Source organism: Amycolatopsis palatopharyngis (assembly GCF_003385185.1).
Classification (GTDB): domain Bacteria; phylum Actinomycetota; class Actinomycetes; order Mycobacteriales; family Pseudonocardiaceae; genus Amycolatopsis; species Amycolatopsis palatopharyngis.
Genome location: NZ_PQHZ01000050.1, coordinates 1 through 43,910, shown reverse-complemented (window position 1 = coordinate 43,910; position 43,910 = coordinate 1). Strand labels below are relative to the sequence as shown.

Annotated in this window: 45 protein-coding genes and 1 pseudogene; 5 read left to right on the top strand and 41 right to left on the bottom strand. The window is 65.9% G+C overall.

Annotation, left to right across the window (positions count from 1 at the left end; all coding sequences use genetic code 11):
- Positions 1–111: 111 nt before the first annotated feature.
- From rplO to rpsL, 25 genes are all read right to left on the bottom strand, one after another.
- The gene (gene rplO, locus D0C15_RS27695; RefSeq protein ID WP_116051056.1) at positions 112–555 is read right to left on the bottom strand and encodes a 50S ribosomal protein L15; all 444 of its coding nucleotides are present in this window, start codon (positions 553–555) and stop codon (positions 112–114) included.
- Positions 555–737, bottom strand: coding sequence for a 50S ribosomal protein L30 (gene rpmD, locus D0C15_RS27690; RefSeq protein WP_116051055.1), 183 nt, complete (start codon positions 735–737; stop codon positions 555–557). The genes rplO and rpmD overlap by 1 nt, the downstream gene beginning before the upstream one ends.
- A gap of 1 nt (position 738) precedes the next feature.
- Positions 739–1,383: a 30S ribosomal protein S5 gene (rpsE, locus tag D0C15_RS27685; protein WP_116051054.1), complete on the bottom strand. Its 645-nt coding sequence runs from the start codon at positions 1,381–1,383 to the stop codon at positions 739–741.
- Between the two features lie 36 nt (positions 1,384–1,419).
- Positions 1,420–1,818, bottom strand: a complete 399-nt coding sequence (gene rplR, locus D0C15_RS27680; protein WP_116051053.1) for a 50S ribosomal protein L18 — start codon at positions 1,816–1,818, stop codon at positions 1,420–1,422.
- A gap of 2 nt (positions 1,819–1,820) precedes the next feature.
- Positions 1,821–2,360 (bottom strand): 50S ribosomal protein L6, encoded by a 540-nt coding sequence (gene rplF / locus D0C15_RS27675; protein WP_116051052.1) that lies wholly within the window; start codon positions 2,358–2,360, stop codon positions 1,821–1,823.
- 19 nt (positions 2,361–2,379) lie between these two features.
- A complete protein-coding gene (gene rpsH, locus D0C15_RS27670) occupies positions 2,380–2,778 on the bottom strand; it encodes a 30S ribosomal protein S8 (protein ID WP_116051051.1) in 399 nt (132 codons plus the stop codon).
- 80 nt (positions 2,779–2,858) lie between these two features.
- Entirely contained in the window at positions 2,859–3,044 is a 186-nt protein-coding gene (locus D0C15_RS27665; RefSeq protein ID WP_091673780.1) for a type Z 30S ribosomal protein S14, read from the bottom strand.
- A gap of 3 nt (positions 3,045–3,047) precedes the next feature.
- Positions 3,048–3,620, bottom strand: a complete 573-nt coding sequence (gene rplE / locus D0C15_RS27660) for a 50S ribosomal protein L5 (RefSeq protein WP_116051050.1) — start codon at positions 3,618–3,620, stop codon at positions 3,048–3,050.
- Positions 3,620–3,934 (bottom strand): 50S ribosomal protein L24, encoded by a 315-nt coding sequence (rplX, locus tag D0C15_RS27655; protein ID WP_116051049.1) that lies wholly within the window; start codon positions 3,932–3,934, stop codon positions 3,620–3,622. The genes rplE and rplX overlap by 1 nt, the downstream gene beginning before the upstream one ends.
- A 3-nt stretch (positions 3,935–3,937) precedes the next feature.
- Positions 3,938–4,306, bottom strand: a complete 369-nt coding sequence (rplN, locus tag D0C15_RS27650; protein WP_116051048.1) for a 50S ribosomal protein L14 — start codon at positions 4,304–4,306, stop codon at positions 3,938–3,940.
- An 86-nt stretch (positions 4,307–4,392) separates the two neighbouring features.
- Positions 4,393–4,698: a 30S ribosomal protein S17 gene (gene rpsQ, locus D0C15_RS27645; protein ID WP_116051047.1), complete on the bottom strand. Its 306-nt coding sequence runs from the start codon at positions 4,696–4,698 to the stop codon at positions 4,393–4,395.
- Positions 4,695–4,949: a 50S ribosomal protein L29 gene (gene rpmC, locus D0C15_RS27640; protein ID WP_091673776.1), complete on the bottom strand. Its 255-nt coding sequence runs from the start codon at positions 4,947–4,949 to the stop codon at positions 4,695–4,697. Before rpmC ends, rpsQ begins: the two co-directional genes overlap by 4 nt.
- Entirely contained in the window at positions 4,949–5,368 is a 420-nt protein-coding gene (rplP, locus tag D0C15_RS27635; protein WP_116051046.1) for a 50S ribosomal protein L16, read from the bottom strand. The genes rpmC and rplP overlap by 1 nt, the downstream gene beginning before the upstream one ends.
- Before the next feature lie 3 nt (positions 5,369–5,371).
- Complete coding sequence (gene rpsC, locus D0C15_RS27630) at positions 5,372–6,232, bottom strand: 30S ribosomal protein S3 (RefSeq protein ID WP_116051045.1); 861 nt, start codon at positions 6,230–6,232, stop codon at positions 5,372–5,374.
- Positions 6,232–6,666, bottom strand: coding sequence for a 50S ribosomal protein L22 (gene rplV / locus D0C15_RS27625; protein ID WP_116051044.1), 435 nt, complete (start codon positions 6,664–6,666; stop codon positions 6,232–6,234). Before rplV ends, rpsC begins: the two co-directional genes overlap by 1 nt.
- 29 nt (positions 6,667–6,695) lie before the next feature.
- Complete coding sequence (rpsS, locus tag D0C15_RS27620) at positions 6,696–6,977, bottom strand: 30S ribosomal protein S19 (RefSeq protein WP_026468892.1); 282 nt, start codon at positions 6,975–6,977, stop codon at positions 6,696–6,698.
- A gap of 18 nt (positions 6,978–6,995) precedes the next feature.
- Positions 6,996–7,829, bottom strand: a complete 834-nt coding sequence (gene rplB, locus D0C15_RS27615) for a 50S ribosomal protein L2 (RefSeq protein WP_116051043.1) — start codon at positions 7,827–7,829, stop codon at positions 6,996–6,998.
- A gap of 15 nt (positions 7,830–7,844) precedes the next feature.
- Positions 7,845–8,156: a 50S ribosomal protein L23 gene (gene rplW, locus D0C15_RS27610; protein WP_091673771.1), complete on the bottom strand. Its 312-nt coding sequence runs from the start codon at positions 8,154–8,156 to the stop codon at positions 7,845–7,847.
- The gene (gene rplD, locus D0C15_RS27605) at positions 8,153–8,842 is read right to left on the bottom strand and encodes a 50S ribosomal protein L4 (protein ID WP_116051042.1); all 690 of its coding nucleotides are present in this window, start codon (positions 8,840–8,842) and stop codon (positions 8,153–8,155) included. Before rplD ends, rplW begins: the two co-directional genes overlap by 4 nt.
- Positions 8,839–9,495 (bottom strand): 50S ribosomal protein L3, encoded by a 657-nt coding sequence (rplC, locus tag D0C15_RS27600; protein WP_116051041.1) that lies wholly within the window; start codon positions 9,493–9,495, stop codon positions 8,839–8,841. Before rplC ends, rplD begins: the two co-directional genes overlap by 4 nt.
- 33 nt (positions 9,496–9,528) lie before the next feature.
- Complete coding sequence (gene rpsJ, locus D0C15_RS27595; RefSeq protein WP_003883485.1) at positions 9,529–9,834, bottom strand: 30S ribosomal protein S10; 306 nt, start codon at positions 9,832–9,834, stop codon at positions 9,529–9,531.
- A gap of 434 nt (positions 9,835–10,268) precedes the next feature.
- Complete coding sequence (gene tuf, locus D0C15_RS27590; RefSeq protein WP_116051040.1) at positions 10,269–11,462, bottom strand: elongation factor Tu; 1,194 nt, start codon at positions 11,460–11,462, stop codon at positions 10,269–10,271.
- 279 nt (positions 11,463–11,741) lie between these two features.
- On the bottom strand, positions 11,742–13,841 hold the full coding sequence (fusA, locus tag D0C15_RS27585; RefSeq protein WP_116051039.1) for an elongation factor G: 2,100 nt from the start codon (positions 13,839–13,841) through the stop codon (positions 11,742–11,744).
- A gap of 90 nt (positions 13,842–13,931) precedes the next feature.
- On the bottom strand, positions 13,932–14,402 hold the full coding sequence (gene rpsG / locus D0C15_RS27580; RefSeq protein WP_116051038.1) for a 30S ribosomal protein S7: 471 nt from the start codon (positions 14,400–14,402) through the stop codon (positions 13,932–13,934).
- Entirely contained in the window at positions 14,402–14,776 is a 375-nt protein-coding gene (gene rpsL, locus D0C15_RS27575) for a 30S ribosomal protein S12 (RefSeq protein WP_003102113.1), read from the bottom strand. The genes rpsG and rpsL overlap by 1 nt, the downstream gene beginning before the upstream one ends.
- Before the next feature lie 480 nt (positions 14,777–15,256).
- On the opposite strand from rpsL, the gene D0C15_RS27570 reads away from it, so the two are divergent.
- From D0C15_RS27570 to D0C15_RS27550, 5 genes are all read left to right on the top strand, one after another.
- Positions 15,257–15,829 (top strand): YbaB/EbfC family nucleoid-associated protein, encoded by a 573-nt coding sequence (locus D0C15_RS27570; RefSeq protein WP_116051037.1) that lies wholly within the window; start codon positions 15,257–15,259, stop codon positions 15,827–15,829.
- 13 nt (positions 15,830–15,842) lie between these two features.
- Complete coding sequence (locus tag D0C15_RS27565) at positions 15,843–16,583, top strand: hypothetical protein (RefSeq protein WP_162830278.1); 741 nt, start codon at positions 15,843–15,845, stop codon at positions 16,581–16,583.
- 24 nt (positions 16,584–16,607) lie between these two features.
- Positions 16,608–16,925 (top strand): ESX-1 secretion-associated protein, encoded by a 318-nt coding sequence (locus tag D0C15_RS27560; RefSeq protein ID WP_116051035.1) that lies wholly within the window; start codon positions 16,608–16,610, stop codon positions 16,923–16,925.
- An 85-nt stretch (positions 16,926–17,010) separates the two neighbouring features.
- Positions 17,011–18,147, top strand: coding sequence for a WXG100 family type VII secretion target (locus tag D0C15_RS27555; RefSeq protein ID WP_116051034.1), 1,137 nt, complete (start codon positions 17,011–17,013; stop codon positions 18,145–18,147).
- Positions 18,148–18,168: 21 nt separating this feature from the next.
- A complete protein-coding gene (locus tag D0C15_RS27550) occupies positions 18,169–18,825 on the top strand; it encodes a hypothetical protein (protein ID WP_116051033.1) in 657 nt (218 codons plus the stop codon).
- Between the two features lie 259 nt (positions 18,826–19,084).
- On the opposite strand, the gene D0C15_RS27545 is transcribed toward D0C15_RS27550, so the two are convergent.
- The 16 genes and pseudogenes from D0C15_RS27545 to D0C15_RS34805 all read right to left on the bottom strand — a co-directional run.
- The gene (locus D0C15_RS27545; protein WP_116051032.1) at positions 19,085–20,506 is read right to left on the bottom strand and encodes a hypothetical protein; all 1,422 of its coding nucleotides are present in this window, start codon (positions 20,504–20,506) and stop codon (positions 19,085–19,087) included.
- 53 nt (positions 20,507–20,559) lie between these two features.
- The gene (locus tag D0C15_RS27540) at positions 20,560–22,275 is read right to left on the bottom strand and encodes a CocE/NonD family hydrolase (protein WP_162830277.1); all 1,716 of its coding nucleotides are present in this window, start codon (positions 22,273–22,275) and stop codon (positions 20,560–20,562) included.
- Entirely contained in the window at positions 22,268–24,574 is a 2,307-nt protein-coding gene (locus tag D0C15_RS27535) for a S8 family serine peptidase (protein ID WP_162830276.1), read from the bottom strand. The genes D0C15_RS27540 and D0C15_RS27535 overlap by 8 nt, the downstream gene beginning before the upstream one ends.
- Positions 24,575–24,894: 320 nt before the next feature.
- Positions 24,895–28,806, bottom strand: a complete 3,912-nt coding sequence (locus D0C15_RS27530) for a DNA-directed RNA polymerase subunit beta' (protein ID WP_116051030.1) — start codon at positions 28,804–28,806, stop codon at positions 24,895–24,897.
- Positions 28,807–28,928: 122 nt separating this feature from the next.
- Entirely contained in the window at positions 28,929–32,429 is a 3,501-nt protein-coding gene (gene rpoB / locus D0C15_RS27525) for a DNA-directed RNA polymerase subunit beta (RefSeq protein WP_116051060.1), read from the bottom strand.
- Positions 32,430–32,954: 525 nt separating this feature from the next.
- A complete protein-coding gene (locus D0C15_RS27520) occupies positions 32,955–33,965 on the bottom strand; it encodes a hypothetical protein (protein WP_116051029.1) in 1,011 nt (336 codons plus the stop codon).
- A gap of 22 nt (positions 33,966–33,987) precedes the next feature.
- The gene (locus tag D0C15_RS27515; protein WP_116051028.1) at positions 33,988–34,644 is read right to left on the bottom strand and encodes a hypothetical protein; all 657 of its coding nucleotides are present in this window, start codon (positions 34,642–34,644) and stop codon (positions 33,988–33,990) included.
- A 36-nt stretch (positions 34,645–34,680) separates the two neighbouring features.
- Positions 34,681–35,964: an MlaD family protein gene (locus D0C15_RS27510; protein ID WP_116051027.1), complete on the bottom strand. Its 1,284-nt coding sequence runs from the start codon at positions 35,962–35,964 to the stop codon at positions 34,681–34,683.
- Complete coding sequence (locus tag D0C15_RS27505) at positions 35,964–37,160, bottom strand: MCE family protein (RefSeq protein WP_116051059.1); 1,197 nt, start codon at positions 37,158–37,160, stop codon at positions 35,964–35,966. Before D0C15_RS27505 ends, D0C15_RS27510 begins: the two co-directional genes overlap by 1 nt.
- Before the next feature lie 8 nt (positions 37,161–37,168).
- Positions 37,169–38,365 (bottom strand): MCE family protein, encoded by a 1,197-nt coding sequence (locus D0C15_RS27500; protein WP_116051026.1) that lies wholly within the window; start codon positions 38,363–38,365, stop codon positions 37,169–37,171.
- On the bottom strand, positions 38,362–39,348 hold the full coding sequence (locus D0C15_RS27495; protein WP_116051025.1) for an MCE family protein: 987 nt from the start codon (positions 39,346–39,348) through the stop codon (positions 38,362–38,364). Before D0C15_RS27495 ends, D0C15_RS27500 begins: the two co-directional genes overlap by 4 nt.
- Entirely contained in the window at positions 39,345–40,379 is a 1,035-nt protein-coding gene (locus D0C15_RS27490) for an MCE family protein (protein ID WP_116051058.1), read from the bottom strand. Before D0C15_RS27490 ends, D0C15_RS27495 begins: the two co-directional genes overlap by 4 nt.
- 64 nt (positions 40,380–40,443) lie before the next feature.
- Positions 40,444–41,796, bottom strand: coding sequence for an MCE family protein (locus D0C15_RS27485; RefSeq protein WP_211323343.1), 1,353 nt, complete (start codon positions 41,794–41,796; stop codon positions 40,444–40,446).
- Positions 41,793–42,632, bottom strand: a complete 840-nt coding sequence (locus tag D0C15_RS27480) for an MlaE family ABC transporter permease (RefSeq protein ID WP_116051024.1) — start codon at positions 42,630–42,632, stop codon at positions 41,793–41,795. The genes D0C15_RS27485 and D0C15_RS27480 overlap by 4 nt, the downstream gene beginning before the upstream one ends.
- A gap of 7 nt (positions 42,633–42,639) precedes the next feature.
- Positions 42,640–43,434 (bottom strand): MlaE family ABC transporter permease, encoded by a 795-nt coding sequence (locus D0C15_RS27475; protein ID WP_116051023.1) that lies wholly within the window; start codon positions 43,432–43,434, stop codon positions 42,640–42,642.
- A 61-nt stretch (positions 43,435–43,495) separates the two neighbouring features.
- Positions 43,496–43,910: pseudogene (locus tag D0C15_RS34805) on the bottom strand (ABC transporter ATP-binding protein); the annotation flags it as partial.

Below are 43,910 nucleotides of genomic sequence, written 5' to 3'. Positions count from 1 at the left end.
GTGGCGGGCGGGGTGGGGGCGTGGGGGCCGGGGGTGGATACGACTTGGGCCCGCCTCCGGTTGGTGAACCGGGGGCGGGCCCTGTCGTTTTGCCTACTGTGCCGAAGTGGCTCAGTTCGTGGTGGCGGAACCACCAGCGGCTTCGAGCTTCTCCTTGGCACTGCCGGAGAAGGCATCCGCGGTGACGTCCAGCTTGACGCTGCCGACATCACCGTTTCCCAGCACCTTCACGAGCTTGTCCTTGCGGACGAGGCCCTTGGCGACAAGCTCCTCGGCGCCGACCTTGCCACCGTCCGGGAACACGCGGACGATGTCGCCCACGTTCACCGGCTGGTACTCGGTACGGAACCGGTTCTTGAAGCCACGCAGCTTCGGCAGCCGCATCTGGATGGGCAGCTGCCCACCTTCGAAGCCGGCGGGCACGTTCTTCCGGGCCTTGGTGCCCTTCGTGCCACGACCGGCGGTCTTGCCCTTGGAACCTTCACCGCGGCCGACGCGAATCTTGTCGGACTTCGATCCCGGTGCCGGCCGGAGGTGGTGGATCTTGATGGCCATTACTTGACCTCCTCCACAGTCACCAGGTGCCGCACCGTGTGGACGAGGCCGCGGACCTGGGGGGTGTCCTCACGCACCACAGACTGCCGGATCTTGCGCAGCCCGAGGGTGCGCAAGGTGTCCCGGTGGTTCTGCTTGGTGCCGATCTTGCTCTTGATCTGGGTGACCTTCAGCTGAGCCATCTCAGACCCCCTGACCCGCGCGCTGACGCAGCATCCGGGCGGGAGCGACGTCCTCGAGCGGCAGGCCGCGGCGGGCCGCGACCTCCTCGGGACGCTGCAGGCCCTTCAGCGCTGCGACGGTCGCGTGCACGATGTTGATGGCGTTGTCGCTACCGAGCGACTTCGACAGCACGTCGTGCACACCGGCGCACTCCAGCACCGCACGCACCGGGCCACCGGCGATAACACCGGTACCAGGGCTGGCGGGTCGAAGCAGCACCACACCCGCGGCGTCCTCACCCTGGATGGGGTGCGGAATCGTGCCGGCGATCCGAGGCACGCGGAAGAAGTTCTTCTTCGCCTCCTCGACGCCCTTGGCGATCGCCGAGGGGACCTCCTTGGCCTTGCCGTAGCCGACACCGACCTGGCCGTCGCCGTCGCCGACGACGACAAGCGCGGTGAAGCTGAAGCGCCGGCCACCCTTGACGACCTTGGCGACGCGGTTGATCGCTACGACGCGCTCGAGGTGCGGGGTCTTGTCCTGGGCCGCCCCGCCACGGCCACCATCACGACGGTCCTTGCGGTCACGACGGTCATTGCGGTCGTTGCCGCCCTGACCGCCGGGGCCGCCCTGGCCTCCGCCGAATTGCCGTGTACGTCCCGGCATCAGGCTTTCCTTCCATTCACCAGCAACTGCATAACGTCAGAACTCCAACCCGGCTTCGCGGGCTGCGTCGGCCAGTGCCGCGATTCGCCCGTGGTAGGCGTTGCCGCCACGGTCGAACACCACGGTTGTGATGCCCGCGTTCTTCGCCCGATTGCCGACCAACTCGCCGACCTTCGCTGCCTTGGTCTTCTTGTCGCCCGACAGCGCCCGCACGTCCGCCTCGAGAGTCGACGCCGAAGCCAGGGTGTGCCCGGCGAGGTCGTCGATGAGCTGGACCGTGATGTGCCGCGAGGACCGCTTGACCACGAGGCGCGGACGCTGGTCCGTGCCGCTGATCTTCTTGCGAAGACGGAAGTGGCGGCGGGCCTTGGCAACGCGACGCCGAGTCGAGATGTCCTTGCCGATCGGCTTGCGCTTGATAGTCGTGTCGCTCATGATCACTTACCCGTCTTTCCGACCTTGCGACGGATGCGCTCACCCTCGTAGCGCAAGCCCTTGCCCTTGTAGGGATCCGGGCGGCGCAGCTTGCGGATGACCGCCGCGGTCTGGCCGACCTTCTGCTTGTCGATGCCGGTCACCGAGAACCGCGTCGGGCTCTCGACGTTGAAGGTGATGCCGTCCGGCGCCTCGATCTTCACCGGGTGGCTGTAGCCAAGAGCGAACTCGAGGTCCGATCCCTTGGCCTGCACACGGAAACCGACGCCGTGGATTTCCAGCTTCTTCTCGTAGCCCTCGGTGACACCAACAACCAGGTTGTTCACCAGGGTGCGGGTCAGACCGTGCAGCGAGCGGCTCTCTCGCTCGTCGTCCGGGCGCTTGACCTCGATGGAACCGTCCTCGCCGCGCTCGACCGTGATCGGCTCGGCAACGGCGTGCGACAGGGTGCCCTTGGGCCCCTTGACGGTGATCAGCTGACCGTCGATGGTCACCTCGACCCCGGCAGGGACGGGGACCGGATACTTCCCAATGCGTGACATATGCCTTAGTCCCCCTTCCTTACCAGACGTAGGCGAGGACTTCGCCGCCCACGCCGTTGCGCTTGGCCTGCCGGTCGGTCTGCAGGCCGGCGGACGTCGAGATGATCGCGACGCCGAGGCCACCCAGAACGTTGGGCAGTTCGGTCGATTTTGCGTACACCCGCAGACCGGGCTTGGACACCCGTCGCAAACCAGCAATGCTGCGCTCGCGGTTGGGGCCGTACTTCAGCTCTACGATCAGGTTCTTGTGCTTCTCACCCGGCTCGTCGCGGAAGCTCGCGATGTAGCCCTCACGCTTGAGGATCTCGGCGATGTTCGCCTTGATCTTGGAGTGCGGAAGCACGACCTCGTCGTGGTACGCCGAGTTCGCGTTACGCAGACGGGTCAAGAAGTCTGCGATCGGGTCGGTCATCGTCATGGTGACCTGTCAACCTTTCTCGCCCTGGTTCCCTGGCACTCGGCCGGGCCTGTGGCGAAGTGGGAGTTTGTGTACGGCCTTTACCAGCTGGACTTGCTCACGCCGGGCAGTTCGCCCGCGTGCGCCATCTCGCGCAGGCAGATCCGGCAGAGGCCGAACTTGCGGAACACCGAGTGCGGGCGTCCGCAACGCTGGCAACGGGTGTAACCCCGCACCTTGAACTTCGGCTTCTTGGCGGCCTTGTGGATCAGCGCTTTCTTGGCCATCGCTCAGTTCTCCTTGAACGGGAAGCCGAGCTTGCGCAGCAGCGCCCGGCCCTCGTCGTCCGTCGTGGCTGTGGTGACAACGGTGACGTCCATACCGCGCGGGCGGTCGATGGCGTCCGGGTTGATCTCGTGGAACATCGACTGCTCGGTCAGACCGAACGTGTAGTTGCCGTTGCCGTCGAACTGCTTGGGCGAGAGCCCACGAAAGTCGCGGATACGCGGCAGTGCGATCGTCAGCAGCCGGTCGAGGAACTCCCACATCCGGTCGCCGCGCAGCGTCGTGCGCGCACCGATGGGCTGGCCCTCGCGCAGCTTGAACTGCGCGATGGACTTACGGGCCTTGCGCACCTCGGGCTTCTGGCCGGTGATGATCGCCAGGTCGCGAACGGCGCCCTCGATCAGCTTGCTGTCCCGGGCGGCGTCGCCGACGCCCATGTTCACCACGACCTTGACCACACCGGGGATCTGGTGCGGGTTGGCGAAACTGAACTCCTCGCGGAGCTGGCCGGCGATCTCCTCGCGGTACCGGGTCTTCAACCGCGGCGTGATCTTCTCAGTGCTCGTCGGGGCCGTCATCAGATGTCCTTACCGTTCCTGCGCGAGACGCGAACCTTCTTGCCGTCCTCGCCGATGCGGTAGCCCACCCTGGTCGGCTTGCCGTCGGAATCGACGACCTGCACGTTCGACACATGGATGGAGGCTTCCTGGGTCACGATGCCGCCGGACTGTGCCCCGCGCTGGGTCTGCGAGATCCGGGTGTGCTTCTTGATCCGGTTCACGCCCTCGACCAGCACGCGGTCGCGCTCCGGGTAGGCCTGAATGACCTTGCCCTTGGCGCCCTTGTCCTTGCCGGCGATGATGACGACCGTGTCGCCCTTCTTCACCTTCATGCTCTACAACACCTCCGGCGCGAGCGAGATGATCTTCATGAACTTCCGATCGCGCAGCTCGCGGCCGACGGGGCCGAAGATGCGGGTACCGCGCGGCTCGTTGTCGGGCTTGATGAGCACAGCGGCGTTTTCGTCGAACCGGATGTACGAACCGTCCGGACGACGCTTCTCCTTGACCGTGCGGACGATGACGGCCTTGACCACATCGCCACGCTTCACGTTCGCACCCGGAATGGCGTCCTTGACGGTGGCGACGATGACGTCACCGATACCCGCATAGCGCCGCCCCGAACCACCGAGCACGCGGATGGTCAGGATCTCCTTGGCACCCGTGTTGTCGGCGACTCGTAGTCGCGACTCCTGCTGAATCACTTCTTTCTCCTGACCATTCTTGGTCTGCCAGATTTCCGACCTGACAAACTCGGTCTAACTGGGCCTTCGAGGCCTAGAACTGCTTACTACTTGGCCTTCTCGACGACCCGCACGAGCCGCCAGCGCTTTGTCGCCGACAGCGGACGGGTCTCCATCAGAATCACGCGGTCACCCGTACCGGCGGCGTTCTCCTCGTCGTGCGCCTTCACCTTGGTGGTGGAGCGCATGACCTTGCCGTACAGCGCGTGCTTCTTGCGGTCCTCGAGCTCGACCACGATCGTCTTGTCCATCTTGTTCGAGACGACGTAGCCTTCCCGGATCTTGCGGTAGTTCCGGCCTGAATCGACCTTCTGTACCGGCTGCTTCGCGAGCTCCTCAGCCTTCTCGCTCATGCGGCACCCTCTTCGCCTTCTGAGTCATCTGGTGAAACGGACAGCCCGAGCTCGCGCTCGCGCATCACGGTGTAGATGCGCGCGATGTCCGTCCGAACCGTGCGCAGCCGACGGTTGTTGTCCAGCTGCCCGGTGGCCATCTGGAACCGGAGGTTGAACAACTCCTCCTTGGCTTCCTTCAGCCGAAGCACAAGCTCCTCGGCCGAGAGCTCACGAAGTTCTGAGGCCGCAACGGCTCCTGCCTTCGCCATCAGAACTCACCACCTTCACGGGTCACGATTCGGCACTTCATCGGCAGCTTGTGGATCGCGCGGCGCAGCGCCTCGCGAGCCGTCTGCTCGTTGGGGAAGCTCATCTCGAACATCACCCGGCCTGGCTTAACGTTGGCCACCCACCACTCGGGCGAACCCTTACCGGAACCCATCCGGGTCTCGGCGGGCTTCTTCGTGAGCGGGCGGTCGGGGAAGATGTTGATCCAGATCTTCCCGCCACGCTTGATGTGCCGGGTCATGGCGATACGAGCGGACTCGATCTGCCGGTTGGTCACATAGCTGTGCTCAAGCGCCTGGATGCCGTACTCACCGAAGGTCACCTTCGTACCGCCCTTGGCGGCACCGGAGCGCTTCGGGGAGTGCTGCTTGCGGTGCTTGACCTTGCGTGGGATGAGCACGCGTCAGCCCTCCGTCTTCTCTGCCGCGTCCGGCGACGCCACGGCGGGCGCCTCACTGGTCGCGGCGTCCGTGTCGGTACGCCCGCCACCCTGGGCCGCTGCCGCGGCCCGGCCGGCTTCGGTGGAGGTGGCCGTGGTGCCCGAAGCGCCGGAACGGCGCGGACGGGACGGACGGTCACGACGCGGGGCGCGCTCGGCGGCCGCGGCGGCGTCACGCGCCTCCTTGGCCTTCAGACCACCGACGATGTCGCCCTTGTAGATCCAGACCTTCACGCCGATACGGCCGAAGGTCGTCTTGGCCTCGAAGAAGCCGTAGTCGATGTCGGCACGCAGCGTGTGCAGCGGGACGCGGCCGTCGCGGTAGTGCTCCGACCGGGACATCTCGGCGCCGCCGAGACGACCACCACACTGCACCCGAATGCCCTTCACCTGCGGTGAGCGCATCGAGGTCTGGATCGCCTTGCGCATCGCACGACGGAAGGCCACTCGGTTGGACAGCTGCTCCGCGACACCCTGCGCAACGAGCTGGGCGTCGGCCTCGGGGTTCTTCACCTCGAGGATGTTCAGCTGCACCTGCTTCTTGGTGAGCTTCTCCAGCGCGCCACGGATCCTGTCGGCCTCCGCACCGCGACGGCCGATGACGATGCCCGGCCGGGCGGTGTGGATGTCGACGCGAACCCGGTCGCGGGTGCGCTCGATCTCGACCTTGGAGATGCCCGCACGCTCCATGCCCGTGGACAGGAGCTTGCGGATCTTCACGTCCTCGGCGACGTACTCCGCGTACTGCTTGTCGGCGTACCAGCGCGACTTCCAGTCAGTGGTGATTCCCAGCCGGAAGCCGTGCGGGTTGATTTTCTGGCCCACTACCGGCCACCTGCCTTCTTCTTGCCGCTCTTGGAATTCGCTGCGCTCTTCTCGGACTTGGGCCGCGACTCCACGATCACCGTGATGTGGCTGGTGCGCTTGCGGATTCGGTAGGCGCGCCCCTGGGCCCGCGGACGAATGCGCTTGAGCGTCGGACCTTCATCCGCCGTCGCGTTGCGAATCCACAACGTGTCCGGGTCGAGGTCGAGGTTGTTTTCGGCGTTGGCCGCTGCGCTGGCGATCACCTTCGCGAGCTGCTCACTGGCCGACTGCGGCGCGAACCGGAGCACGGCCAGGGCCTCGCTGACGCTACGACCCTTGATGAGCTCGATCACCCGGCGCACCTTGGTCGGCGAGTCCCGGACGAAGCGAGCCCGCGCGACGGCGGTCGGCAACTCTTCTGCCGTCGCCGTGGCGTTGTTCTGGGCGTTCATCTGCTTCCCTATGTGTCTCTCGTGCCCGCTCAGCGGCGGCGCGACTTGCGGTCGTCCTTGATGTGACCCTTGAAGGTCCGCGTCGGAGCGAATTCGCCCAACTTGTGACCCACCATCGCCTCGGTGACGAATACCGGGACGTGCTTACGGCCGTCGTGCACCGCGATCGTGTGTCCCAGGAAGTCCGGGATGATCGTGGAGCGGCGGGACCAGGTCTTGATGACGGTCTTCTTGCCGGACTCGTTGAGCACGTCCACCTTCTTGAGCAGGTGGTCGTCCACGAACGGGCCCTTCTTCAGGCTGCGCGGCATATGCTTCTACCTCCCTGCTCAGCGCTTCTTGCCGGTACGCCGGCGGCGGACGATCAGTTGGTCGCTCGGCTTGCGGCGGCGGGTACGACCCTCCGGCTTACCGTTCGGGTTGACCGGGTGGCGACCACCGGAGGTCTTACCCTCACCACCACCGTGGGGGTGGTCGACCGGGTTCATGACGACACCACGGACGGTCGGGCGCTTGCCCTTCCAGCGGCTGCGGCCTGCCTTGCCCCAGTTGATGTTCGAGTGCTCGGAGTTACCGACCTCGCCCACCGTGGCGCGGTTACGCACGTCCACGTTGCGGATCTCGCCCGAGGGCATCCGCAGCTGGGCGTAGGGACCGTCCTTGGCGACGAGCTGCACCCGGGCACCTGCGGACCGCGCGATCTTGGCGCCGCCACCGGGGCGGAGCTCGATCGCGTGGATCACGGTGCCGACCGGGATGTTGCGCAGCGGCAGGTTGTTACCCGGCTTGATGTCGGCGCGCGGGCCGCTCTCGATCGGGTCGCCCTGCTTCAGCTTCTCGGGGGCGATGATGTAGCGCTTCTCCCCGTCGGCGTAGTGCAGGAGCGCGATCCGCGCGGTGCGGTTGGGGTCGTACTCGATGTGCGCGACCTTGGCCGGCACGCCGTCCTTGTCATTGCGACGGAAGTCGATGACGCGGTACGCACGCTTGTGACCGCCACCCTTGTGCCGAGTGGTGATCTTGCCGGACGAGTTGCGACCGCCACGGCCGTGCAGCGGACGCAGCAGCGACTTCTCCGGCTCCGACCGAGTGATCTCGGCGAAGTCGGAGACGCTCGAGCCACGCCGGCCCGGCGTTGTCGGCTTGTACTTGCGAATGCCCATTGTCTGCTCAGTCCCTTACGCGGCGGGGCCGCCGAAGATCTCGATCGGCTTGCTCTCGGCCGACAGAGTCACGACAGCGCGCTTGGTGTCCTTGCGCTTGCCGAAGCCGTACCGGGTGCGCTTACGCTTTCCCTGGCGGTTCAGCGTGTTGACGCTGACCACCTTGACCCCGAACACCTTCTCGACCGCGATCTTGATCTGGGTCTTGTTGGCGTCCGGGCGAACCAGGAACGTGTACTTGTGGTCCTCGAGCAGCCCGTAGGACTTCTCGGAGATCACCGGCGCGAGCAAGATGTCGCGCGGATCGGGAATCGCCACGGAACTCACTGCTCGTCACTCCCTTCCGAGACCTCGCTGGAACGAGCACTCGCCTTCGCGCCCTTGCCCTTGGCCGGGCCGGCGATGAACACGTCGAACGCGGCCTTGGTGAAAACCACGTCGTCGTTGACCAGCACGTCGTAGGTGTTCAGCTGGTCCGGCGTGATCAGGTGCACGTAGTCGAGGTTGCGCGCCGAACGCCAGCCGAGCTCGTCGTCGCGGTGCAGCACCACGAGAACCCGCTTGGCCTGCGTCACGGCGGTCAGCGCCTGCTTCGCACCCTTGGTGGACGGCCCGTCCGAGCCGACCAGTTCGGTCACCACGTGCAACTGGCCCGCGCGAGCCCGGTCCGAGAGGGCGCCACGCAGGGCGGCGGCCTTCATCTTCTTCGGGGTGCGCTGGTCGTAGTCGCGCGGCCTCGGGCCGTGGACCGTGCCACCGCCGACGAACTGCGGCGCGCGGATCGAGCCCTGACGGGCGCGACCGGTGCCCTTCTGGCGATACGGCTTCTTGCCGCCACCTGCGACCTCGCCGCGGGTCTTCGTCGAGTGCGTGCCCTGGCGCGCGGCGGCCTGCTGGGCCACCACGACCTGGTGCATCAGCGGCACGTTGGCCTGCACGTCGAAGATCTCAGCGGGCAGCTCGACGGTGCCGTCGGCCGTACCGGCCGGGGTCTTCAGCTCGAGCGTGCTCATGAGGTTGCACCACCCTTCGCGGCGTTACGGACGAACACCACGCCGCCCCTGGGCCCGGGAACCGCGCCCTTGATCAGCAGCAGTCCGTCCTCTGCACGCACGGCGTGCACGGTCAGGCCCTGAGTAGTCACGCGATCGTTGCCCATCCGGCCGGCCATCCGCATGCCCTTGAAAACGCGGCCCGGGGTGGCACAGCCACCGATCGAGCCCGGCTTGCGGTGTACGGCCTGAGCACCGTGGCTGGCGCCCTGGCCCTTGAAGCCGTGTCGCTTCATGACACCGGCGTAGCCCTTGCCCTTGCTGGTTCCGGTCACATCGACCACAGCGCCGGCGTCGAACACCTCGGCGGTGATCTCCTGGCCGACCTCGTAGGTTTCGGCATCGGTCGTGCGCAGCTCGACGAGGTACCGCCGCGGGGTCACACCGGCCTTGCCGAAGTGACCGCTCTCCGGCCGGTTGACCTTGCGCGGGTCGATAGCGCCGAAAGCCAGCTGCACGGCCTTGTAGCCGTCGGATTCCTGGTTGCGCACCTGGGTCACCACGTTCGGCCCGGCCTGCACGACGGTCACCGGAACGATCCGGTTGTTCTCGTCGAAGACCTGCGTCATGCCGAGCTTGGTGCCCAGAATGCCCTTCACTTGCCTGTCAGACATGAGTCTCTTATCTCCGCCGCTCGCCCAACGCGCTTACTGGATGTTGACGTCGACGCTCGCCGGAAGGTCGATGCGCATGAGCGCATCCACCGTCTTCGGCGTCGGGTCGAGGATGTCGATCAGACGCTTGTGCGTGCGCATCTCGAAGTGCTCGCGCGAATCCTTGTACTTGTGCGGCGAGCGGATGACGCAGTAAACGTTCTTCTCGGTGGGCAGCGGCACCGGGCCAACGACCGAGGCGCCGGTGCGCGTCACCGTCTCAACGATCTTGCGCGCGCTGGCATCGATCGCCTCGTGGTCGTAGGCCTTGAGCCGGATGCGGATCTTCTGTCCCGCCATGGTGGCAGCTCGTTCCTTCGTCTCTGTCCTCGGCCAGCCCGAGAATCGACTTCTCGGGCAGACCCTGCCGGCCCACCCTCGATCGCCGATTCGTCTCGCGACGTTCGGGCGGCCAAGGGGGTCGTCTCGTGCCGCTATCCCGCACGTCAACGAGCCTGTCTCCGGTCCACGCGGTCGGGCGTGTCGCGCCTGGCGCGCAGACCGATCCTGCAGGATCGTCGTGTGCCGGTAGGTCTCTCGGTATCTGGAAGCCGTCAGACGCGAACGTCAACGGCTTCCGACTCGTGATGATCACGAGCCCCGGGCACTCGCGCGGGAGCGGCCGATCTCCAGAGAGATTCGGCCGCCCCGTAACGAGCAACCCTAATAGTCTCGCACACGCAGTTTTTCAAGTGAGACCCGGGGGTGAGTTGCCCCCGGGTCTCAATCGAAAACTACTTGTTGATCTTGGTGACCTGGCCCGCGCCGACGGTCCGGCCACCCTCACGGATGGCGAACCGCAGACCCTCGTCCATGGCGACCGGCTGGATCAGCTCGACGCTGATGTCCGTGTTGTCGCCCGGCATGACCATCTCGGTGCCCTCGGGGAGGGTCACGACGCCGGTCACGTCGGTGGTACGGAAGTAGAACTGCGGGCGGTAGTTGTTGAAGAACGGCGTGTGCCGGCCACCCTCGTCCTTGGCCAGGATGTACACCGAGCCCTCGAAGGAGTTGTGCGGCGTGGTGGTGCCGGGCTTCACGACGACCTGGCCGCGCTCGACGTCCTCACGCTTGATGCCACGCAGCAGCAGACCGACGTTGTCACCTGCGTGACCCGAGTCGAGCAGCTTGCGGAACATCTCGACGCCGGTGACCGTCGTCTTGGTGGCCTTCTCGCGGATACCCACGATCTCGACCTCTTCGTTGACGTTCACCTTGCCGCGCTCGATGCGACCGGTGACGACCGTGCCACGACCGGTGATCGTGAAGACGTCCTCGACCGGCATCAGGAACGGCTTGTCGAGGTCACGCACCGGGTCCGGCACGTTGTCGTCGACGGCCTGCATGAGCTCGACGATCGTCTGGGCCCACTTCTCGTCACCCTCGAGGGCCTTGAGGCCGGAGACCTTGACGACCGGGGCGTCGTCGCCCGGGAAGTCCTGGTTCGACAGCAGCTCACGGACCTCCAGCTCGACGAGCTCGAGGATCTCCTCGTCGTCGACCATGTCGGCCTTGTTCAGCGCCACGACGATGTACGGCACGCCGACCTGCTTCGCGAGCAGCACGTGCTCACGGGTCTGCGGCATGGGGCCGTCGGTCGCCGCGACCACCAGGATCGCACCGTCCATCTGGGCGGCACCGGTGATCATGTTCTTGATGTAGTCAGCGTGACCAGGAGCGTCGACGTGCGCGTAGTGACGCTTCTCGGTCTGGTACTCGACGTGCGAGATGTTGATCGTGATACCGCGCTGCTTCTCTTCCGGCGCGTTGTCGATCTGGTCGAACGCCGAAGCCTGGTTCAGCTCGGGGTACTTGTCGTGCAGAACCTTGGTGATCGCCGCGGTCAGAGTGGTCTTCCCGTGGTCGACGTGACCGATGGTTCCGATGTTGACGTGCGGCTTGCTCCGCTCGAACTTCGCCTTCGCCACTGGAATGTCCTCCTGGACTTTTTAGCTTGCTCGCCGGCCGACGTGGCTGTCGAACGGCGACCTAACTGGTCGGTTGTGCGGACCTCAGGAAGCCCCCTCGCGCCCGCGGGCTAACGGACTATTCGCCCGTAGCCACTGCGCCTGATCGAAGGCCCCGGAATCGCTCCGCTCCTCGCTCGCTGGCGCTCACTGCGATGCCCGCTCGATTCCGGGTGTGCTGCGCTCCTCGCTCGCTGACGCTCGCTGCGATGCTCACACTCCCTTCATCTCGCAAGATGCTCACTCTCCCGTGGCCTTCGCGATGATTTCCTTCGCGACGTTCGACGGAACCTCGGCGTAGGAATCGAACTGCATGGAGTAGTTCGCACGACCCTGGGTCCGAGACCGCAGGTCGCCCACGTAACCGAACATCTCCGACAGCGGCACGAGCGCCTTCACGACGCGCGTCCCCGCCCGCTCCTCCATGGCCTGGATCTGGCCACGACGGGAGTTGAGATCGCCGATGACATCGCCCATGTAGTCCTCGGGCGTGGTCACCTCGACCGCCATCATCGGCTCCAGCAGTACCGGGCTCGCCTTCTTCGCGGCTTCCTTCATCGCCATCGAACCGGCGATCTTGAATGCCATCTCCGAAGAGTCGACCTCGTGGTACGCACCGTCCAACAAGGTGAACTTCAACCCGACGAGCGGGTAGCCCGCCAGCACGCCGTACTGCATGGCGTCCTGCGCGCCCGCGTCAACCGACGGGATGTACTCCCGCGGCACGCGACCACCGGTGACCTTGTTGTCGAACTCGTAGAGTGCACCGTCGCCGGTCTGCAGCGGCTCCAGCTTCACGATCACCTTCGCGAACTGGCCGGAACCACCGGTCTGCTTCTTGTGCACGTAATCGTGCTTGTCGACCGTCTTGCGAATGGTCTCGCGGTAGGCGACCTGCGGCTTACCGATGTTCGCCTCGACCTTGTAGTCGGACTTCATCCGGTTGACGAGCACCTCGAGGTGCAGCTCGCCCATCCCCTTGATGATGGTCTGACCGGTCTCCTCGTCCTGGTTGACCTGGAAGGTCGGGTCTTCCTCGGCCAGCTTCTGGATCGCGGTGGAGAGCTTCTCCTGGTCGGCCTTCGTCTTCGGCTCGATGGCGACCTCGATGACCGGCGCGGGGAAGGTCATCGACTCCAGCACGACCGGGTTCTGCGGGTCGGCGAGGGTGTCACCGGTTGTGGTGTCCTTCAGGCCCTGGACCGCGTAGATGTGCCCGGCCTGACCGACCTCGATCGGGTTCTCCTTGTTGGAGTGCATCTGGAAGAGCTTCCCGATGCGCTCCTTGCGCTCCTTGGTCGCGTTGACGACCTGAGTGCCGGAGGAGATCTTGCCGGAGTAGACCCGGATGTAGGTGAGCTTGCCGAAGAACGGGTGCGCGGCGATCTTGAACGCCAGCGCGGAGAACGGCTCCTCGGTGGAGGGCTCGCGCACCACGGTGGTCTCGCCGTCGGGCAGCGTGCCCTCGACCGGCGGAACCTCCAGCGGCGACGGCAGGTAGTCGATGACCGCGTCGAGCATGGGCTGCACGCCCTTGTTCTTGAAGGCGGAGCCGGTCAGCACCGGGTACGCCTCACGCGCGATCGTCAGCTTCCGGATGCCGTCCTTGATCTCGGCCTCGGTGAGCTCTTCACCACCGAAGAACTTCTCCATCAGGGCGTCGTCGGCCTCGGCAACCGCCTCGACCAGCTTCTCCCGGTACTCGGCGGCCCTGTCGGCAAGGTCGGCCGGGATGTCCTCGACCTCGTAGTCCTCGCCCTTCTTGACATCGCCGCGCCAGGTCAGAGCCTTCATCCGAACCAGGTCGACAACACCCTGGAAGTCGCTCTCGGCGCCGATCGGCAGCTGGATGACCAGCGGCCGGGCTCCGAGGCGCTCCTCGATGGTGCCCACGGTGAAGTAGAAGTCCGCACCCAGCTTGTCCATCTTGTTGACGAAGCAGATGCGCGGGACCTCGTACTTGTCCGCCTGCCGCCAGACCTGCTCGGACTGCGGCTCGACGCCCTCCTTGCCGTCGAAAACGGCAACGGCGCCGTCGAGCACCCGCAGGGAGCGCTCGACCTCGACGGTGAAGTCGACGTGGCCGGGGGTGTCGATGATGTTGATCTGGTGATCGGCCCAGAAGGTGGTGGTGGCAGCCGAGGTAATGGTGATACCCCGCTTCTGCTCCTCCTCCATCCAGTCCATCGTCGCGGCGCCGTCGTGCACCTCGCCGAGCTTGTAGTTGATCCCGGTGTAGTACAGGATCCGCTCGGTCGTGGTGGTCTTACCGGCGTCGATGTGGGCCATGATGCCGATGTTGCGGACCTTGTTCAGGTCGGTCAGCACGTCACGTGCCACGAGAATGTTCCCCTGTCTCAAACGTGGGAGTCGGCAAGTCGATCGGCCGGGCGCAGTCTGTGCGACCCATGCTGCCCTCGCCGGCCTTCGTCACCAGCGGTAGTGGGCGAAGGCCTTGTTGGACTCGGCCATCTTGTGGGTGTCCTCGCGGCGCTTCACGCTGGCCCCGAGGCCGTTGCTCGCATCGAGCAGCTCGTTCTGCAGGCGCTCGATCATGGTCTTCTCGCGACGGGCCTGCGAGAACGACACCAGCCAGCGCAGCGCAAGGGTCGTCGAGCGGCCAGGCTTGACCTCGATCGGCACCTGGTAAGTGGCACCACCGACGCGGCGGCTCTTCACCTCAAGGGTGGGCTTCACGTTGTCGAGTGCGCGCTTCAGCGTGACGACCGGGTCGGTGCCGGACTTCTCGCGAGCGCCTTCCAGTGCGCCATAGACAATCCGCTCGGCGAGCGAACGCTTGCCGTCCTTGAGCACCTTGTTCACCAACTGGGTGACCAGCGGTGAGGCGTAGACGGGGTCGGAGATCAATGGCCGCTTCGGGGCCGGACCCTTGCGGGGCATTAGCTCTTCTCCTTCTTCGCGCCGTACCGACTGCGCGCCTGCTTGCGGTTCTTGACACCCTGGGTGTCGAGCGAACCGCGGATGATCTTGTAACGGACACCCGGCAGGTCCTTCACACGACCACCGCGCACGAGCACCATCGAGTGCTCCTGCAGGTTGTGGCCCTCACCGGGAATGTAGGCGGTGACCTCGATGCCGCTGGTCAGCTTCACACGCGCGACCTTGCGCAGCGCCGAGTTCGGCTTCTTGGGGGTCGTGGTGTACACGCGAGTGCACACGCCACGCCGCTGCGGGCTCCCCTTGAGGGCCGCAGTCTTCTGCTTGGCAGCCTTGTCTTGGCGGCCCTTGCGGACCAGCTGCTGGATCGTGGGCAATGGACCAGCTCTCTGTCGCGTCTAGCTTTTACGTGTCTTCCCCGGTCCCCGCGGTCGGGCGTGTCGGCCCGCGTCAGGATCCGTGGATCCGGTAACTTCCCATCGGGATTTCCGTGGAACTCCGCGGCACCTAGGCCGTCGATCGGGTGCATTAGCACCCCATCGTGAACGCATGGCACACGGAGCGGCCCGACGCCTGCCGGGCACGGTCGTCAAAGATACCCGGCCGTCCATACCGCGGCCACATCGGGGGTGGGTTAACGGCGCAGGCGGGCGCCACAGGACCACCGTGGCGGCTTCCGCGCAGGCCCGACCCGGGGCCCGCGACCGCGGAGTGTACCTGATCTTGGTCGCCGTTCAGCACAAAGAGCTGGGCCGAAACGAGCCGAATCGCGCCCGCCCCAAGACCGGATGCGCCATCCTGATCCCCGAGCGCGAAGATATGGCGAACATCGTGCCTGCAATCAGCCGGAGGGAATCTTGTCAGCGGAGTTCGAGCAGCTCGTCGCCCAATTCGAGCAGTTCCAGTCGAAAATACAGCGCATCGACGACCAGTTCGCCGGCATCGGCGAGATGCAGAGCGAGCTGAGTTCGCTCGAGGCGACCGCGACGTCGCCGGACCGCTCGATCACCGTGGTCGCGGGCCCTGGCGGGTCGGTCAAGGACATCCGCCTCACCGAGGAGGCGCTGCGGCAGCGGCCACAGGCGCTCTCGGCGGCACTGATGTCCACTCTGCAGCAGGCCGTGGCCGAGTCCGCCCGGATGCAGGCCGCGATCGTCGACCAGCACATGGGCGAGGACCTGCAACTCACCGAGAAGGTCCTGGAGACACAGTCCGAACTCCTGGGCACGCCGGTCGAGGAGCTTCGGTCACGGGTGGAGGACACCACCGCGGCCCCGAAGCCCGCCGAGGAGGAACAGCACGACGACTATTCGCAGCAGTCCTTCCTGCGGGCGAGCGACCAGCCGAAGCCACCTCCACCGCCTGCCTCGGGGGGCAGCCAGGCCGACGACTTCCTGAAGAACCTCTTCAACGACGAGGATGGGCGCTGAGCCCGGGGTACCGGTGACATTCGAAGAACAACTGCCCGCGCTGATCGTGCTGGGCTACGCCGCGGCCGCAGGCCTTGGATACCTGGGCGCCAAGCTCGGCGGGCGGGCGAAGACCGGCCTGCTGACGTCGGCCTGGCTGCTCGCGGCAGCCACCACCGTGACCTGGCTCGTCGTCGCTGTCGGCGTGAGCGGCCTGATCACGATCGTGAGCGTCCTCGTGTTCGGACCGCTTGCGATCACCTATCTGGTCGTCGTGCTCGGCAGGCTGCGCCGGAGACGAGCCGGCGGCGACATCGACGCGATCTGGCCCCGAATGCTCCTCGGTGCGGGCGCGCTCTGCTTTCTGCTGCTGGCGGCCAACACGATGATCAACGGACTGGCCTACTTCATCGGCCTCGCCTACGAGGTCGACCTGACCGTCACCAGCAGCTACCAGGGCAGCTCGATGGCCTCCCGGACAACAGTGAGCGGCGAGTACCTGCTGCACGGGCAGACCCACGTGCTCGACCACGCGCAGTGGCTCGCCTTCGACACGCTGCCCGCCGCAGGCGAGACGATCAGCGCGGCCATCGGTCCATTGTGGCCGAATCCACTGCTGGTGAACGCGACGAACGCGGGGCTGCTGCTGGCGCTCGGTGCCGTCGCTGCCATACCTGGGGTGCTGCTGACCATGGTCATCGCCCGGGAAAGGGCGGACGCACGGAACCAGAGCGCACAGGCGTTAGTCGTAGAGGACGGGCGGCATGATGGGTGAACGTTTCGGCGAGGAGGAGTGCTGATGAGTGGCTTCAACGTCAACGAGGATGAGCTGCGGACGTATGCGGGCAAGCTGACGGACCAGAAGGGCACCGCGTCCGCCATCGCCGGACTCGTCGACACCGCGGATGTCGGCGACAAGTCGTGGGGGGTCGTCGGGATCTTCGTCAAGGGCACCTACACGGAGATGCTTGGCGATCTGAAGGACCTGTTCACCGGCCTGCAGGACGGGCTGCAATCCGGCGCTGACAAGTTCACCAACGCCGCGGAGGGCTACCAGCAGCACGAGGACGCCGTCGAGGCGCTCCTCAACGGGCTGAAGGTGCAGATCGAAAACTGATTCACCTGGCGGCTCCGGCAGGTGGCGCCGCTCGACGAATGGGCCTGGGGGCCCGCGAGTTGCATGAAGGACGAGGCACAGGAACATGGCCGAAACGGAACACGAGGCCGGTGGCGTCACCATCAAGACCGGCGAGAAGGACATCGGCGACAAGGCCAAGGAGGCAGTGCCCTTCTACGGCAACGTCGTCAAAGCGTTCGACGCGGGCTCGAAACTCAGTGACGGTGCGACCGGTTCGGAGATCAGCGGTCTCGCGTCGGAGAGTTCCGGATTCATCCAGGCGGCCGGCGGCGCCGCGCTCGGAATCGCGACCGATCCGATCGGTTGGCTCGTCGGTCAGGGACTCGGCTTCCTGATCAGCGTGTGCCAGCCGCTGGAAGACGCCATTCACTTCGTCAGTGGAGACGGGCCCGCGCTCTCCCAGGCCGCGGAGAACTTCGATGCCATCGGCAAGGGCGTCGTCGAGCTCCGGCAGAAGTTCGAGGAGGACCTGAGGAGTTCGCTGCAGACCTGGGGCGGCGAGGCGTCCGAAGCCGCCGGAACGAAGCTGGGCGAGTTCGCCAAGGGCATCGACGGCGTGGCGGGGCAGGCAGGAGAGGTGTCCCAGCTGCTCCAGATGTCCAGCATGGTCATGACGGTGATCGAGGACTTCATCAAGGCACTGCTGACCGAGCTGATCACCTGGTTGATCATGATCTGGATCCCGGCGCTGGCCGCGGCGATCCCCACGGCCGGGGCGTCGACCGCCGCCGCGGGCACCGCCACCACGGTGAAGGCGGTGTCCACCGGCAGCAAGGTGACCAGGATGATCGCCAAGCTGCGCAAGCTGCTGGACGACTTCATGGCCTTCCTGAGCAGGCTGAAGACCCGGATGGGCAGCCTCCGCAACGGCTTCAAGCAGGCGATGGACAACAAGCGCCTGCGGAGCGGACTCGCGGACATGGAACTGCAGGGCGTGGGCAAGTCGCCGTTCGCCAAGCCGATGGAAAAGCTGTGGGGCAAGGACGGGATGATCGGCGAGCGGGTGCAGACCGGTTTCGGCGGCATGATGGGCAACACCCTGCAGGACACCGCGGAAGCTCAGGTGGGGCTGGGAACCGGCGCGAACGCGGGGCCCGAAAAACTCGTGCGCAACGTCGGCAACACCCAGAAGGCGGGCGAGTACGACGAGACCGGCACGGACTACTCCAAGGAGGAGACCGAAGGTTATCTGGACATCTGACTCTGGGAGCTGAGACGACCAATGGACGAACTCCTCTACTGGCTCCCGGACGGCCCGGCCGGGTGGGCGCTGGTCGCCGTCGCCCTCCTTGCCATCGTCTGGTGGTGTGCCCGGCGACTGCCCGGCCGGCTCTTCCGGTACAACGCGGGCCGGCTGGCGCAGAGCCGAGGATGGCTGGTGAAGTCGGGGTCCGGCGCCAGGGGAGCGCACGGCGACCTCAGTGGCGACGGGGGCACCTCGCCGGCGTCGTGGGAGCACAACGGGCTCCCGGGAACCGACCTGGAGGTGCTCGGCGAGCACCGCGGATACGCCTTTCACGCCAGGCAACAACGAACGCGGGTGACGTCATCGGCCGGGCACCCCGGCCTGCCCAGTTACAGGTGGCGCTACGACTACGTGGTAAGCCTCGCCGTCACGAACACGCCGTACGACGGCTTCTTCACGCCAGATCCCCGCCAGACCGTCGCCGACCGCAGGCTTGCGCTGTATCCCGCCTTTCTCGAGTGGGAGCGAGGCGTGTTCCCCCTCTTCGACTCGGCGTCCTACTCGCCGCCCGAGGAATTTCGACACGGCCACGGCATCCTCTCGGCGGAGAAGCGGAACGGGCGCCTGTCCGGCAGAACACTGCTGCACCACCTGGACGCCCTAGTCGACGCCGCCACGACCGGCCGCTCCTGACCCCTGAACGACACTTAGCCCGCTAAAGGCACTCCCCCTGCCCCCTGAGAGGTGCGGGGCCGGGACCTGCAGTTAGCGGGCTAAGTGTCGCCACCGAGAGGTGCCGGGGTGGCTGGTCCCTCATTACGTGGCCGGGTCCGTCGTCAAGGTCGGGCGCGGGGGCGGGGGCGCCGAAACCGCACTCAGCCCGCTAAAGGCACTTCAGGGCAGCCGCGCACGATGCCTCAGGAGCGAGAACTCGATCACGGCCGTGCTGGGTCTAGCGGTCCAGGTCCTGCAGCAGCGATGTCTGGTCTTCGCCCGAGTCCGGATGCCGCACCTTCCCGCCCAGGGTCGTGTCCTGCTCGATCGCCAGTGCGGGTTGGATATCCCCGTCCACCGTGGTGGTGGAGTCGTAGAAGGAGAGGACGATTCTGCCGTCGGGGAATATCGCGATCGTCTCGAAGTCGAACCGGACGTCCTGGCCCACACCCGAGGAGCCGTCGACATCGCCGAAGCCGACGTGGTAGGTGCGCAGCAGTCGTGGGACGGCTCGGCCGATGTCCAGTTTGTAGGCCAGGTCCTGGTCGGCGTTGTCGGAGTTGTCGTGACTGTGTATGCCGACCGCGGCGACGCCCGCCCCCGAGTTCGCCCGGAAGTCGATCTCCTCGATCACGTGGTCCGCCGGCAGCGGCACGGTCGCCTGCTGCCAAGTACGGCCGCCGTCCGCCGAGATCCGGTAGACGAACTGGTCACCGGTGGCGCTGGGGACCACCTCGTGCAGCCTGCCCTGTGAGTCGACCTGATGGATGCCCTGCGGGGATCGGCCGTCGGGGTAGGTGAACTCCGACCAGCTGAAGGTGTGCCCGTTCAGGTGGTACCAGCGAGCTCCCTGGTCCGGTGCGGCCAGCACGTCACCGCCACCCAACGGCGTGATGCCGCCGTTGGTGTTGGGCTGGGTCCAGTCGTGTGTCGCCTCGGCGGTCGTGTCCAAGAATGACGACGTGCTGTCCCCGCTGAGCATCTGCGCGACGAACTTGCTCGTGACGTGGGTGTAGTCCAGGCCGTCGGTGGAGTAGTACCAGACTTCTTTGGAGGGGTAGCCGCCCTTGACCAGTGACACCCACGGGTACGTCGCACCGTCGACGGTGACCGGACCGGGGACGACGGCGAGCCATTCCCGGTCGTAAAAGGGCTGGTGCACCGGCAGCTCGTCGTAGCGCCACTGTCCGGTATCGGCCTCGTACTTGAACGACTGCAGGTGGTCACCGGTGTACGGATCCCACCCGACGCCGAGGACGTCGCCGTCCGGCGCGTTGACGATCGAACCCTCGCCGTTGACGAGCGGGGTCTGTGGCTGAACCTGCCGCCACGTTCTCCCCCGGTCATCGGAGAAGTTGACGTAGGTGCCACCGAAGTCCAGCAAGCGGCCACCTGAGGTGACAGTCACGTAGTTCTCACAGCAGTTGCCGGTCGTCTTCACGATCCGCCACGTCGTCGTGGCGTGACGGTCGTTGTTCGGCGAGTCGCTCGGCCCGTGATCCACGGCAGGATAGGTGGCCTCCGAGATCGGGGGTGCGAAGCCGACCACCTCGGCAGGAAGGCCACCTGGCACGGTGGCAGCGGATTGGGCAGCGGGTAGCAGAGCCGCGACGACGATGCCGGCGAGCCCCACGGCCAATGGCGACCGGGTCAGTTGCACTGTGCACTCTCCTCACGTGAGCCCGCTCGGACCCAACACATCGCTGAAATCTGTTACGTCCCCGACTTCTCGACCACGGGCAGCACCAACCGGGACCCGACCTGGGTCACGCCCGGTATCGGGCCTGCGGCGATGTCGATCACGCCTGGATTGCCGGGCAGTGCCCAGACGGTGTTGGAGCTCTGCACCAGCAGCCCGACACGATGCCCTGCCCGCACCGTGTAGTCCTGCGGGAGCATCGTCACGCGGGCGCGCTGCCACGTCCCCGGCGCCGGATCGGCCCCTTCGAGTCCGTTCCGGTAGTTGAGGTTCAGAAAGCCCCTCTGCACGGTGCGCTTGGTGCCGTCGGGGGCGATGTCGAGCAGCACTGGGGTGAGATGCATGGTCGGCTGCGAGGCCCGGACGAAGACGTCGAGCACCGCCGATCCGACCATCCGGGTGTCCTCGGTCATTGGCTGCGACTCGTAGGACAGAGCCGTGACCGGTGCGGCCACGCCCGTCGTGGTTGGCACCTCCTCGGTCGAGGTCCCTGTCTCGGCGTATGTCGCGACGTGGGTGCCTGGAGAGCGGTTCGGTCCCCGGGCCAGAACATCGTCGTCGTGCAGCCACAGGGTTGTCTCGTCCGTGTCCGGCAGGGGGTAGTCGGCCTCGGTGCGGAATTCGGTCGGCCCGTCAGCGGCGCGGCCCTGGGTGATGACGGGCCCCTCGGACTCGACCCCGTTGTCGACGCCCTTCAGTGTGTGCGCGAGGAACCTATCCAGCAGCTGCTGCCACCGCGGGCCGTCGGTCCCGCCTGAATGGCTGCCCTGAGTGAGGTACATCAGCTTGAAGGGAGGTCCCTCCATCGTCGCGGTCTCCGGATCGTCGACGGGCAGCGCCCGGAACAGGACCGTGGCCTCCTGCTGCTTCACGTTGTAGTCCTGCCATCCGTGGGCGAGTAGCACGGCGGCGCGAATGTCGTGCGCATCCTTGCGGTAGTCGCGTTCCAGCCAGAACTCGTCGTAGTCGGGGTTGCGGCTGTAGGCCTCCCCGGTGTGTTCGACAGCGCCGCATTCGGCGGCCCTGTCCCGCACCGTGTCGGCGAAGTGCTGGCCCATCGGGTCGGCCGCGACGGTCTTGCCGAATCCCGCGTCGAACGCCAGCGGGGTGTCGAAGCCCTCGTCGGTGGGCACCTGGGAGTTGAGGAAGTAGCGCACCCCGTTGCCGTAGGCGTAGCCGTACCACCTGCTGATCGCGGAGATCGGCACGATCGCTTCGAGTTCGGGCACGTCGTTCCCGCGTGCCGCGACCATGGTGGCCGTGGTGCCGTTGTAGGAACCGCCGATCATGCCGACCTTGCCGCTGGACCACGGCATCCGGGCGAGGTGTTTGACCACGTCGACGCCGGACTGCTGCTCCGCGGCGCCGCCGTAGTCCCAGCAGCCGGTGGAACCGCGAGTACCGAGCACGTCGGCGACGGCTCGTGCGTACCCCTGAGGGACGTAGCGGTCCGCGACGGAATCGTCCGCGGGCCGTGGTTCACCGAGCGAGTTGTACGGCGAGTAGGTCAGCAGCACCGGCTGCCGTTGCTCGTCATACCTCGTGTCCCGCAGGGTCTCGACTCGAATGGTCGCGCCGTCCACCGTGGGCACGTAGTCCACCTCGTAGACGAGCGTCGACGCCGACGCCGACGCGGGCACGGGGCGCATGCCCAGGCCCAGTGTCACAAGGACCACGGCAAGCACAGCCAGGCTCGTGCGGGCTACGCCTTTGCCGATCGGCCTACTCATTGCCCTGACCGCGAATCTTGAGGATGCTCCGGTCGCGGTCGACCCCGCCGTTGCCATCTCGGACGGTGAGCGTGACGACGTACCTGCCAGGCTTGGCGTACACGTGCTGCACGGTGACGCCGTTGGCCTGGTTGCCGTCGCCGAAGTCCCATCGGTAGGTGAGCGCGTCGCCGTCGGGGTCTGTCGAGTCGCTCCCGTCGAACATCACCGGCTGCTTTGCCCTCGGCTCGTCCGGACTGATGTCGGCGGTGGCGATCGGTGGGTTGTTCTCCGCTGCGTCTTCGTCCCCGCCGCCGACTTCGTAGGAGCACAGCCCGATCGCGTCGTCGGCGCGGAGCAGTAGTGCACCCTCGAGCCGCCAGGCGATGATCTCGAAACCGGCGAAGGTCGCGCCGTTGCCGACGGCGGGCACCAAGGCACCGGCCGGGACCGTTGCGGTGATCTCGTCAGCCTCCACATCGAAGCTGCCTTCCAGGGTCGCGATGAAGTTCTCCTGGCTGTCGCGCAGCTCGACGGTTTCGCCCCGAACAGCGCTTCGGCTGAGCTCGATCGAGTAGGTGCTGCCCCCATAGTCGAAGAAGTATTCGAAGTACTCGCCTTCGGCCCCGCTCGGCGGGGTGGACCGCAGGTCGTCCACGGTGAGGTGGAACGTGACGTCGTTGTCGACGTTCGCGGTCACGAAGCCGGTGCGGATGTCCAACGAGGGTTCGTTGGTCTCGGTGGTCTCCGGGTCGAATCCGAGTGCGTCGCCCTGGGCGTCGGTGAGCTGTGGTCCGCTCGAAGTGCACGTCGTGTCGTCGTCGGCCGGGGGCGCGGAGACGCCGAGTACCTTCGCCACCGCTTCCGCGACGTCCACCAGTCCGTGTCCCTTGTCGAACGAGGTGGTGTCATCGGAGTTGCGGGGGTCGGACTCGTAGTTGGCACCGTCGGTGAACTTGTGCGCGTTGTCCTCCAGCACGTCCTCGATCTCGGCGGGTGTGATCGCCGCGTCGGCCTGCCTGAGTTGAGCGACGATCCCGGCGAGGTGCGGCGTCGCCATCGACGTCCCACTGATGGTGCCGTAGTCCAGGTACTCGGCGCTCTGGCAGATCGGCAGCGTCGGCCGGCATGCCGAGGTGATGTTGGAACCGGGTGCGGAGATGTCCGGGTAGCTGGTCGGGTCACCGTTCTCGCCACGGGAGCTGAAGCTCGAAACCGCACCGTTGCGGGTGCCGGTGTTGGCGTCGTCGTAGCTCGCGACGCCCAGTACGCCCGGGTTCGGGCTCTTGGCGTAGGGACTGACCATGTCGCTGGTGCCGTCACCGCCGTCGTTGCCTGCCGCCCAGCTCGTCACGATCCCCTCGGCCACCAGGGCGTCCTGAAACTTGGCTGTCGCACCGTTCGGGTCGTATTCGCCGCCGCCGATGGGGCCGTAGGAATGGTTGGTGGACACGATCGGCTCGCACACCTGAGGTCTCGTGGGTAGGTTTCCCGCGCAGGGATTCTCGTGGTTCTGGAGGATCCAGTTCAGGCCCACGTTCGTGCCGAACAGCACCAGGGCGTTGCCCGTCGAGATCCCCACGAGCTCAGCTCCCGGCGCGGCCCCGTGCATCTCGCGGCCGTCGGGAAGCGTGACGTCAACGCCTGCGGCGATGCCCGCCACATGGGTACCGTGGCCACCGGCAGAGTTGGTGTCGGTGTTATTGGTCGGTTCGTCGACGAGGCAATTGGCGTTGAACTGCCCGTCGAAGTCGCCGAGCGCACAGACGTTCTCGAGGTTGCGGGCGACCTTGCTGCCTTCCTTGGCCGCGCCTTCCGGCCACTGGAACATCGGATGCGTCCCGTCGATACCGGAGTCGACGACGGCGATGGACGTGCCGCTCCCGTCGATCTCACGCCCTGCACCGTCGGTGAACGTCTTCCGTGCCACGTCACCGCGGGTGGCCTCGTGCGAGGTGTCCAGGGTGTACTCCAGCCGCCGGTCCCCCTCGACGTACTGGACACCGTCGGTGGCGGCCACGGCGCGGATCTGCTCCGGCGTGCCGACACCTACGGCGACACCGATCGCCGCCCAGGTCGTCACCGGCTCCAGGCCGTTGCCGAGGATGGCTTCCTTGGCATCCACCAGGTGCGCGGCGTCCTCGGCGTGCACGAAAACCCGCACCAGTTCACCGGGGGCCGAGCCGGCCAGTTTCGTGCTCAACCACGGTTGCAGGACCGGACCCTCGACCGTCGAGAGGGCATCGTTTGATCGAAGGACGGTGTTGGTCTCAATGTCCACCTGACCGCTGGCTGGCTCAGCGAACGCCAGCGTGGCCACGGCACTGAGAACAACTATCGGTAGCCGGCGCCGCAGACGTGCAGCCCGATCAGAAGTAACTCGCACGAGTGTCCGCTCCCAAGGTTGGTGCCGGCACCGGAGCCGTGCAGCAGCCTCGGCACTCTTCCGCACGTCGTGTACGTCGTTGTGATCGTGAACCGCCTTGCCTAACGAACCTCACCCTAAAAGGTGACGCGGCACGGCCGAGCCGTCACGCAGAGGCACGCGGACTACATTCAGCCCGCTAAACGCACTACCTCGGAAACGACGAGAGCCCCCGACCCAGACGGGTCGGGGGCTCTCGAATGCTTGTGCAGGGCCTACCGGAAGTCGCGACCGAAGTCGTAGTCGTCCAGCGGGACCGCAGCACCGGTACCGGTACCGAACACGTCCGGGGTGTAGTAACCGTCGTCGTAGGACGGGATGGCGTACGCCGCCACCCGGGCCTCCTCGGTCGGCTGCACCTGGATGTTGCGGTACTTGTTGATGCCCGTACCAGCCGGGATCAACTTACCGATGATCACGTTCTCCTTCAGACCAACGAGCTTGTCGCTACGGCCGTTGATGGCCGCATCGGTCAGGACTCGCGTGGTCTCCTGGAACGACGCCGCCGACAGCCACGAGTCCGTGGTCAGCGAGGCCTTCGTGATCCCCATCAGCACCGGACGACCGGAGGCGGGCTCGCCGCCCTCGGCAACCGCACCACGGTTGGTCGCCTCGAACTTCGTCCGCTCGGGCAGCTCGCCCGGCAGGAAGTCGGTGGCACCGGAGTCGATGATCGTCACCCGGCGCAGCATCTGCCGGACGATGACCTCGATGTGCTTGTCGTGGATCGACACACCCTGCGCCCGGTACACCTTCTGGACCTCGTCCACCAGGTGCATCTGCGCCTCACGCGGGCCCATCACACGCAGCACCTCGTGCGGGTCCGGAGTACCTTCCAGCAGCTGCGCACCGACGGCGACGTGGTCACCATCGGCGAGCGGGCCGTCCGGTCCGACCGCGAGACGCTGACGCTTCGACAGCTTGTCGAAGACGATCTCCTCGCTACCGTCGTCCGGGATCAGCGTGATCTTCCAGAACCGCTCGCTCTCCTCGATCCGCACGCGGCCGTCGACGTCGGCGATCGGCGCCTTGCCCTTCGGCACCCGAGCCTCGAACAGCTCGGTGACACGGGGCAGACCCGTGGTGATGTCGTCACCGGCGACACCACCCTGGTGGAAGGTACGCATCGTCAGCTGGGTACCCGGCTCACCGATCGACTGCGCGGCGACGATACCGACGGCCTCGCCGACGTCCACCAGCTGACCGGTCGCCATCGAGCGGCCATAGCAGGTGGCACACACGCCGACCGCGGACTCGCAGGTCAGGACGCTGCGGACCTTGACCTTCACGATCCCGCTGGAGATCAGCTTCTCGATCGCCGGGTCGCCGAGGTCGTCACCCGCGTTGAGCACCACGTTCCCGGAGGAGTCCGCGGCGTCCGTGGCGAGGGTGCGTGCGTAGACGCTGGTCTCCACGTGCTGGTCGCGCATCACGCGGCCGTCTGCGGTGACCTCACCGATGATCATGTTGATGCCGCGGCTGGTGCCACAGTCGGTCTCGCGAACGATGACGTCCTGCGACACGTCCACCAGACGACGGGTCAGGTAACCCGAGTCGGCGGTACGCAGCGCGGTGTCGGCCAGACCCTTACGAGCACCGTGCGTGGCGATGAAGTACTCCGCCACCGAAAGGCCCTCACGGAAGTTGGCCTTGATCGGGCGCGGGATGTACTCACCCTTCGGGTTGGACACCAGACCACGCATACCGGCCAGCGACCGGACCTGGGTCATGTTGCCCGCCGCCCCGGACTTCACGATCATCGCGACCGGGTTGTCGTCGGGGAAGGTCGCCTCCATGACCTTGGCGACGTCCTCGGTGGCCTGCGCCCAGACCTTGACGAGCTCGTTGTTGCGCTCGGTGTGCGAGAGCTGACCACGCTGGTAGCGCTTCTCGACCTGGCTCGCCTTGCCCTCGTACTCGTCGAGGATGCCCTGCTTCTCCGGCGGCACGAGAACGTCGGAGATCGCCACCGTGACACCCGAGCGGGTGGCCCAGTAGAACCCGGCGTCCTTGAGACGGTCCAGAGTCTGCGCGACCTGGGTCATCGAGTACCGCTCGGCGAGGTCGTTCACGATCACGGCCTGCCGCTTCTTCGGCATCAGCTCGTTGATGAACGGGTAGTCCGCGGGCAGCAGCTCGTTGAACAGGACCCGGCCGAGAGTGGTCTCGGCAAGCCAGGACTGACCCGGCTCCCAGCCCTTCTCCACCAGCGCGGCCTCGTCGGCCTTCGCCGGCTGCCGGTCGGTCACCCTGATCTTGATCGGGGCGTGCAGGCCGATGACCTTGCGGTCGAAGGCCATGATCGCCTCGGCGGTGGAGGAGAATGCCTGCCCCGCTCCGGGCGCGCTCTCGTCCAGCCTGGTCAGGTGGAACAGACCGGTGACCATGTCCAGTCGCGGCATGGCCAGCGGACGACCCGATGCCGGCGACAGGATGTTGTTCGCCGACAGCATCAGGATGCGGGCCTCGGCCTGCGCCTCCGCGGACAGCGGAAGGTGCACGGCCATCTGGTCACCGTCGAAGTCGGCGTTGAACGCCTCACAGACCAGCGGGTGTAGCTGGATGGCCTTACCCTCCACCAGCTGCGGCTCGAAGGCCTGGATACCGAGGCGGTGCAGCGTCGGCGCACGGTTGAGCATCACCGGGTGGCCGGTGATGACCTCTTCCAGCACGTCCCACACCTGCGGCCGTGAGCGCTCCACCATCCGCTTGGCGGACTTGATGTTCTGCGCGTGGTTCAGGTCGACCAGCCGCTTCATCACGAACGGCTTGAACAGCTCCAGCGCCATGTCCTTCGGCAGACCACACTGGTGCAGCTTCAGCTGCGGTCCGACGATGATGACCGAACGGCCGGAGTAGTCGACGCGCTTACCGAGCAGGTTCTGCCGGAAGCGGCCCTGCTTGCCCTTGAGCAGGTCGGACAGCGACTTCAACGGCCGGTTGCCCGGGCCGGTGACCGGACGGCCGCGGCGGCCGTTGTCGAACAGCGCGTCGACGGCCTCCTGCAGCATCCGCTTCTCGTTGTTGACGATGATCTCGGGCGCGCCGAGATCGATCAGCCGCTTGAGCCGGTTGTTCCGGTTGATCACGCGGCGGTACAGGTCGTTCAGGTCGGAGGTCGCGAAGCGGCCACCGTCGAGCTGCACCATCGGCCGCAGCTCCGGCGGGATCACCGGAACGGCGTCGAGGACCATGCCGCGGGGGTCGTTGCCGGTGGCCTGGAAGGCCGCCACGACCTTGAGCCGCTTCAGCGCACGGAGCTTCTTCTGCCCCTTGCCACTGCGGATCGTCTCGCGCAGGTGCTCGGCCTCGGCGTTGACGTCGAACTCGGTGGCCAGCTTCTGGATGGACTCCGCGCCCATGCCACCGGTGAAGTACTCGCCGTAGCGGTCGATCAGCTCGCGGTAGAGCAGCTCGTCCACGACCAGCTGACGCACGTCGAGCTTGGTGAAGGTCGTCCAGACCTCCTCGAGCCGGTCCAGCTCACGCTGGGCCCGGTCGCGGAGCTGGCGCATCTCCCGCTCGCCGCCCTCCTTGACCTTGCGGCGGACGTCGGACTTGGCGCCCTCGGCCTCCAGCTCGGCCAGGTCGGCCTCGAGTTTCTGCGCCCGCGTCTCGATGTCGGAGTCGCGCTTGGCCTCGATGTTCTTGCGCTCGATGTTGATCTCGTTCTCGAGCGTCGGGAGGTCGTTGTGCCGCAGCTCGGTGTTCACGCTGGTGATGACGTAGGCCGCGAAGTAGATGATCTTTTCGAGATCCTTCGGGGCCAGGTCCAGCAGGTAACCGAGGCGAGACGGAACGCCCTTGAAGTACCAGATGTGGGTGACCGGTGCGGCCAGCTCGATGTGGCCCATCCGCTCACGGCGCACCTTGGCACGAGTCACCTCGACGCCACAGCGCTCACAGATGATGCCCTTGAAGCGCACCCGCTTGTACTTGCCGCAGTAGCACTCCCAGTCCCGGGTCGGACCGAAGATCTTCTCGCAGAAGAGCCCGTCCTTCTCCGGCTTCAGGGTGCGGTAGTTGATCGTCTCCGGCTTCTTCACCTCGCCGAAGGACCACTGTCGAATGTCGTCTGCGGTGGCCAGGCCGATCCGGAGTTCGTCGAAGAAGTTGACGTCCAGCACGTCGTTGCATCCCCTTGGGGTCTGATCGGGGGCCTGGGATCAGTCCCAGGAATCCCTATGGCTAGAGGGGTTGGCTTCCCGGACTGGGCCTGTGGAGACCAGGCCCAGTCCGGGTCGCGCGGTCATTGCACGACGTCGTCCACCGAGGGCGACTCGTTGCGGGACAGGTTGATACCGAGGTTGGCGGCGGCACGCTCGAGGTCCTCGTCATCGGAGTCACGCATCTCGATGGCGGCCCCGTCACTGGAAAGCACCTCGACGTTCAGGCACAGCGACTGCAGTTCCTTCAGCAGCACCTTGAACGACTCGGGAATCCCCGGCGACGGCATGTTGTCGCCCTTGACGATGGCCTCGTACACCTTCACGCGGCCGAGCACGTCGTCGGACTTGATGGTGAGCAGCTCCTGCAGCGTGTATGCCGCGCCGTAGGCCTGCATCGCCCAGCACTCCATCTCACCGAAGCGCTGGCCACCGAACTGTGCCTTACCGCCCAGCGGCTGCTGCGTGATCATCGAGTACGGACCGGTCGAGCGAGCGTGGATCTTGTCGTCCACCATGTGGTGCAGCTTCAGGATGTACATGTAGCCGACCGCGACCGGGTACGGGAACGGCTCACCGGAGCGGCCGTCCATCAGCGTCGCCTTTCCGTTCGGCTGCACCATGCGCTCGCCGTCGCGGTTCGGCTTGGTGGCCCCGAGCAGACCGGTCAGCTCCTGCTCCTTCGCACCGTCGAACACCGGCGTGGCGGTGTTCGTACCCGGCTCGACGTCGTAGAGCTCCTTCGGCAGGGTCTTCGCCCAGTCCGGGTCGCCCTCGACCTTCCAGCCCTGCGAGGCGAGCCAGCCGAGGTGCAGTTCCAGGATCTGGCCGATGTTCATTCGTCGCGGCACACCGTGGGTGTTCAGCACGACGTCGACCGGCGTGCCGTCCTCCATGAACGGCATGTCCTCGGCGGGCAGGATCTTGCCGATGACGCCCTTGTTGCCGTGGCGTCCCGCGAGCTTGTCGCCGTCCTGGATCTTGCTCTTCTTGGCGACGTAGACCCGGACCAGCTCGTTCACGCCGGGGGGCAGCTCGTCGTCGTCCTCGCGGGAGAACACGCGGATGCCGATGACCTTGCCGGTCTCACCGTGCGGCACCTTCAGCGAGGTGTCGCGCACCTCGCGCGCCTTCTCCCCGAAGATCGCCCGCAGCAACCGCTCCTCCGGAGTCAGCTCGGTCTCACCCTTGGGCGTGACCTTGCCGACCAGGATGTCGCCGTCGCGGACCTCGGCACCGATCCGGATGATGCCGCGCTCGTCCAGGTCGGCGAGCACCTCTTCGGAGACGTTCGGGATGTCCCTGGTGATCTCCTCGGCGCCGAGCTTCGTGTCCCGCGCGTCGATCTCGTGCTCCTCGATGTGGATCGAGGTCAGGACGTCGTCCTGGACGAGCCGCTGCGAGATGACGATGGCGTCCTCGTAGTTGTGGCCCTCCCACGGCATGATCGCGACGAGCAGGTTCTTGCCCAGCGCCATCTCACCGTTGTCGGTGGAGGGGCCGTCGGCGATGACCTGCCCCTGCTCGACGCGGTCGCCCTCGTCGACGATCGGGCGGTGGTTGAAGCAGGTGCCCGCGTTGGAGCGGCGGAACTTGTACAGCCCGTAGCTCTTGCGGGTGCCGTCGTCGTGCATGACCGTGATCAGGTCCGCGGACAGCTCCTCGACCACACCGGCCTGCTCGGCGACGAGCACGTCACCGGCGTCGACCGCGGCACGAAGTTCCACACCGGTACCGACCAGCGGCGACGAGTTGCGCAGCAGCGGCACGGCCTGCCGCTGCATGTTCGCGCCCATCAACGCACGGTTGGCGTCGTCGTGCTCCAGGAACGGGATCATCGCGGTGGCGATGGAGACCATCTGCCGCGGCGACACGTCCATGTAGTCGACGTCCTGCGGGTCGATCAGCTCGACCTCGCCACCCTTGCGCCGCGCCATGACGCGGTCCTCGACGAAGTGGCCGTCGTCGTCGATCGGCGCGTTGGCCTGCGCCTTGACGAACCGGTCCTCCTCGTCCGCGGTCAGGTAGTCCACCTGGTCGGTGACCTGGCCGTCGACGACCTTGCGGTACGGCGTCTCGATGAAGCCGAACGGGTTGACCCGCGCGTAGGAACACAGCGAGCCGATCAGGCCGATGTTCGGGCCTTCCGGCGTCTCGATCGGGCACATCCGGCCGTAGTGGCTGGGGTGCACGTCGCGGACGTCCATGCCGGCACGCTCACGGGACAGACCGCCGGGGCCGAGCGCCGAAAGACGGCGCTTGTGGGTCAGCCCGGACAGCGGGTTGTTCTGGTCCATGAACTGCGAGAGCTGGGAGGTACCGAAGAACTCCCGGATCGCCGCGGTGACCGGCCGGATGTTGATCAGGGTCTGCGGCGTGATCGCCTCGACGTCCTGGGTGGTCATCCGCTCGCGGACGACCCGCTCCATCCTGGAGAGGCCGACGCGGATCTGGTTCTGGATCAGCTCGCCGACGGTCCGCAGGCGACGGTTACCGAAGTGGTCGATGTCGTCGGTCTCGACCGGGATCTCCTGATCCCCCGCCGTCATCTTGTCCTCGCCGGCGTGCAGCCGGACCAGGTACTCGATGGTGGTGACGATGTCCTCTTCGGTGAGCGTGCCCGTGTCGTAGGACGTGGACAGCCCGAGCTTCTTGTTCAGCTTGTACCGGCCGACCTTGGCCAGGTCGTAGCGCTTGTCCTTGAAGAACAGGTTCTCCAGAAGGGCCTGAGCGCTCTCCTTGGTGGGCGGTTCCCCTGGACGAAGCTTGCGGTAGATGTCGAGCAGCGCCTCGTCGGTGCCTGCGGTGTGGTCCTTCTCGAGGGTCGCGAGCAGCGTCTCGGAGAACGAGAAACGCTCGCGGATCGCCTCGGTGGTCCAGCCGAGCGCCTTCAGCAGCACGGTGACCGGCTGGCGGCGCTTGCGGTCGATCCGCACGCCGACGGTGTCACGCTTGTCGACGTCGAACTCGAGCCATGCGCCGCGGCTCGGGATCACCTTGACGCTGAAGACGTCCTTGTCGGTCGTCTTGTCGACGTTGGTGTCGAAGTAGACACCGGGCGAGCGGACGAGCTGCGAGACGACGACACGCTCGGTGCCGTTGATCACGAAGGTGCCCTTGTCGGTCATCACGGGGAAGTCCCCCATGAAGACCGTCTGGCTCTTGATCTCGCCGGTGTTGTTGTTGACGAACTCGGCGGTCACGAACAGCGGCGCCGCGTAGGTCATGTCCTTGTCCTTGCACTCCTCGACCGAGGCCTTGACCTCGTCGAAGCGTGGGTCGGAGAAGGAAAGGGACATGGAGCCGGAGAAGTCTTCGATCGGGGAGATCTCGTTGAGTACCTCTTCGAGACCGCCGACCGGGTTCTCCTCGCCTTCCTCGACGCGGCGTTCGAACCACGCCTCGTCGCCGGTGAACCACTCGAACGATCGAACCTGCACGTCCAGCAGGTTCGGGGTACCCAGCGGCTCGCGGATCTTCGCGAAGGAGACACGCTTGGGCGCTCCGGGAATTCCCGTTGACTCTGAGGCGGATACAGCCGAGGTGGTCGCAGCAGTGGCCTGGTTCGCGGGAGAGACTGCCAAGATGCGTCCTTCCGGGGACATAGCGGTTGCGCAGCCGCGTTAGCAACTGATAACACGAACTGTCAGTGTGTTCGAGAAGCTGCTCACAAGCTCGCGCGCAAGCCCGGGTCGTGACAAGCTTCTCTATGCGGTGGTGCCCTCCATCGTAGCTACCACGTTTGGGCAGCCTGAAAGTGGGCAGCGCAAAGAAGCAGTCTAGCTTCAAAGACGGCGTCTGTCGAGGGGGCACGCCAGACGGGGCCCAGCCTCGGTCGTCTCGTCTTTCGGCCCCGCTTCCCGCATGAGCGACGCCGTTGGCAGTAAGCGTGAACCCCCCAGGTCCGCGAGTCAAGCGTCACGCCGTGTTCTGCTCCGGTTGGCGCAGGGTGAGCCTTTCCACACCGGGCCCCGGCGTCCGGGACGAGCTGGTCAGGACGGTCGTCGAGCGGACCGCCAGCGCCGGCCTGCCCCGCACTTTCCCGGGAAAGTGCGAGGTGGCTCGACTACTCCGCTACGCGACCTGACCCGTCAGGGTCGGCCCGGAATTCACTTGCCTTCGGGTGCCTTGCCGCTGTCCTCGGCCGGGGGCGGCTGCGGCAGGTCGTTGTAGGTGTTCAGGCCGGTGATCTTCCAGGAGTCGTCACGGAACTCGGCCTCGACCGAGAGTTGCGAGCCGCCCGCGGAAGTCTGGTTCTGATCGGTCCTGGTGGAGGTCTGGTCCACGAACACGAGCACCTTGGCCCTGTTGTTGTCCAGCATCATCACGCCGCTGCGGGTGACCTTGGTGGTCACCACCATCTTCTGTTCCGGCGCCACCCGCTTGACCTCGGCAAACTGCCTCTCGTACTGCTCACGCACCTCGTCGGTGGCCAGCAGCTCCTTCGCGGCGTTCTCGGTCTTCTCGATGTCGTTGTAGTCGTAGGAGAACAACTGCTCCACCGCCGCGCTGGTCTCCTCCTTGACCTGCGCGGTTCGAGCCACGTCCACCAGCGCGGTATTGCTCGTGGCCGACCGCGCCTCGGCACCTTGGATGCGGAAGAACACCGCGAGCGCTGCGAACAGCACCGCGACCACCAGCAGCCCCGCGACCAGCGGCGTCCGGGATGCGCCCGAGCCGGTCGCGCGGGCCGCGCCGCCGACCTCGGCATCGGTGTCGTCGGTCGTGGCGGGCTCGGTTTCGGCGGGCTCTGCCTGTGCGGCGCCGACCTCTGTTTCGCTCGACGGCTTGGGGACACCTGCGTCCCTGGTCTTGCGACGAGGGCTGGGCTTGGGCCGAGGCCGCGCGGCGTCCGACTCACCGGTCAGCGCGTCCACCTCGGCGGGTGCGGTGACCTGAGCGTCAGTGCTCTCGCTACCGCTCGGGACGTCGATGTTCTCAACGGGGTCGGCCGACGACGTGGACTCAGCCGTCTCTGGCGACGGGGACTCGCTCTCCGGCGCTTCCTGCTCAGCACCGGGACGCGGGCTCGGCCTCGGTGTGTCGACGGGCTTACGCAGACCAGCAACCCTCGGGCGACGTCCTGGACCGGGCTTGGGGGTACGGCGAGACGGTGACAACGGGTACTCCGATCTGCGTGGCTTACTGGGCGCCGCCGACGACGGGGACCTGGCTGAGCCCGGAGACCTTCCAGACCTGCTCGCCGTCCTCCTCGATCCGGTTCATCTGGACCTCGACCCGCATCGGCTTGACGCTGGACTGATCGCCCTGACTGACCTCGACCTGGATGGCGGCGAGGAAGCTCGCCTTGCCCTCGTGCTCGTTGAGTTCCGCCACAGCGAGGTCGAGCACCTTGGTGGTGGCAGTGGTCTTCGCCTCGACCATCGCCTTCTTGTTGGCTTCTCGGCCCGCGTTGATCTGCTCGGCCAGCTCAGGGGTGGACACCGCCGCGGAGCGGTCGAAATACTCGTCCGGTTTCGTGTAGTCCAACTCGGTGAACGCCTGTACAGCGGAGCTGCCGACGCGCACGATGTCCTCGCGGGTGCTGGCGAGGGCGGCGTTGTCGTCCGACGCGGCAACCCACCACAGCACCCCGAAGACTCCGGCGGCGATGACCGCGGCGGTGGCGAGCGCGGCCGAACCGAACACGAGCCGTCGCATGAGCGTCTCGTTCCGCTGGACCTCGTCGGCGCTCTTCTCGTCAGCGGCCTGCTCGGCGGCTGTGCCGGTCCCGCCGTCCGCCCCGGAGTCGGGCTCGACATCCTTAGCGGACTCGGGCCGCTGCTCCTCGGAACTCATAATACTCCAGAGTAGGTTACCGATGTGATGTGAGCGTCAGCCGGGAAGGCCGAGGAGTTCGCCCAGGCTGTTCAGGGTGAGCCCAGGCCCGCCGGAAACGCCGGGCACCCCGCGCATGTACGCCAGGGACTCTGCGGGGCGGTCGGAGTTCGCGGCCACCTGTTGCTCACTCGGCGCCACGGGAACACCGTTGTACGGAGCGTTCTGCGCGCCGCGCACGCTGATCGGGCTGCCTGCGGGCTCGGCACAGTAGGCCTCGTGGTCGGGCTCGCGAGGCGTCGTGTTGTTGCCTGCACGATAATCGCCGGGCGCACCGGAAGCCTCAGCTTCCGCTCTCGGATAACCCTTGACGCAGGCCGGTGGGTCGAAGGAATTCAGTACGAGCCCAAGGTGCGCGGTGCCATCGCCCGGTGCGGGGGTGTGTGCCCCCGCGCTGAGCGCCGGGTAGGTCACGAGCGCCTGTTCCATGCCGTCCAAGCGGGTGACCGTGAGGTTCGACATGGTGAGCAGGTTCGCGATCAGTGCGCCGAGGCCTGGGCCAGACTCCGCGAGCACCTCGCTGAGCTGGGTCGCCACTCGCGGGGTGGTGTCGATCAATCGACGGAAGTCGGCGTCGGACCTCGCGAACGTTTCGCTCAGTTTGTTGAGGTCACGGCTGAAGGACTTGAGCGAGCCGGCGTACTCGTTCTGGGTGTCCAGTACGGTGCCGCCCTGTTCGATCAGGGTCACCGTATGCGACAGGTTCTGCTGGGAAGCCCTGGTGAAATCCCGGGAGGTGTCGAGCAGCACCTGGAGGTCCTCGCCGGTGCCGCTGAAGGCGTCGTAGGACTCGTCCACGACGGTACGCAGCGATTCGATCGGCACGGAGCTGGTGAAACTGTTCATGTCGGCAAGCAGTTCGGCGCTGCTGACCGGGATCGCGGATTTGGCCGCCGGTATCACCGATTCGCGATCCAGGAACGGAGCACCGTCGGTCTGCGGTTGCAGGTCGACGAACTGCTCCCCCACGGCGGACCGGTTGGTGATAACGGCCTTCAGGTCCGCGGGAACCGGCGGCATGCCCGGTTCGATGTCCAGGTCCGCTTCCAACCCGGTCTCGGTGAGCCTGAGCTGGCCCACTCGCCCGATGTTGTAACCGCGGTAGGTGACCTCGGCGTTGGAGAAGATGCCTCCGGACTCCTCGAGCTGCAGTCGCACCGTGTATCCGTCCGCGCCGAACACCCGATCGACCTCGGTGAACCGGATCAGTGCGTACATCACCGACAGGACAGCGATGACCACGAAAGCGACCAGTTGCACCCTCGTCTTGCGCGTCAACATCAGCCAGCACCTCCGGACAGCGTGCCGAAGATTCCCGACAACCCATCCGGCTGCGACCTCTCACCCTCGCCGCCCTGCGGCAGGATCGGCAAGTCGCCAGGCTGCGGTGCTCCAGGTAACGGCAACGGGGGAGGCGAAGCGCCCTCGCCTCCCTCCTCTCCATGGGTTGGATCGGGCAGCGGGCTCTGCCTGCTCCGGCCCAGATTCGCCATGATCTCGGTCAGGTTCAAATCCATGTCCACGTACAAGTTCATGTAGTCGCCCTTGATAGCGGGGACAGCGGCGTCGCTGAACGGGAACGTGAACAGGAGTTCCAGGGCCTTGGGCAGATCCGAACCGGCCTCGCCGAGCTTCTCCAAGGTGGGCAGCAGTGCTTCGAGATTGGCGACCATATCTTCCTTGCTGGCATTGGTCGTCTTCACCGCGACGCTGGAGAGATCGCGCAGTGCCTGCAGCATGGTGACCAACTGGCCGCGCTGTTCCTCCAGAACCTGCAGACCCGGTCCGAGATTGTCGACCGCGTTGGCGATCTGATCACGCTGCCCATTGAGAGTGGAGGACAACCGGTTCAGCCCGTCCAGCGCGCGGGTGATGTCGCTCGACTGGTTGTCCAGGTTCGTGACCAGCTCGTTCGCGTTGCGGAACAATGCCTTGATATCGGCTTCGTTGCCCTCGAAGGCATTGTTCATTTCCTTGGTGATGGTGTTGAGCTGCTCCACGCCGCCACCGTTGAGCAACATCGACAGCGCGCCGAGCACCTCTTCGACGGCGACACTGCGGTCGGTGCGTTCGAGCGGAATCAGCGCGCCGTCGGTGAGCTCTCCGACCCCCTGGTTACCCGGCGGAACCGCCAACTCGACGTACTTCTCGCCGAGCAGACTGGATTGGCGGATGTTGGCAAGGGCATTCGCGGGCAGCCGCACGTCACCGTCGAGCTGCACCGTCACCTCGGCGGTCCAGCCGTCCGGCGCCAACTCGATCTGCTCCACTCGACCGACCGGCACGTTGTTCACCTGCACACCGGCCTGCGGCACCAGATCGAGAACGTCGCGGAATCGCGCTGTGACGGTGTACGGATTGTCACCGATGTCCGCCCCACCGGGCAGCGGGAGGTCGTAGATACCGGTGTACTCACCGCAACCGGCGACCGAGAGCAGCACCGCCCCGGACACCAGTACGGCGATCTTCCTGCGCATACGTGCCATTAATGGCCACCTCCCTGCGACGGCGGGGTGCCGTAGACCTGACCGGCCAAGGGCAGTGGCAGCGGCGGCAATTCGCCGCTCTCCAGCGCCTGAATTGTTTGTGCCACAGATGGCAGCGGCACCGTGCCGTCCAGCAACGGCGCGATGTCCCCGCAGGCATCGCCGATGAGGTCGAGCGCCTCCGGCGTCTGCTGGAGGAAGTTACAGATCATCACGATCGGCGGTTGGGTCAGTTCATTCAGGTTGGACCGCGAGTCCGTGGTACCCGAGGAGGCGTTGTAGGTGTTGGCCACGTTGCCGAGGGCCACCGGCGCGATGTCGAGGATCTCCGCGAGTGCGGCGCGCTGCTCGACGAGGACTCGGGTCACGCTCGCCAGCTTGTCGACATTGGACTTCACGCGACCCCGGTTGTTCTCGATGAACTCCTCCACCGAGGCCAGGGAGGTGCCGAGCTGCTGAACCGTGGCCGCGAGATTCTCTCGCTCCCCTGCCAGGAATCCACTCACGTCGGTCAGTTGCTGCTCGAACTGCCGGATCTGTCCGTCACTGTTGGCCAGGGTCGTGGAGAACTGGCCCAGGTTCTCGACGGTCTTGAACAAGTCTCCGGAGTTGCCGGACAGCGTGCCCGCAGCCTGACTCAACTTGGTGATCGTGTCGTTGAGTGCCTGGCCGTTGCCCTCGAAGTTCTCCGCGAACGTGTCGAGCAAGTCCGACAGTGCACCGTTCTTGTTCGCCTCGTTCGGCCCGAGGGCCTTACTGACCTCGCTCAGGCTGTCGTAAAGGTCGTCGACCTCCAGTGGGACCACGGTGCGGTCCATCGGGATCGACACGCCGTTCGCCAGTTCGGGACCACCGGTGTAAGCGGGGGCGAACTGGACATACCGGTCGCTGACCAGCGACGGTGCCACGATGACGGCGTTGGCGTTCGCCGGGATCTGCACGGCCCGGTCGTACTCCATGTCGACCTTGACCTTGTCACCCATCGGCTCGATGCCCACGACTTCGCCCATCTGGACACCGAGCACGCGCACGTCGTTGCCCTCGTAGAGGCCGACCGTGGTCGGGAAGTAGGCGGTGACGCGCTTGATGCCAGCGTCCTTGAGAGTCCACCACAGCCCGCCCGCGATCACCAATCCGAGCACACAGGCGATAGCGACGCCGCGCGCGAGGGACTGACCGAATCGGGTCTCACTCATTGCGCGTTGCACCCCTCTTCGTTGACCGGGCCCACGGAGGGCAATACGAGGCCGCAGATGTAGTTGTCGAACCAGCGGCCGTTACCGACGACGTTGGTGAACACGCGGACGAAGGGCGCGAACTTCTTGATTCCCTCACCGAGCGCGTCCTGGTTACGCTGCAACATCGCGGTCAGCTGGTCCAGCTGCGCCAGCACCGGGCCCAGCTGCTCGGAGTTGTCGTCCACCAGCCCCTGCAACTCGGTCGCCAACGCCCGACTGCCGTCGAGCATCGCGGTGATCGCCTGCTTGCGCTGAGCCACCTCTTCCAGCAGTTTGCTGCCGTCGTCGATCAACTTGGTCAGCTCGGAGTCGCGGTCCACCAGCGTCTGGCTGACCTGCTTGGTGTTCGCGAGCAGCGTGGCCAGTTGCTGATCACGCTTGGAAATCGTGTCGGAGATCTGCGACAGGCCGGACAGCGCGTCCCGGAATTCGTCCGGGGTGTTGGCCAACGTTGCAGACAGGACGTCGAAGCTCTTCGTCAACTGCTCCGTGTCGATGTCCTCCACGGTCTTCGTCAGCCCGCGGAATGCCTCTACAACGTCGTACGGCGCGGTGGTGCGCTCCAACGGGATGGCGACACCGGGGTCGAGCGTGTGCTGTCCCATCGGATCCAGCGAAAGGTACTTCTGGCCGAGCATTGTCTGGATCTTGATCGAGGCGCTGGTTCGGTCGCCGAGCCACGCGTTCTTGGCCTTGAACGCCACCAGGACCCGGTCGCCTGCCAGCTCGACCGACTCGACGGTTCCCACCTTGACGCCGGCCACCCGGACCGTGTCGTCCTCCTTCAGACCGGCGGCCTCACTGAATTCAGCGGTGTAAGTGGTGCCGCCCCCGATGATCGGCAGATCATCGGAGTTCATCGCGGCGACCAAGCCGAGTACCAGCAGCACGATCCCGATCACAGCGATCGGAACCGGGTTGCGTTTCTGGAACGACTTCATGAGCCACACCGCTCTCGGGTCATCGGCATGAGCGGCAACTCGAACGGCTCCGACATGACACCGGGTACCGTGACGTTCCCGTCTGCTTCACAGAGGAAGAAGTTCAACCAGGAGCCGTAATCCGCGGTTCTGGACAGCGTGGTGACCTTCTCCGGCATGAACTGGATGAAGTGCTCGACGAGGGCCTCGCTGTCGTTGAGGTTCTTGGTCAGCGTGCCCAACGCCGCGATGTCCTGCTTGAGCGGCTGCCGCACGTCGGCCAGCAGGCCGGAGGTGGTGGTGGTCAGCTCCCCCAGCGACTCGATGGCATCACCGATCGGTTTCCGATCCTCGGCAAGGCCGGACATCAGCTGTTGTAGCCGGGTGACCAGGTCGTTCAACTGAGGCGTACGCGCGTTGATCGTGTCCAGCACGGCGTTCAGGTTGTCGATCACCTCGCCGATCACCTGATCCTTCTTGGCGATGGTGCTGGTCAATGACGCGGTGTGCGCGAGAAGGCTCTCAATGGTGCCGCCCTCGCCCTGGAAGACCTGGATCACTTCGAAGGACAGCTTGTTGACGTCGTCCGGGTTCAGCGCCCGGAAGAGCGGCTTGAAGCCGTTGAACAGCTCGGTGAGGTCGAGGGCCGGCCTCGTGTGCTCGAGCGGGATAGTGCCGCCCGGCTCGAGCACCTCGTTCGGATCGCCGCCCTGGCCCTGGCCCAGGGCGATGTAACGCTGCCCGACCAGGTTGCGAAACTTGATCGTCGCGGTCACGCCCGCTGGTAGCTTACGCCCGGAATCCACCTCGAACTCGACCTCCGCCTGCCTGCGGTCGACGATGCGGACGTCCTTGACCTGGCCGACCCGGACGCCGGCGATGCGAACGTCGTCGTTGGGCAGAACCTGCGTCGCGTCGGTGAATCGCGCCGTGTAGGAGTTCGTGTCCTTCAGGTTCACGTTGGCGATGCTGATCCCGAGCACTGCGGTGAAGACCACCGTGACGACGAAGAAGGTGATCAATTTGGTCAGCGGTGCCGCGACTTCCCTCATAGTTCTGCCCTCCTCCGAACTCGGGATCGCGAACCCGTCAACGAACATCCGGCAAGCATGTGGCTCACGAGAAGTTCACCTCCGCTCCGCGGTACAGCGGGCCGACCAGCAGGCCGCTCCAGCCGGGCACATCCTCCGGCGCCACCCCGAGCTGCGGGCCGAGCAGCTGGGCGAGGAATCCGTGCTCGGCCGCCGTGTAGGCGGGGTTGCCCGCAGTGCTTCCGCCACCGTTGTAGCCACCTGCTTCGGCCGCATTGGCCGGCGGATTGAGCCCGTCATTCTGTGATCGCGCGGCCGGCGGGCTCGTGCTGCCGTCCTTGATCGGGCCTTCCGGCGGATGCTGCGGGAAAGGTTGCGGGAAGTCCTTTATGTCGTAGCAGCGTGGTCCGCGCTTGTCGTTGAACTCCGGCTCGTCCCGACCCGGTTCGTACGGACCGCGATTGACGGTGACCTCGATGGTGGCGTGCAGACCAGGCTGGGAGGTGCCCTTGCCCAGCGTCTCGTCGATCTTCGGCAGGACTTCGCTGAGCTGCCTGAGCACGCAGGGATACTCGGGTGCGTATTTCTCCAGCAGCTCCAATGTGGGTCGAGATGTCTCCCCCAGGCTGATGATGTTGTCGGAGTTGGCTTGCAGAAACGCCTGCAGATCCATCGACGCGGTGGTGAGTGAGCCGTACAGAGCCTGCAGGTTCTGCCGCTTCTCGACCAGTGTCCGCGACGTGACCGTAAAGTTGTCCAGCATCTGCACCAGGTCCGGGGCGGCGTCGGCGAAGTTTTCCGAGAAGTCCGCCAGCGCCTGCAGGTTGTGCTGTAATTCCGGCAGGTGCGGATTCAGGTCGCCGAAGTACACCCCGAGCTCGGACATCATCTCGCCGAACGGCTTTCCTCGGCCCTGCAGCGAGGTGGAGATGGCGGTGAGCGTGCTCGACAGCTTTTGCGGTTGCACGGCCTGCAGCACCGGCATCAGCGTCTCGAAAGCTTGCTCCAACTCGATGGCGCTGGACGTTCGATCCTGCGAGATGACGTCACCGTCTCGAATCGGATCCGGGGATGGGCTTTCGGGAATCTGCAGCGCGACGAATCGCTCGCCGAACAGTGTCTTGGGCAGCAGGCGTGCCGAGACGTTCGCCGGGATCAGCTCGGCCGAGGCAGGATCGAGCCGCAACGACATCTCCGCGCCGGTTGGCGTGACCGAGATGTCGTGCACCGAGCCGACGATCAGCCCGCGCACCTTGACGTCGGACCGTTCGATCAGCTGATTACCGAGCGATTCCGCACGGAGTGTGACATTCACGAAGTTACTGAACGACTTGTTGTAGAGCGCGATACTCAGGGCGATTCCACCAACGAGTACGACAATGAGCGCCAGCCCCAGCAGCCGGCGTCGCAGCGTGATCAACGATTCTTTCGTACTCATCCCGCAATCCTCACCGTCGTCGTGGTGCCCCAGATGGCAAAGCCGATGAAGAAGTTCACGACCGCCACGGTCACGATGGTCAATCGCACAGCCCTGCCGACGGCGACCCCGACACCTGCGGGCCCGCCGGACGCCCGGTAGCCGTAGTAACAGTGCGACAAGATGATCAAAACGCTGAATATCAGCACCTTGATGAACGAATAGAACACGTCCTGCGGTGGCAGGAACAGATCAAAGTAATGATCATAGGTGCCCGCGGATTGGCCGTACACATAGATGACGACCAGTCGGGACGCCAGATAGGAACTGAGCAGGCCGATGATGTACAGCGGAATGACCGCGATGAAACCGGCAATGATCCGGGTGGTCACCAGGTAGGGCACGCTCGGCACACCCATCACTTCGAGCGCGTCGATCTCCTCGGAGATCCGCATCGCGCCGAGCTGCGCGGTGAAACCCGCTCCGACAGTCGCGGACAGAGCCAATCCCGCCACCAGCGGCGCGATCTCGCGCGTGTTGAAGAACGCGGTGAGGAACCCGGTGAACGCGGAGGTACCGATCGAGCTCAGCGCCGAGAAGCCCTGAATCCCGACGAGGACGCCGGTGAACAGAGTCAACCCGATCATCACGCCGACCGTGCCGCCGATGACGGCGAGCGAACCGGATCCGAAGCTGACCTCGGCGAGCAGCCGCAGCACTTCCTTCATGTAGCGGCGCAGGGTTTCCGGGATCCACGCGAGCGAGCGGGCGTAGAACGACATCTGGTCGCCGAGGACGTCCAGTGTTTCCAGCGGCCGGTTCACGATGCGCTTCGCGTTCTGGGTGAACGATGCCATTATTCCCTCACCCCAGCTTCGGCGGAACGATTTGGAGGTAGACCAGCGTAATCACGAAGTTCACCACGAACAGCAGCAGGAAGGTGATGACCACCGCCTGGTTCACCGCGTCGCCGACGCCCTTCGGTCCACCGGCGGGATTCAGTCCCCGGTAGGAGGCCACGATCGCGGCGATGAACCCGAATATCAAGGCCTTGATCTCACCTACCCACAGGTCGGGCAACTGGGCGAGAGCCGAGAAACTGGAGAGATAGGCGCCTGGGGTACCGCCCTGCAGGACCACGTTGAAGAAGTAGCCGCCGAGCACGCCGATGACGCTCACCATGCCATTGAGCAGCATCGCGACCAGCATGCAAGCCAGCACCCTAGGCACGATCAGCCGTTGTACGGCGGAGACACCGAGCACTTCCATCGCGTCGATCTCTTCGCGAATGGTTCGTGAACCGATGTCGGCACAGATCGCGGAACCGCCCGCGCCGGCCACCAACAGCGCGGTGACCAGCGGTGCGGCCTGCTGAACGGTGGCCAGGACACTGCCCGCTCCGGTGTAGGACTGGGCACCGAGCTGGCGAGCCAGCGAGCCGAACTGCAGCGAGATGACCGCGCCGAACGGGATCGCCACCAGTGCCGTGGGCAGGATCGTGACGCTGGCGATGAACCAGGACTGCTGGATGAACTCACGCAGCTGGAAGGGGCGCTGGAAGATTCCGCGAATGATGTCGAGACCGAGAGCGAACAGCTTTCCGGTCTCCCGCAGCATTCCGATACCGGGGATCTTGGCCGTCGTGGCCGATGAACTCATCGAAGTCCTCGCCTTGCTGGGTCCTCGCCGCCGGCCGAGGCTGGCGGCCGCCGGGTATCGGTCACGAAGGCCCCTGACCGGGATCCCGCGGACGGATCCGGTGCGAGCTGCCGAATCTGTCCGTGCCGTTGTCCTGTAAGTCGCCACTCTGACCGGGTTCGCGCCAGCCTGAGGTCGGTACGTCGGCGACCTGCTCGGTGGGCAACTGTCCGGTGTGCTGGGTCGGAACGGCGGACCCGGCCTGCTGGTGCGTCTGCTGGCTCGCGCCGACGAGCATGTGCGGGTGCACGCCGTAGTGCTGCTGTTCCTCGGGCGAGAGGGATTCGATGATGCCCTCCTGTGCCGCGGGGGGAAGGGTGTGCAGGATCTTCATGACGCGGTCCTTGCGGCGGTGCGCGCCCATCCGTTCCGGCATGCCAGGGCTCGGTTCGATCTGCGGAACCACGCCGCGCACATCCTCGTTCGGCGAGCCGTCC

Bases quoted from the DNA above. Each gene is read 5' to 3' on its own strand.
- rplO (WP_116051056.1), bottom strand. From the start codon at position 555: ATGGCCATCAAGATCCACCACCTCCGGCCGGCACCGGGATCGAAGTCC.
- rpmD (WP_116051055.1), bottom strand. From the start codon at position 737: ATGGCTCAGCTGAAGGTCACCCAGATCAAGAGCAAGATCGGCACCAAG.
- rpsE (WP_116051054.1), bottom strand. From the start codon at position 1,383: ATGCCGGGACGTACACGGCAATTCGGCGGAGGCCAGGGCGGCCCCGGC.
- rplR (WP_116051053.1), bottom strand. From the start codon at position 1,818: ATGAGCGACACGACTATCAAGCGCAAGCCGATCGGCAAGGACATCTCG.
- rplF (WP_116051052.1), bottom strand. From the start codon at position 2,360: ATGTCACGCATTGGGAAGTATCCGGTCCCCGTCCCTGCCGGGGTCGAG.
- rpsH (WP_116051051.1), bottom strand. From the start codon at position 2,778: ATGACGATGACCGACCCGATCGCAGACTTCTTGACCCGTCTGCGTAAC.
- D0C15_RS27665 (WP_091673780.1), bottom strand. From the start codon at position 3,044: ATGGCCAAGAAAGCGCTGATCCACAAGGCCGCCAAGAAGCCGAAGTTC.
- rplE (WP_116051050.1), bottom strand. From the start codon at position 3,620: ATGACGGCCCCGACGAGCACTGAGAAGATCACGCCGCGGTTGAAGACC.
- rplX (WP_116051049.1), bottom strand. From the start codon at position 3,934: ATGAAGGTGAAGAAGGGCGACACGGTCGTCATCATCGCCGGCAAGGAC.
- rpsQ (WP_116051047.1), bottom strand. From the start codon at position 4,698: ATGAGCGAGAAGGCTGAGGAGCTCGCGAAGCAGCCGGTACAGAAGGTC.
- rpmC (WP_091673776.1), bottom strand. From the start codon at position 4,949: ATGGCGAAGGCAGGAGCCGTTGCGGCCTCAGAACTTCGTGAGCTCTCG.
- rplV (WP_116051044.1), bottom strand. From the start codon at position 6,666: ATGAACGCCCAGAACAACGCCACGGCGACGGCAGAAGAGTTGCCGACC.
- rpsS (WP_026468892.1), bottom strand. From the start codon at position 6,977: ATGCCGCGCAGCCTGAAGAAGGGCCCGTTCGTGGACGACCACCTGCTC.
- rplB (WP_116051043.1), bottom strand. From the start codon at position 7,829: ATGGGCATTCGCAAGTACAAGCCGACAACGCCGGGCCGGCGTGGCTCG.
- rplD (WP_116051042.1), bottom strand. From the start codon at position 8,842: ATGAGCACGCTCGAGCTGAAGACCCCGGCCGGTACGGCCGACGGCACC.
- rplC (WP_116051041.1), bottom strand. From the start codon at position 9,495: ATGTCTGACAGGCAAGTGAAGGGCATTCTGGGCACCAAGCTCGGCATG.
- rpsJ (WP_003883485.1), bottom strand. From the start codon at position 9,834: ATGGCGGGACAGAAGATCCGCATCCGGCTCAAGGCCTACGACCACGAG.
- rpsG (WP_116051038.1), bottom strand. From the start codon at position 14,402: ATGCCCCGCAAGGGTCCGGCCCCGAAGCGGCCATTGATCTCCGACCCC.
- D0C15_RS27560 (WP_116051035.1), top strand. From the start codon at position 16,608: ATGAGTGGCTTCAACGTCAACGAGGATGAGCTGCGGACGTATGCGGGC.
- D0C15_RS27555 (WP_116051034.1), top strand. From the start codon at position 17,011: ATGGCCGAAACGGAACACGAGGCCGGTGGCGTCACCATCAAGACCGGC.
- D0C15_RS27550 (WP_116051033.1), top strand. From the start codon at position 18,169: ATGGACGAACTCCTCTACTGGCTCCCGGACGGCCCGGCCGGGTGGGCG.
- D0C15_RS27540 (WP_162830277.1), bottom strand. From the start codon at position 22,275: ATGAGTAGGCCGATCGGCAAAGGCGTAGCCCGCACGAGCCTGGCTGTG.
- D0C15_RS27515 (WP_116051028.1), bottom strand. From the start codon at position 34,644: ATGAGTTCCGAGGAGCAGCGGCCCGAGTCCGCTAAGGATGTCGAGCCC.
- D0C15_RS27510 (WP_116051027.1), bottom strand. From the start codon at position 35,964: ATGTTGACGCGCAAGACGAGGGTGCAACTGGTCGCTTTCGTGGTCATC.
- D0C15_RS27505 (WP_116051059.1), bottom strand. From the start codon at position 37,160: ATGCGCAGGAAGATCGCCGTACTGGTGTCCGGGGCGGTGCTGCTCTCG.
- D0C15_RS27500 (WP_116051026.1), bottom strand. From the start codon at position 38,365: ATGAGTGAGACCCGATTCGGTCAGTCCCTCGCGCGCGGCGTCGCTATC.
- D0C15_RS27495 (WP_116051025.1), bottom strand. From the start codon at position 39,348: ATGAAGTCGTTCCAGAAACGCAACCCGGTTCCGATCGCTGTGATCGGG.
- D0C15_RS27490 (WP_116051058.1), bottom strand. From the start codon at position 40,379: ATGAGGGAAGTCGCGGCACCGCTGACCAAATTGATCACCTTCTTCGTC.
- D0C15_RS27485 (WP_211323343.1), bottom strand. From the start codon at position 41,796: ATGAGTACGAAAGAATCGTTGATCACGCTGCGACGCCGGCTGCTGGGG.
- D0C15_RS27480 (WP_116051024.1), bottom strand. From the start codon at position 42,632: ATGGCATCGTTCACCCAGAACGCGAAGCGCATCGTGAACCGGCCGCTG.
- D0C15_RS27475 (WP_116051023.1), bottom strand. From the start codon at position 43,434: ATGAGTTCATCGGCCACGACGGCCAAGATCCCCGGTATCGGAATGCTG.